The organism is Pseudomonas sp. PMCC200344 (assembly GCF_030053095.1).
Lineage (GTDB): Bacteria > Pseudomonadota > Gammaproteobacteria > Pseudomonadales > Pseudomonadaceae > Aquipseudomonas > Aquipseudomonas svalbardensis.
On the sequence record NZ_CP125618.1, the window covers coordinates 4,890,001 to 4,947,671 of the forward strand.

45 protein-coding genes, 4 tRNA genes, 1 rRNA gene and 1 riboswitch (2 of these 51 only partly in view) are annotated in these 57,671 nt (G+C 55.0%); of the genes, 19 read left to right on the top strand and 31 right to left on the bottom strand.

The window, feature by feature from the left end:
* Both QFW87_RS22405 and QFW87_RS22410 read right to left on the bottom strand, forming a co-directional pair.
* Positions 1 to 710: ribosomal RNA gene (locus QFW87_RS22405) — 16S ribosomal RNA — on the bottom strand; it reaches 829 nt to the left of the window's first position.
* Positions 711 to 1,517: 807 nt separating this feature from the next.
* Positions 1,518 to 1,594, bottom strand: a tRNA-Arg gene (locus tag QFW87_RS22410).
* Between the two features lie 292 nt (positions 1,595 to 1,886).
* Between QFW87_RS22410 and QFW87_RS22415 the strand changes: the two genes are divergently transcribed.
* Both QFW87_RS22415 and QFW87_RS22420 read left to right on the top strand, forming a co-directional pair.
* On the top strand, positions 1,887 to 2,120 hold the full coding sequence (locus tag QFW87_RS22415; RefSeq protein ID WP_283181335.1) for a hypothetical protein: 234 nt from the start codon (positions 1,887 to 1,889) through the stop codon (positions 2,118 to 2,120).
* 22 nt (positions 2,121 to 2,142) lie between these two features.
* Positions 2,143 to 2,322 carry a PA3371 family protein gene (locus QFW87_RS22420; protein ID WP_283188907.1) on the top strand — a complete coding sequence of 60 codons (180 nt, stop codon included), beginning with the start codon at positions 2,143 to 2,145 and terminating at the stop codon, positions 2,320 to 2,322.
* On the opposite strand, the gene phnN is transcribed toward QFW87_RS22420, so the two are convergent.
* Positions 2,297 to 2,869 (bottom strand): phosphonate metabolism protein/1,5-bisphosphokinase (PRPP-forming) PhnN, encoded by a 573-nt coding sequence (gene phnN / locus QFW87_RS22425; RefSeq protein WP_283188908.1) that lies wholly within the window; start codon positions 2,867 to 2,869, stop codon positions 2,297 to 2,299. The genes QFW87_RS22420 and phnN overlap by 26 nt on opposite strands.
* A 386-nt stretch (positions 2,870 to 3,255) precedes the next feature.
* On the opposite strand from phnN, the gene QFW87_RS22430 reads away from it, so the two are divergent.
* Positions 3,256 to 3,582 (top strand): Arc family DNA-binding protein, encoded by a 327-nt coding sequence (locus tag QFW87_RS22430; protein WP_003178899.1) that lies wholly within the window; start codon positions 3,256 to 3,258, stop codon positions 3,580 to 3,582.
* A gap of 105 nt (positions 3,583 to 3,687) precedes the next feature.
* On the opposite strand, the gene mgtE is transcribed toward QFW87_RS22430, so the two are convergent.
* Positions 3,688 to 5,130, bottom strand: coding sequence for a magnesium transporter (gene mgtE, locus QFW87_RS22435; protein WP_283181338.1), 1,443 nt, complete (start codon positions 5,128 to 5,130; stop codon positions 3,688 to 3,690).
* A gap of 320 nt (positions 5,131 to 5,450) precedes the next feature.
* On the opposite strand from mgtE, the gene QFW87_RS22440 reads away from it, so the two are divergent.
* A complete protein-coding gene (locus QFW87_RS22440; RefSeq protein ID WP_283188909.1) occupies positions 5,451 to 5,969 on the top strand; it encodes a cell envelope protein SmpA in 519 nt (172 codons plus the stop codon).
* A 19-nt stretch (positions 5,970 to 5,988) separates the two neighbouring features.
* Here the strand turns inward: QFW87_RS22440 and QFW87_RS22445 are convergent.
* From QFW87_RS22445 to ltaE, 7 genes are all read right to left on the bottom strand, one after another.
* Positions 5,989 to 6,065 (bottom strand) — tRNA-Arg (locus tag QFW87_RS22445).
* 71 nt (positions 6,066 to 6,136) lie between these two features.
* Positions 6,137 to 6,213, bottom strand: a tRNA-Arg gene (locus tag QFW87_RS22450).
* 107 nt (positions 6,214 to 6,320) lie between these two features.
* A tRNA-Ser gene (locus QFW87_RS22455) sits at positions 6,321 to 6,411 on the bottom strand.
* A 61-nt stretch (positions 6,412 to 6,472) separates the two neighbouring features.
* A complete protein-coding gene (gene csrA, locus QFW87_RS22460) occupies positions 6,473 to 6,661 on the bottom strand; it encodes a carbon storage regulator CsrA (RefSeq protein ID WP_002554426.1) in 189 nt (62 codons plus the stop codon).
* A gap of 186 nt (positions 6,662 to 6,847) precedes the next feature.
* Positions 6,848 to 8,089 (bottom strand): aspartate kinase, encoded by a 1,242-nt coding sequence (locus tag QFW87_RS22465; RefSeq protein WP_031319071.1) that lies wholly within the window; start codon positions 8,087 to 8,089, stop codon positions 6,848 to 6,850.
* Between the two features lie 91 nt (positions 8,090 to 8,180).
* Entirely contained in the window at positions 8,181 to 10,805 is a 2,625-nt protein-coding gene (gene alaS / locus QFW87_RS22470; protein WP_283188910.1) for an alanine--tRNA ligase, read from the bottom strand.
* A 146-nt stretch (positions 10,806 to 10,951) separates the two neighbouring features.
* On the bottom strand, positions 10,952 to 11,956 hold the full coding sequence (ltaE, locus tag QFW87_RS22475) for a low-specificity L-threonine aldolase (RefSeq protein ID WP_283181341.1): 1,005 nt from the start codon (positions 11,954 to 11,956) through the stop codon (positions 10,952 to 10,954).
* Positions 11,957 to 12,151: 195 nt separating this feature from the next.
* Positions 12,152 to 12,322, top strand: a riboswitch (FMN riboswitch).
* A gap of 102 nt (positions 12,323 to 12,424) precedes the next feature.
* Between ltaE and QFW87_RS22480 the strand changes: the two genes are divergently transcribed.
* Positions 12,425 to 12,934 carry a 6,7-dimethyl-8-ribityllumazine synthase gene (locus QFW87_RS22480; RefSeq protein ID WP_007943897.1) on the top strand — a complete coding sequence of 170 codons (510 nt, stop codon included), beginning with the start codon at positions 12,425 to 12,427 and terminating at the stop codon, positions 12,932 to 12,934.
* Positions 12,935 to 12,973: 39 nt separating this feature from the next.
* On the opposite strand, the gene astE is transcribed toward QFW87_RS22480, so the two are convergent.
* From astE to QFW87_RS22515, 7 genes are all read right to left on the bottom strand, one after another.
* Positions 12,974 to 13,984 carry a succinylglutamate desuccinylase gene (gene astE, locus QFW87_RS22485; protein ID WP_134417948.1) on the bottom strand — a complete coding sequence of 337 codons (1,011 nt, stop codon included), beginning with the start codon at positions 13,982 to 13,984 and terminating at the stop codon, positions 12,974 to 12,976.
* Between the two features lie 12 nt (positions 13,985 to 13,996).
* Positions 13,997 to 14,284 carry a hypothetical protein gene (locus QFW87_RS22490; RefSeq protein ID WP_033056735.1) on the bottom strand — a complete coding sequence of 96 codons (288 nt, stop codon included), beginning with the start codon at positions 14,282 to 14,284 and terminating at the stop codon, positions 13,997 to 13,999.
* A 20-nt stretch (positions 14,285 to 14,304) separates the two neighbouring features.
* The gene (astB, locus tag QFW87_RS22495; protein ID WP_283181342.1) at positions 14,305 to 15,651 is read right to left on the bottom strand and encodes an N-succinylarginine dihydrolase; all 1,347 of its coding nucleotides are present in this window, start codon (positions 15,649 to 15,651) and stop codon (positions 14,305 to 14,307) included.
* A 202-nt stretch (positions 15,652 to 15,853) separates the two neighbouring features.
* Complete coding sequence (gene astD, locus QFW87_RS22500; protein WP_283190942.1) at positions 15,854 to 17,323, bottom strand: succinylglutamate-semialdehyde dehydrogenase; 1,470 nt, start codon at positions 17,321 to 17,323, stop codon at positions 15,854 to 15,856.
* Positions 17,320 to 18,345, bottom strand: a complete 1,026-nt coding sequence (gene astA, locus QFW87_RS22505; RefSeq protein ID WP_283181343.1) for an arginine N-succinyltransferase — start codon at positions 18,343 to 18,345, stop codon at positions 17,320 to 17,322. The genes astD and astA overlap by 4 nt, the downstream gene beginning before the upstream one ends.
* 95 nt (positions 18,346 to 18,440) lie before the next feature.
* The gene (gene aruF, locus QFW87_RS22510; protein ID WP_008154316.1) at positions 18,441 to 19,460 is read right to left on the bottom strand and encodes an arginine/ornithine succinyltransferase subunit alpha; all 1,020 of its coding nucleotides are present in this window, start codon (positions 19,458 to 19,460) and stop codon (positions 18,441 to 18,443) included.
* Between the two features lie 204 nt (positions 19,461 to 19,664).
* On the bottom strand, positions 19,665 to 20,885 hold the full coding sequence (locus QFW87_RS22515; RefSeq protein ID WP_282482680.1) for an aspartate aminotransferase family protein: 1,221 nt from the start codon (positions 20,883 to 20,885) through the stop codon (positions 19,665 to 19,667).
* A 287-nt stretch (positions 20,886 to 21,172) separates the two neighbouring features.
* Between QFW87_RS22515 and QFW87_RS22520 the strand changes: the two genes are divergently transcribed.
* Complete coding sequence (locus QFW87_RS22520) at positions 21,173 to 26,038, top strand: DUF6543 domain-containing protein (RefSeq protein ID WP_283188911.1); 4,866 nt, start codon at positions 21,173 to 21,175, stop codon at positions 26,036 to 26,038.
* A 32-nt stretch (positions 26,039 to 26,070) separates the two neighbouring features.
* Here QFW87_RS22520 and argR read toward each other — a convergent pair whose 3' ends face one another.
* From argR to acs, 7 genes are all read right to left on the bottom strand, one after another.
* Positions 26,071 to 27,051 carry a transcriptional regulator ArgR gene (gene argR, locus QFW87_RS22525; protein ID WP_283181345.1) on the bottom strand — a complete coding sequence of 327 codons (981 nt, stop codon included), beginning with the start codon at positions 27,049 to 27,051 and terminating at the stop codon, positions 26,071 to 26,073.
* Positions 27,052 to 27,164: 113 nt separating this feature from the next.
* Positions 27,165 to 27,929, bottom strand: a complete 765-nt coding sequence (locus tag QFW87_RS22530) for an ATP-binding cassette domain-containing protein (protein ID WP_008154324.1) — start codon at positions 27,927 to 27,929, stop codon at positions 27,165 to 27,167.
* A 27-nt stretch (positions 27,930 to 27,956) separates the two neighbouring features.
* Complete coding sequence (locus tag QFW87_RS22535) at positions 27,957 to 29,081, bottom strand: M14 family metallopeptidase (protein ID WP_283188912.1); 1,125 nt, start codon at positions 29,079 to 29,081, stop codon at positions 27,957 to 27,959.
* Position 29,082: 1 nt separating this feature from the next.
* Positions 29,083 to 29,781, bottom strand: coding sequence for an ABC transporter permease (locus QFW87_RS22540; protein ID WP_283181347.1), 699 nt, complete (start codon positions 29,779 to 29,781; stop codon positions 29,083 to 29,085).
* Positions 29,778 to 30,467 (bottom strand): ABC transporter permease, encoded by a 690-nt coding sequence (locus tag QFW87_RS22545; RefSeq protein WP_282375564.1) that lies wholly within the window; start codon positions 30,465 to 30,467, stop codon positions 29,778 to 29,780. The genes QFW87_RS22540 and QFW87_RS22545 overlap by 4 nt, the downstream gene beginning before the upstream one ends.
* Positions 30,468 to 30,558: 91 nt before the next feature.
* Positions 30,559 to 31,332, bottom strand: a complete 774-nt coding sequence (locus QFW87_RS22550; RefSeq protein WP_008154331.1) for an ABC transporter substrate-binding protein — start codon at positions 31,330 to 31,332, stop codon at positions 30,559 to 30,561.
* 684 nt (positions 31,333 to 32,016) lie between these two features.
* Complete coding sequence (gene acs / locus QFW87_RS22555) at positions 32,017 to 33,972, bottom strand: acetate--CoA ligase (protein WP_283181349.1); 1,956 nt, start codon at positions 33,970 to 33,972, stop codon at positions 32,017 to 32,019.
* Between the two features lie 408 nt (positions 33,973 to 34,380).
* On the opposite strand from acs, the gene QFW87_RS22560 reads away from it, so the two are divergent.
* From QFW87_RS22560 to QFW87_RS22570, 3 genes are all read left to right on the top strand, one after another.
* Complete coding sequence (locus QFW87_RS22560; protein WP_283181350.1) at positions 34,381 to 34,644, top strand: DUF2790 domain-containing protein; 264 nt, start codon at positions 34,381 to 34,383, stop codon at positions 34,642 to 34,644.
* A 189-nt stretch (positions 34,645 to 34,833) separates the two neighbouring features.
* Positions 34,834 to 35,109, top strand: a complete 276-nt coding sequence (locus QFW87_RS22565; RefSeq protein WP_283188913.1) for a hypothetical protein — start codon at positions 34,834 to 34,836, stop codon at positions 35,107 to 35,109.
* A gap of 526 nt (positions 35,110 to 35,635) precedes the next feature.
* A complete protein-coding gene (locus QFW87_RS22570) occupies positions 35,636 to 36,886 on the top strand; it encodes a ribonucleotide-diphosphate reductase subunit beta (protein WP_150657174.1) in 1,251 nt (416 codons plus the stop codon).
* A gap of 256 nt (positions 36,887 to 37,142) precedes the next feature.
* On the opposite strand, the gene QFW87_RS22575 is transcribed toward QFW87_RS22570, so the two are convergent.
* Positions 37,143 to 38,768 (bottom strand): DNA cytosine methyltransferase, encoded by a 1,626-nt coding sequence (locus QFW87_RS22575; RefSeq protein ID WP_283188914.1) that lies wholly within the window; start codon positions 38,766 to 38,768, stop codon positions 37,143 to 37,145.
* A 30-nt stretch (positions 38,769 to 38,798) separates the two neighbouring features.
* On the opposite strand from QFW87_RS22575, the gene vsr reads away from it, so the two are divergent.
* From vsr to QFW87_RS22600, 5 genes are all read left to right on the top strand, one after another.
* The gene (vsr, locus tag QFW87_RS22580) at positions 38,799 to 39,275 is read left to right on the top strand and encodes a DNA mismatch endonuclease Vsr (protein WP_283188915.1); all 477 of its coding nucleotides are present in this window, start codon (positions 38,799 to 38,801) and stop codon (positions 39,273 to 39,275) included.
* A 161-nt stretch (positions 39,276 to 39,436) separates the two neighbouring features.
* Positions 39,437 to 41,308 carry an ATP-binding protein gene (locus QFW87_RS22585; RefSeq protein ID WP_283188916.1) on the top strand — a complete coding sequence of 624 codons (1,872 nt, stop codon included), beginning with the start codon at positions 39,437 to 39,439 and terminating at the stop codon, positions 41,306 to 41,308.
* Between the two features lies 1 nt (position 41,309).
* Positions 41,310 to 42,614 carry a hypothetical protein gene (locus QFW87_RS22590; protein WP_283188917.1) on the top strand — a complete coding sequence of 435 codons (1,305 nt, stop codon included), beginning with the start codon at positions 41,310 to 41,312 and terminating at the stop codon, positions 42,612 to 42,614.
* Entirely contained in the window at positions 42,611 to 47,710 is a 5,100-nt protein-coding gene (locus tag QFW87_RS22595) for an FtsK/SpoIIIE domain-containing protein (RefSeq protein ID WP_283188918.1), read from the top strand. Before QFW87_RS22590 ends, QFW87_RS22595 begins: the two co-directional genes overlap by 4 nt.
* A 474-nt stretch (positions 47,711 to 48,184) precedes the next feature.
* Positions 48,185 to 48,694, top strand: a complete 510-nt coding sequence (locus QFW87_RS22600) for a Bro-N domain-containing protein (protein ID WP_283188919.1) — start codon at positions 48,185 to 48,187, stop codon at positions 48,692 to 48,694.
* 353 nt (positions 48,695 to 49,047) lie between these two features.
* Here the strand turns inward: QFW87_RS22600 and QFW87_RS22605 are convergent, their stop codons facing one another.
* On the bottom strand, positions 49,048 to 49,971 hold the full coding sequence (locus QFW87_RS22605) for a LysR family transcriptional regulator (RefSeq protein WP_283181354.1): 924 nt from the start codon (positions 49,969 to 49,971) through the stop codon (positions 49,048 to 49,050).
* Between the two features lie 104 nt (positions 49,972 to 50,075).
* Between QFW87_RS22605 and QFW87_RS22610 the strand changes: the two genes are divergently transcribed.
* The 4 genes from QFW87_RS22610 (at position 50,076) to QFW87_RS22625 (ending at position 53,579) form a co-directional block, all read left to right on the top strand.
* Positions 50,076 to 51,167 (top strand): TauD/TfdA family dioxygenase, encoded by a 1,092-nt coding sequence (locus tag QFW87_RS22610; protein ID WP_283181355.1) that lies wholly within the window; start codon positions 50,076 to 50,078, stop codon positions 51,165 to 51,167.
* Positions 51,168 to 51,172: 5 nt separating this feature from the next.
* A complete protein-coding gene (locus tag QFW87_RS22615; protein WP_283190943.1) occupies positions 51,173 to 51,937 on the top strand; it encodes a TSUP family transporter in 765 nt (254 codons plus the stop codon).
* 9 nt (positions 51,938 to 51,946) lie between these two features.
* Positions 51,947 to 52,426 carry a YbaK/prolyl-tRNA synthetase associated domain-containing protein gene (locus QFW87_RS22620; RefSeq protein ID WP_283188920.1) on the top strand — a complete coding sequence of 160 codons (480 nt, stop codon included), beginning with the start codon at positions 51,947 to 51,949 and terminating at the stop codon, positions 52,424 to 52,426.
* A 163-nt stretch (positions 52,427 to 52,589) separates the two neighbouring features.
* Entirely contained in the window at positions 52,590 to 53,579 is a 990-nt protein-coding gene (locus QFW87_RS22625) for a hypothetical protein (protein ID WP_283188921.1), read from the top strand.
* A gap of 30 nt (positions 53,580 to 53,609) precedes the next feature.
* Here QFW87_RS22625 and QFW87_RS22630 read toward each other — a convergent pair whose 3' ends face one another.
* From QFW87_RS22630 to QFW87_RS22640, 3 genes are all read right to left on the bottom strand, one after another.
* On the bottom strand, positions 53,610 to 54,305 hold the full coding sequence (locus tag QFW87_RS22630) for a hypothetical protein (RefSeq protein ID WP_283181358.1): 696 nt from the start codon (positions 54,303 to 54,305) through the stop codon (positions 53,610 to 53,612).
* 38 nt (positions 54,306 to 54,343) lie between these two features.
* Entirely contained in the window at positions 54,344 to 54,706 is a 363-nt protein-coding gene (locus QFW87_RS22635; RefSeq protein ID WP_283181359.1) for a hypothetical protein, read from the bottom strand.
* 89 nt (positions 54,707 to 54,795) lie between these two features.
* The gene (locus QFW87_RS22640) at positions 54,796 to 55,611 is read right to left on the bottom strand and encodes a sulfite exporter TauE/SafE family protein (protein WP_283188922.1); all 816 of its coding nucleotides are present in this window, start codon (positions 55,609 to 55,611) and stop codon (positions 54,796 to 54,798) included.
* A gap of 110 nt (positions 55,612 to 55,721) precedes the next feature.
* On the opposite strand from QFW87_RS22640, the gene QFW87_RS22645 reads away from it, so the two are divergent.
* Entirely contained in the window at positions 55,722 to 56,489 is a 768-nt protein-coding gene (locus QFW87_RS22645; RefSeq protein WP_283188923.1) for a helix-turn-helix transcriptional regulator, read from the top strand.
* Between the two features lie 215 nt (positions 56,490 to 56,704).
* Here the strand turns inward: QFW87_RS22645 and bglX are convergent, their stop codons facing one another.
* Positions 56,705 to 57,671, bottom strand: the 3' portion of a protein-coding gene (gene bglX, locus QFW87_RS22650; RefSeq protein WP_283181362.1) for a beta-glucosidase BglX. 1,298 nt of this gene lie beyond the right edge of the window; only the last 967 of its 2,265 coding nucleotides appear in the window; its start codon lies off the right edge, out of view — the gene reads right to left on this strand; it ends in the stop codon at positions 56,705 to 56,707.

Genomic DNA, 57,671 nt, shown 5'->3' on the forward strand with positions numbered 1-57,671 from the left:
CCTTCCTATATCTACGCATTTCACCGCTACACAGGAAATTCCACCACCCTCTACCATACTCTAGCTTGTCAGTTTTGAATGCAGTTCCCAGGTTGAGCCCGGGGATTTCACATCCAACTTAACAAACCACCTACGCGCGCTTTACGCCCAGTAATTCCGATTAACGCTTGCACCCTCTGTATTACCGCGGCTGCTGGCACAGAGTTAGCCGGTGCTTATTCTGTCGGTAACGTCAAAACACTTACGTATTAGGTAAATGCCCTTCCTCCCAACTTAAAGTGCTTTACAATCCGAAGACCTTCTTCACACACGCGGCATGGCTGGATCAGGCTTTCGCCCATTGTCCAATATTCCCCACTGCTGCCTCCCGTAGGAGTCTGGACCGTGTCTCAGTTCCAGTGTGACTGATCATCCTCTCAGACCAGTTACGGATCGTCGCCTTGGTGAGCCATTACCTCACCAACTAGCTAATCCGACCTAGGCTCATCTGATAGCGCAAGGCCCGAAGGTCCCCTGCTTTCTCCCGTAGGACGTATGCGGTATTAGCGTCCGTTTCCGAGCGTTATCCCCCACTACCAGGCAGATTCCTAGGCATTACTCACCCGTCCGCCGCTCGCCACCAGGTACAAGTACCCGTGCTGCCGCTCGACTTGCATGTGTTAGGCCTGCCGCCAGCGTTCAATCTGAGCCATGATCAAACTCTTCAGTTCAAACATCTATGGGTTTTTAAGAAACCCTAAACTTGGCTCAGCAATCGTTGGTTACATCTTTGATTTCTCGCGGAGTAACTTGTGATGCTGATAATCTTGTTGACTATCAGTCTGACTCCACAAGCACCCACACGAATTGCTTGATTCAGTTGTTAAAGAGCGGTTGGTTAAGATCTTTCGTCTCAACCGAGGCGCGCACTCTACAGCATACGCCCTCAAGTAGCACCCTTAAAAACAGCTGATTTTATTAATAAAATCAATTGCTTAGGCCAAGAACAACATCAAGCTGCTCGTTAGCGGGAGGCAAATAATACAGGATTAAAATACGCGGTCAACCCCAGTCTAAAAATTCTTTTCCTTACCAATGAGCCTGGGTTACCACTATGAAAACTTCCAAGCCCCGTACAAAGCATCAGGGCAGCAGAAACCCAGACCACATCGTCACTGAAGCACCCCTTTTTTCGTTTTTGGCCGAGTTCAGACCTTGGCGAGCGCCAGCTTTGGGTTGTGGATTCAACCGGTCGATGCGACTGAGTGGCTAAATCGCTCAGCAGGCGCTTCGTAGTTTAGTGTTTTCCAAGGGCGACCAATAGAACAGCACTGCCCCCGGCAGACGCAATTGCGGCCAGAGCGAACTCATCAGCGTATCCATACCTCTCCTTAATAGAACGGAACGGTTATGAAAAAGCCCCGCCAGATATTTATCTGAGCGAGGCTTTTTTATGACTGAAGCAATCCGCTTGCACCCACCCTGCCCCATAAGGGTTTATCGGAGGGGTCATGAATTTCTAGAGGCATTGAATTATATGGTGTCCCAGGGCAGGTTCGAACTGCCAACCTTCCCCTTAGGAGGGGGATGCTCTATCCAATTGAGCTACTGAGACACAGATCGACCACGAAGAAACGCGATGCGATGGACGGCGTGCATGTTAACGGGCAGGCCTGCTTTTGTCATGTCGTCCGTTGGGCTTTTTAAGTGTAGGCAGTCGCCTCGCAGGAGCGTGGCTTTGTTTACCGTGCAAATTGCATCACCGCAAAAAGCCATCATTGCAAAATGCAATGCAGGCACTTCGGGTAAATATCTTAATTCATTGTTTTTAAAGGATTTAATTACCGTTAAACTCTTGGCATGCGGGCTGCTTTAGCTGTTCTCGAAGAACAACGGAGGCCAGCCTCATGAACAGCACCCTTTTACTCTCGAACGCGATCGCTCTGACGGTTCTGCTGGGCTTTCATTTTATCCCCGAGAGCGGTGCTGAGCCGGTTACTCAACGCATGCCTCATTACCTTCAGGTGCAAAGAGCGCCTCAACTGGCGGTTATGAGCGACCAGCGCAGCTTTGTCAGCCAAGAGGTGAGCCAAGAGGGCATTCTGCTGCCGGCTCAGTCTTCAGAACGTTTGGTATTTTGAATCACCCCATCAGGAGCACCGCATGTCCAAATCCGCCGCAGGGTTTTTCATCCTCGCTTTACTGAGCGGCATTCTTCATCTGTCAGTGGTCCAGGATACGGCCCTCACCCTGCCTTTGATTGCCAGCGTCGTGTTCGGTGCGCTGTTTGTGCTGGCGCTGATTGCCGGACGCAAAATCAAGTTCGATCCGGTACTGCGTTAATCTTCAACAGATCCAGCAGATTGGCAACTGTAGTGGACAGTTCGCCTGAATTGTCGAGTCGATGAATCTGCGTGTCACCGATTGAACCCTCTGCCGTGAATAACCCATTGCGATGCAGCCTTGCTTCAATTTCCGTAAAACTCTCGCGACCACGGCGCAGCAGACGCTCTCGCAGGACTTCATCATTGACCGTCAAAAGAACCGGCAACAGCGTTGGATACCGGTGCAGCGCTTCAGCCAGATGGCCACGAGAGCCGTTGACCAAGACATGTCGACCTTCATTGAGCCAATGATCTATTTCGATCGAAATACCGTAATCCAGACCATTGGCGTTCCAGCACAGCGCGAAATCGCCCTCGACCCTGTGTTGCTCGAACTCTTCCCGGGAAACGCCAATCGCATCCTCGCCCACTGATTCGGCCGAACGCGTGATGACCCGACGCACCACTTCACAATTGAGCGCCTGCAACGGCTCTCGAGCGGCTTCGATGAGGCTGTCCTTGCCGGACCCAGAAGGTCCCATCAAGTAAATCAGCCTGCCATCCATCCTGAAATCACCTCCCACTGCACGTCTTCCCCTAGTAAATCGGCCAATTGCCACTATCCTGTACAAGTAAGGAACACTGATCGAATCTGCACAGCATGCGCCTTCAGGCGTCCCAGGACATCACCTGTCGGGCAAGAGGAGGCGGTCAGTAATACGGACCAGGGCAAACTTTTCAAACCAGTCCGCATTTCTGATAATTGGTGCTGGCATAACGCCTTTATCCAGTTCAATATTTGTCACAGAATTGACGCCAATGAACTGGCTACTTTGAGGCATGATGCGAGCCTCTATCAATTCAGGTTGAACATTTGGCCAGACCGCTTGTCCTATCAGACATCCTGCGGCCAATCCCGAGAACCGCTCCCCTGAACTAACCGGTTAAATATATGCGCCCATTGAAACAGGCAATTTATTCCAGCCGTACGGCTGACAAGTTCGTCGTACGTCTGCCAGACGGAATGCGTGAACGCATTGCCGAGGTGGCTCGCAATCATCATCGCAGCATGAACTCCGAAATCATCGCGCGCCTTGAACAGAGCCTTATTCAGGAAGGCGCGTTGGGCGAAGAATTGAGCATGCGCCTGGACAGCCCGGAGCTGTCATTGCACGAACGTGAACTGCTGCAACGCTTCCGTCAACTCTCCCACCGTCAGCAGAACGCTCTTGTTTCGCTGATTGCGCATGATGCCGAAATGGCCGCAGACGCTTCCTGATTTCATCCGAAAGCTCAAGCCAGCTTAATCGCTGGCTTTTTTTTGCCTGAAATTCGGGCAAAAAAAAACCCGCCGATTGATTGGCGGGTTTCTAATGTCGATAAGTCAGAGCAGGAAGATCGTCGCCAACCCGAGAAAGATGAAAAACCCGCCGCTGTCCGTCATGGCGGTGATCATTACACTGGCGCCCATCGCCGGATCGCGTCCGAGGCGCGCCAGCGTCATGGGGATCAGCACGCCCATCAACGCCGCGAGCAACAGATTGAGCGTCATGGCGGCGGTCATCACCACGCCAAGGGACCAACTACCGTAAAGCAGGTAGGCCACCGCACCAATCACCCCACCCCACACCAAACCGTTGATCAAACCGACGGCCAGCTCCTTGCGCATCAGACGTGAGGTATTACCGGTACTCACCTGGTCCAGCGCCATGGCGCGAACGATCATGGTGATGGTCTGGTTACCCGAGTTGCCACCGATGCCCGCCACGATCGGCATCAATGCCGCGAGCGCCACCAGCTTCTCGATCGAACCTTCGAACAGGCCAATCACGCGAGAAGCAATGAATGCCGTAATCAGGTTCACCGCCAGCCAGGCCCAACGGTTACGCAGGGACTTCCAGACTGACGCAAAAATATCTTCCTCTTCACGCAGACCCGCCATGTTGAGAACTTCGTTTTCGCTCTCTTCACGAATCAGGTCGACCATTTCATCGATGGTCAGACGGCCGATCAGCTTGCCGTTCTTGTCGACCACGGGCGCCGAGATCAAGTCGTAACGTTCGAACGCCTGAGCAGCGTCATAGGCGTCTTCGTCCGGGTGAAAACTCACCGGGTCGCTGGCCATGACTTCCGAAACCTGTTTTTCCGGATCGTTGACCAGCAAACGCTTGATCGGCAGCACGCCCTTGAGCACGCCGTCGTAATCGACCACAAACAGTTTGTCGGTATGACCCGGTAGCTCCTTGAGCCGACGCAGGTAACGCAACACCACTTCGAGACTGACGTCCTCACGGATCGTCACCATCTCGAAGTCCATCAGCGCACCGACCTGCTCCTCGTCATAGGACAACGCGGAGCGAACGCGCTCACGCTGCTGACCATCGAGGGTTTCCATCAGCTCGTGGACGACGTCTCGCGGCAGCTCGGAGGCCAGGTCGGCAAGTTCGTCGGCGTCCATATCCTTGGCCGCAGCCAGCAGCTCGTGATCGTCCATGTCGGCGATCAGCGTTTCACGAACCGAATCAGATACTTCGAGCAGAATGTCGCCGTCGCGATCGGCCTTGACCAATTGCCAGAGCGTCAGACGATCGCCCAGCGGCAAGGCTTCAAGGATGTAGGCGACGTCGGCGGAGTGCAGATCATCGAGCTTGCGTTGCAGCTCGACGAGGTTTTGCCGGTGAACCAGGTTCTCGACCCGGTCGTGATGCGGACCTTCCTGACGATGAGTCAGGTCTTCGACCACCCGCTGACGCTGCAGCAGCTCAACAACTTGAGCGAGGCGGTCCTGCAAGCTTTCCTGCGTTTTCTTTACTTCAACTTCAGACATAGGCGAACTCCACTCCCAGCAGCGGGGCACGCCGGAAGGATCAATCAGTCAATTCATGATTGGAAAAATGGGGTACTGAGTAACTACTGGGTAAGTCCATGGAGGTATTCCACAAGCCCCGGCGGGGCTGACGGGCGCAATGATACACCGCCCGACGGTTTTAAACGTTAAAAAATCGTGGCTGAAACAAGCGCTTGCAAGACAAACCTGAGCACCGTCCTGATCCATGAAACTGCGACGACTCATCCTGAAAAGAAAACACACCACAGCCGAAAAATGTAACGACTACCCTTGAGATGGACCGTCATGGAGGACGTTTAATGCAATCGAATGCACATTATTTTTTATTGATTACCCTGCTCTGCCCGTCGCCCTGGGCGCTTGCCACGACCGTTCACCGCTGCGAGGCGGCCGACGGGCGCATTACCTTCACTACGTTGAGCTGTACGGCCGGAGACAGCCTTTCGCTACAGGATGTCCGCACCTTCACACCGGGCAGCACAACCGCTCTCATGCCAGAAGCCGAGAATCGCGAAACATCAGGTATGAAAATCAAAAGGAGAGATCCAACTGTCGTCGGCAAGACCGAGGACAAATGTGGAAACCTCATCAGCGCCAAAGAGCGCCGCGAAGCCATCATCAATCAGCGGATTGTCGCCGGCATGAGTCAGCAGGACGTCGAGAGCGCCCTTGGCAAACCAGACAAGATCAGTATTCGCAATTCAGCCACGAGCTACCGTTACGACACCCAGCGAGGTCGTAGCGCCCACGTCGAGTTCGATGAGAGAGGATGCACCAAAGGAAAAGCCAAATCCCAGACGGCAAAAAGCCCGCGTTAAACGCGGGCTTTTTGGTGTTTGGTGCACTCGACAGGATTCGAACCTGTGACCGCTCGGTTCGTAGCCGAGTACTCTATCCAGCTGAGCTACGAGTGCATTTGTGTTTTTATACCAGATCACAACTGGTTGAAGCTAAGTCATTCACATTACTGCAAACAACTCTTAAATGGTGCACTCGACAGGATTCGAACCTGTGACCGCTCGGTTCGTAGCCGAGTACTCTATCCAGCTGAGCTACGAGTGCATTTGTTGCCGCGCATTATAGGCCGTTTAATCTCTATGTAAAGCACTTTTTCTAGTAATTTCAAACACTTACCGAAGAAGCTAGATTACAACGTACTACGCAAATAATGGCGGAGAACGGGGGATTCGAACCCCCGACACCCTTTTGAGGTGTACTCCCTTAGCAGGGGAGCGCCTTCGGCCACTCGGCCAGCTCTCCGCAACACGGGGCGTATATTAACCAGCTTCTTCCCCGTTTGCAAACATAAAAACGATAAAAATTAATGGCTTGGTTCTTCGTCCTTCTCTTTCTTTATACGCAGGTAAATTTCCTCACGGTGGACCGCAACCTCTTTCGGGGCGTTGACACCGATACGCACTTGATTTCCTTTGACGCCGAGCACGGTCACGGTGATTTCGCCATCACCAATAATCAGGCTTTCTGCGCACCGACGAGTCAGAATCAGCATACCTTTCTCCTCACGCATTTCATTTCAGGGACAACAGTCTGCAAAAAAAAGGCACTCGACCTACAACCGGAGCGATCGCAGCCCTACATGCCTGAGTATTGACTAGCGCGAGCAAAAGAACAGCCTCAGGTCGCACCATTCAAAAAAACAAAGGGCGCGGTCAGACCGCGCCCTTCGGCAAACGCATCACTCGCCCTGTCGGGCCGGTGCGTCCAGTTCGAAAGCTGTGTGCAGCGCGCGCACAGCCAGTTCCAGGTACTTCTCTTCGATCACTACGGAGACTTTGATTTCCGAGGTCGAGATCATCTGGATGTTGATGCTTTCCTTGGCCAGGGATTCGAACATGCGGCTGGCCACGCCTGCGTGGGAACGCATGCCGACACCGACGATCGACACCTTGGCAATCTTGATATCGCCAACGACTTCACGGGCACCTATCTCGCGAGCGGTGTTTTCCAGCACGGTTTGCGCGGCCTGGAAATCATTGCGGTGCACGGTGAAGGTGAAGTCGGTGGTGTTATCGTGCGCAACGTTCTGCACGATCATGTCGACTTCGATGTTCGCGGCGCTGATAGGGCCGAGAATCTTGAATGCAACGCCCGGGGTGTCTGGCACGCCACGGATAGTCAGCTTGGCTTCATCGCGGTTGAAAGCGATGCCGGAAATGATCGGCTGTTCCATGGTTTCCTCTTCATCAATAGTAATGAGGGTGCCCGGACCCTCCTTGAAGCTGTGCAGTACGCGCAGCGGAACGTTGTACTTGCCGGCGAATTCCACCGCACGGATCTGCAATACCTTGGAACCGAGACTGGCCATTTCCAGCATCTCTTCGAAGGTAATCTTGTCCAGGCGCTGAGCCACGGACACCACACGCGGGTCGGTGGTATAGACGCCGTCGACGTCGGTGTAGATCTGGCATTCGTCAGCCTTCAAGGCTGCCGCCAGCGCCACGCCGGTGGTGTCGGAACCACCACGACCGAGGGTGGTGATGTTGCCGTGCTCGTCGACGCCCTGGAAGCCGGCGACAACGACCACACGACCAGCCTTCAGATCGCCACGAATCTTCTGGTCATCAATCTGCAAGATACGCGCTTTATTGTGCGCACTGTCCGTCAGAATCCGCACCTGATTGCCGGTGTAGGACACTGCTGGCACGCCGCGCTTGATCAGCGCCATGGCCAACAGTGCAATCGTCACCTGCTCACCGGTGGAGACGATCACGTCCAGCTCACGAGGAACCGGTTGGCCGTCGCCACTGATTTGCTTGGCCAGATCGATCAGACGGTTGGTTTCGCCGCTCATTGCAGACAGCACAACTACCAGGTCATCGCCGGCATCGCGGAATTTCTTAACCTTGTCGGCGACCTGCTCGATTCTCTCGACAGTGCCGACCGAGGTGCCTCCAAATTTCTGTACGATCAAAGCCATTTCAAAGCCGCCTCTGCCCATGAAGGGCGCCCAAATAATCACTCAAACAGCGTTCGGGTCCGCCACTAGACTGCGGGCCGGACACACTGCCTTATAAACCCTGCTCTACAAATGGAACAGTCAGGGCCAATGCCGCATCCAGTGCGCCAGCGTCAGTACCACCGCCCTGCGCCATGTCTGGACGACCACCGCCCTTCCCGCCCACTGCTGCAGCGGCTTGCTTCATCAAATCACCGGCTTTGAGTTGGCCAGTCAGGTCTTTGGTTACGCCTGCAACCAGAACGACCTTTTCCTCATGGACACTGCCGAGCAGGATCACTGCGCGGCCGAGTTTGTTTTTCAGTTGATCGACCAGCGCCAGCAGCGCCTTGCCGTCCTGACCGTCCAGACGCACGGCCAACACTTTCACGCCTTTGACATCCAGGGCAGAAGCCGACAGATCGTCGCCCGCCGCGCTGGCAGCCTTGGCCTGCAACTGCTCGAGTTGCTTCTCCAGCAGACGGTTGCGCTCCAGCACAGCCGACAGCTTGTCGATCAGGTTGTCGCGGCTACCCTTGACCAGGTTGGCCGCTTCCTTGAGTTGTTCTTCAGCAGCGTTCAAGTATGCCAGCGCCGCGGCGCCGGTGACCGCTTCGATACGACGCACGCCGGAAGCCACACCGCCTTCGCTGATAATCTTCAGCAGGCCGATGTCGCCAGTCCGGTTGGCGTGGATACCACCGCACAGCTCGACGGAGAAATCACCGCCCATGCTCAGTACGCGCACATTGTCGCCGTACTTCTCGCCGAACAGCGCCATGGCGCCCTTCTGCTTGGCGGTTTCGATATCGGTTTCTTCGGTTTCAACTTCGGAGTTCTTGCGAATCTCGGCGTTGACGATGTCTTCCAGCGCCTTCAACTGCTCAGGTTTGATGGCTTCGAAGTGGCTGAAGTCAAAGCGCAGGCGCTGACTGTCGACCAACGAACCTTTCTGCTGCACGTGATCGCCCAGCACCTGACGCAATGCCGCGTGCAGCAAGTGAGTCGCCGAGTGGTTCAACGAAGTCGCGTGACGCACTTCGGCATCAACATGAGTCTCTACCGGCGCACCAATGGTCAGGCTGCCCGAGGCCAGCACGCCGTGATGCAAGAAGGCGCCACCGGTTTTGGTGGTGTCGCGTACGTCAAAGCGCGCATTGCCGACCTGAAGGAAACCGCAGTCGCCAATCTGACCGCCGGATTCAGCGTAAAACGGCGTCTGGTTCAGTACGACCACACCCTCTTCGCCTTCGCTGAGTACGTCCACCGACTGGCCATCTTTATACAGACCAACGACTTTCGCCGAACCTTTAGTCGCTTCATAGCCGGTGAATTCGGTGGCCACATCAACCTTGACCAGGCTGTTGTAGTCCATGCCGAAGGAGCTGGCGGAACGGGCACGGACGCGCTGGGCTTCCATCTCGCGCTCGAAGCCTTCTTCGTCGATGGTCAGGCTGCGTTCGCGAGCGATGTCGCCGGTCAGGTCCATCGGGAAACCGTAGGTGTCGTAGAGTTTGAACACTACGTCGCCCGGCACCACGTCGCCTTTGAGTTCCGCCAGATCCTGCTCGAGGATTTTCAGGCCCTGCTCCAGGGTCTTGGCGAATTGCTCTTCTTCAGCTTTCAGTACGCGCTCGATGTGCGCTTGCTGGGATTTCAGCTCTGGGAAGGCTTCGCCCATCTCGGCGACCAGTGCCGCAACGATCTGGTAGAAGAAGCTGCCCTTGGCGCCCAGCTTGTTGCCGTGACGACAGGCGCGACGAATGATCCGGCGCAGCACGTAGCCGCGGCCTTCGTTGGACGGCAGCACGCCGTCGGCAATCAGGAAACCGCACGAGCGAATGTGGTCGGCGACGACTTTCAGGGACGCCTGATTGTCGTTGGTGCAGCCGATGGCCTTGGCCGATGCAATCAGCAGGCTCTGGAACAGGTCGACTTCATAGTTCGAGTGAACGTGCTGCAGCACGGCACTGATCCGCTCCAGGCCCATGCCGGTATCGACCGACGGCGCTGGCAGCGGGTGCAACACGCCATCGGCGGTGCGGTTGAACTGCATGAACACGTTGTTCCAGATTTCAATGTAACGGTCGCCATCTTCTTCCGGCGAGCCCGGAGGGCCGCCCCAGATGTCGGCGCCGTGATCGTAGAAAATCTCGGTGCAAGGACCGCACGGGCCGGTATCGCCCATGGTCCAGAAGTTATCGGACGCGTACGGCGCGCCTTTGTTGTCGCCGATACGAACCATGCGTTCGGCCGGAACGCCGATTTCTTTGGTCCAGATGTCGTACGCCTCGTCATCGCTGGCGTAGACGGTGACCCAGAGCTTTTCTTTCGGCAGGTTCAGCCACTTGTCGGACGTCAGGAAGTTCCAGGCGTAGGTGATGGCGTCACGCTTGAAATAATCACCGAAGCTGAAGTTACCCAGCATTTCGAAGAACGTGTGGTGACGGGCGGTATAACCGACGTTTTCCAGGTCGTTGTGCTTGCCGCCCGCGCGCACGCATTTCTGGCTGCTGACCGCGCGGGTGTACGCGCGCTTTTCCTGGCCCAGGAAGCAGTCCTTGAACTGGTTCATCCCCGCGTTAGTGAACAGCAGGGTTGGGTCGTTGCCCGGAATCAAAGAGCTGGAGGCTACACGGGTGTGGCCTTGCTCTTCGAAGAAGCGAAGGAAGGCTTCACGGATTTCTGCGCTTTTCATTAGGTTCTTCCACGGAGGCTGCGGCCAAAGGCCTGTGCGAAACGTCAACAGACGAAGCGACGGCAAAGGGCCGCATTATATCGGCCCTGCGCGCGGGGTACAGCGTGTTTATACGATAGAAACGGTCAATTGGACCGCTAACGCTATCAGTTGCGCGAAAACTCGACGAATGTCGCGACGACCTGCTCGATTTGAGCGCGACTGACGTCCATGTGCGTGACCATGCGCAGACGTCCGGCAGCGCTCAGCTTGATCCCGCGTTCGGCGGCAAACGCCTTGATGGCCTCGGCCTTGTCGCCCATCTGCACGTAAACCATATTGGTCTGCACCGGCTCGACCTCGTAACCCGCGGCTCGCAAGCCTTCGGCCAGCAACTGCGCATTGGCGTGGTCGTCAGCCAGACGCTGAACATTATTATCCAGCGCGTACAAACCCGCCGCCGCCAGGATCCCGGCTTGGCGCATGCCGCCGCCGACCATCTTGCGCAGACGCCGCGCCTTTCCGATCAACTCGACCGAGCCGCACAGCACCGAACCGATCGGCGCGCCCAGGCCTTTGGACAGGCAGACCGAGACGGAATCAAAGTGCTGAGTAATTTCACGGGCATCGACACCCAATTTGACCGCCGCGTTGTACAGCCGCGCGCCGTCCAGGTGCAGCTGCAACCCATGTTCACGGGTAAAGCTTCGAGCCTGCGCCAGATACTCCAGCGGCAAAACCTTGCCCTGCATGGTGTTTTCCAGCGCGAGCAAACGGGTGCGGGCGAAGTGGAAGTCATCCGGTTTAATCGCGGCCGCGGCGTGCGCCAGGTCCAGCGAGCCGTCGGCCTGCACTTCCAGCGGTTGTGGCTGGATCGAACCCAGCACCGCCGCACCGCCGCCTTCGTACTTATAGGTGTGAGCCTGCTGGCCAACGATGTACTCGTCACCGCGCTCACAGTGGGCCATCAAGCCCAGCAGATTGCTCATGGTGCCCGTAGGGACAAACAGCGCCGCAGCAAAACCCAACCGTTTTGCCAGTTCGGCTTCCAGACGATTGACCGTCGGATCTTCGCCGTAAACGTCGTCACCCGTGGCCGCGCTGGCCATCGCGTCGAGCATCCCTGCGGTCGGTTGGGTGACGGTGTCGCTGCGAAGATCAATAACGCTCATGAATCTGGCCTCGGTAAGCAGGGAAAATCCCTTTCAGTCAGGAGTTACTGCGGTCATGCAGACGAATAATCAACCCTTGGGCAGGAAAAGGCTTCCTGAAACGACGAAAAAGTCGATAGCAATCATCAGATAGCAGCAATGCACAGGTGAGAAATATGTGTTAAAAACGCTTCGCCGCCAAACAATCTGGCGGCAAAACGTTCTCAGGGCGGGGTGCAACTCCCCACCGGCGGTAATTGCGCGCAATGCGCATAGCCCGCGAGCGCTTGGCGACAGGCACGGCAATGGCTGTGATGGCGGCAAGGTCAGCAGACCCGGTGTGATCCCGGGGCCGACGGTCATAGTCCGGATGAAGAGAGAACGGGATTGGCGCCAAAGGGCCGTCCGCAGGCATTCGTGCGAGCGTGCGTACCCTTAAATCCCATTCGATTCATATGCCCTGTTTTTTACATAAACAGGAGTCAGAACATGCAACCCACCGCAATCGATAGCAAAAGCAAAAACCATCAAGGCGAGCGCGTTGCGTTCATCCAGGCCTGCTGGCACAAGGAAATCGTCGATCAGAGCCGTAAGGGCTTTGTGGCCGAAATGATTGCTCAGGGTTATCAGGAATCGGAGATCGATTTCTTCGAAGTCGGCGGTGCCTTTGAAATACCGCTGCACGCCAAGCTGCTGGCCAAGTCCGGTCGTTATGCCGGTATTGTCGCGGCGGGCCTGGTGGTCGACGGCGGGATCTACCGCCACGAATTCGTCGCCCAGTCGGTGATCAGCGGCTTGATGCAGGTTCAGCTGGAAACCGAAGTGCCGGTGTTCTCGGTGGTCCTGACCCCGCACCACTTCCATGCAGGCGAAGAACATCAGAAGTTCTTCTTCGAGCACTTTGTGCATAAAGGCCAGGAAGCGGCGAAGACGTGCGCGGATACGTTGCACAAGATGCGAGCGCTGCGTCGTAGCGAGCCTCGCGCGGTAGCCGTCTAGTTGAATGATCGTTCCCACGCTCTGCGTGGGAACGATCAGTTAAGCGAGGTTTTCGTCGGTAGTCGGCACAATCAGGATGCCGGCGCGCAGGCCGTTCTTGACCTTGGGGTTCGGGAAGATGATCCGGGCACCCTCCTCCTCAATGATCCACCGGGTCTGGGCGATGTCTTCGGCCAGCAAGTAACCCACTTCCAACTCCGAAAAGTTCTCGATGTCCGCTGGCAGGTTCAGGCGGAAGCTATCGCTGTGCTTGATGATTTCTCGCGCCACGCTATACAGCTGCAAACCGTCCAGCGCCTCTTCGGTCTGGGCCGGCTCGTTGCCTTCGATGATCTGTTTGAGGCGAGTTTCCAGCAGATCGACGTTGACCCCATCGTTCTGCCCGAATGGCCGCGCCTTGCCCAACTCGAGGGTAAAGGACTCCGCACCGAGCTTGTCGTAGGTATAGGAGCTGAAAACGATGGACGGCTTGTTTTGCAGCAGCACCGCTTCCATGCCGGCGGCACGCAGACGCGCCAGTTCCAGGCGTGAATGCTGACGGCCTTCTTTCCAGGGATACAGCGCGAACTGCTCGATTTTCGAACCGCGAATGGCCGTGTGCAGGTCGTAGTGCAGACGGTTGCGATCCGGCAGGCTGAAGAAACTCGCCGCCAGCCGCTCCAGTTCACAGGCGCGCAGGGCTTCGGAGCCACTGCTTTGTTCGTGACGGCCGTTGAACAGCCGGTTGACGTCCTGCTCGATGAAACGCTCGCCTTTGCGAATCGCTTCCGGGTTGCCGAACAGGAACAGGATACGTGCGCGCGGTTTCAAATCACCGCGGGCGAGGTCATGCAACAGGCGATCAAGCAACTCGATCGGCGCTGTTTCGTTGCCATGGATGCCGGCCGATAGCAGCAGGTCCAGGCCGTTGTCGCGAGCTTCAGGTGGCCGGACTTCCAGCGCACCTTCGCTCAACCAGCGCATGCGCACGCCTTCGACAGTCAGTTGAGTCTTCTCCGCCGGTTCGCGGCCGGCGAGGGTCAGTTCAAGCAGTTTGCCGAGGGCGAGCATAGAGCGGTTTCCTTAGTGGTCGTGTGCGCAATCCGGGCCGTGCACGTGGTCTTCGTCACCGACTTCAGCCGGTTCCATTTCCAGTTGCAGACTTACCAGATTAGTCGCCAATGGGCGCAGCAGCAGGTTTGCGTATTCAGCGTCACCTTCCTCGACGTCCACGCCGATCAGCAATTGGCCGCGGCCGTCCTGCTGGATCCACAGCTCTTTGCCTTGCCACATGACCGCGACGCGGGTGCAGGAAGTTTCCAGTTGCGTGCCGTCGGTGTCTTCAAGGATCAGCTGCAGGGTATCGCTCATGTTTTTTACGCTCTCGACGTTCAATTGATCTGGAATGGATAAACCGCGCCCAGTTTAAGGATTTGCGTCAGTTCATCCAGTGCCGTCCGGCACTCAAGCAGCAATTGCGGGTCCGCGAGATCGTTTTCGGTCATGCGGTCGCGGTAGTGCTTGTCGACCCATTCGGTCAGCGTGCCGTACAACGGTGCCGTCATGATAACCCCTGGGTTGACGGCCGCCAGTTCGGTTTCGTTGAGCGCGACGCGCAGTCGCAGGCAAGCCGGGCCGCCGCCGTTCTGCATGCTCTGCTTCAAATCGAACACTTTCACTTCGCGGATCAGGCCGCCGGAGCTGGTCAAACCTTGCAGGTACTGCCAGACACGCGCGTTGCCACGGCATTCTTCCGGCACGATCAACAGCATCGAGCCGTCAGGACGCGACAGCAGTTGGCTATTGAACAGGTAGGAACGAACGGCGTCTTCCACGGTTACCGCTGAACGAGGTACGCAGATCGACTGAAATTTGCCACCGACTTTGGCGAGTTTGCTTTGCAATTCAGCCAGCATTTTGTCGGTGTCGAGGAACGCGTCCTCGTGATAGAACAAAACTTCGCCGTTACCCACCGCGATCACATCGTTGTGGAACACGCCCTGATCGATCACCGAAGGGTTCTGCTGAGCGTAGACCACGCCGTCATCGCTCAAGCCGTGCAGGCGGGCAACCGCCTGGGAGGCTTCGAGGGTCTGGCGGGCCGGGTATTTCTGCGGTGCAGGGTAACGGGTGTCGAACGCGCTGCGACCGAACACGAAGAACTCGACGCCTGCTTCGCCGTATTCACGGCAGAAACGGGTGTGGTTGGCTGCGCCCTCGTCCCCGAACTGCGCCACGGCTGGCAATGCAGCGTGGTGAGCGAAGTGTTTCTGGTCAGCGAACATTGCCCCCAGCACGCGACTGGTGGTCGGGTGTTCGATGCTGCGGTGATACTTGCAGTTCAGGTTGGCCGCGGTGAAATGCACACGGCCATCCGCGGTGTCGGCGCTCGGGCTGACGGTGGCGGCGTTGGCCACCCACATGCTCGACGCCGAGCAACTGGCCACCAGCAACGGCATTGCATCTTTAGCCGCCTGCTCAATCACCTGAGCGTCGGTGCCGCTGAAACCCAAACGACGCAGGGCTGCCACGTCCGGGCGTTCCTGTGGTGCCAGCACGCCCTGTTGAAAGCCCATTTCCATCAGCGATTTCATTTTCGCCAGGCCTTGCAGCGCGGCTTCCTTCGGGTTCGAAGACTGCTGGCTGTTGCTCTGGGACGCGACGTTGCCGTAGGACAAACCGCCGTAGTTATGGGTCGGCCCCACTAGACCGTCAAAATTGACTTCATAGGATTTCATCAGCGAGGCTCCACGAATCTGTTTTTTATAGGCATCAGTAAAAATGACTGGAATGCGAACTGTGTAGCAGCTGCCGCAGGCTGCGTTCGGCTGCGAAGCAGTCGCGATTGCGGTATCCACGATTCTGATTCAGAAACACCGGTATACCGATTTACGACTGCTACGCAGCCGAACGCAGCCTTCGGCAGCTGCTACATAATCCCTACGAAAGCTTCACGCCCGGGGTTAGCGCGGCAGGCAAGGTCAGGCTCGGGGTTTCCAGCGAAGCGACCGGGTACGCGCAGTAATCTGCCGCGTAGTAGGCGCTGGCGCGGTGGTTGCCCGAGGCGCCGACACCGCCGAATGGCGCGCTGCTTGCAGCACCGGTCAGCTGTTTGTTCCAGTTGACGATGCCAGCACGGCTTTCCAGCCAGAACTGCTGATAACGCGCTTCGGAATCCGACAGCAGACCGGCCGCCAGGCCATAGTCGGTGTCGTTGGCTTCAGCGATCGCCGCCTCAAAATCAGCGTAGCGGATCACTTGCAGCAGCGGGCCGAACAGCTCTTCATCAGGGCGATCAGCCACTGCCGTTACGTCCAGAATGCCTGGGGTCAGCAAGGCAGCTTGAGCTTGTGGCTGAGTCATTTCCAGCAGCGCGACTGCGCCGTTGCCGAGCAGATGCTCTTGCGCATCCATCAGTGCTTTCGCAGCGCCGAGAGAAATCACCGAGCCCATGAACGGTGCCGGTTGCTGATCAAACGCGCCGACTTCAATCGTACGGCTGACCGCCACCAGACGCGCCAGCAGTGTGTCGCCCCAGGCGCCCTGCGGCACCAGCAAGCGGCGGGCACAGGTGCAACGCTGACCAGCGGAAATGAACGCAGACTGGATGATGGTGTAAACGGCAGCATCGAGGTCTGCGACCTGATCAACGACCAGCGGGTTGTTACCGCCCATTTCCAGCGCGAGGATCTTGTCCGGACGACCGGCAAACTGTTGATGCAGGTGATTGCCGGTGCGGCTGGAGCCGGTGAAGAACAAGCCATCGATCCCCGGATTCGCCGCCAGGGCGATACCGGTTTCGCGAGCGCCCTGCAGCAGGTTCAACACGCCTGCCGGCAGACCGGCTTCGATCCAGCACTTGACCGTCAGCTCGGCGACTTTCGGCGTCAGCTCGCTGGGTTTGAACAGCACGCTATTACCGGCCAGCAGCGCCGGCACGATGTGACCGTTCGGCAAGTGACCAGGGAAGTTGTAAGGCCCGAACACCGCGACCACACCGTGTGGCTTATGGCGCAACACGGCGGTGGCGTCGCCCAACGGGCCGCTCTTCTCGCCGGTACGTTCGCGGTAGCTCTGCACCGAGATCGCAATCTTGTTGACCATGCTGGTGACTTCGGTCGCCGCTTCCCACAAAGGTTTGCCGGTTTCCTCACCGATAGTGCGAGCCAGTTCGTCAGCATTGTTCTTCAGCGCGGCGGCAAAGGCCTCCAGCACGGTGATGCGCTCTTCCAGGGTACGTCGGGCCCAGCTCGGGAATGCCTGGCGCGCGGCTTGCACGGCCGATTCAACCTGAGCAGGGGTAGCGCCTTCGCCGGCCCACAGCACTTGCTGGGTTACCGGGTTCAGCGACTGAAAGGCTTCACCCTGGCCGGCCAACCATTCACCTGCGATGTATAGCGAATTCATTATTTCGACTCCCTGGCAGCGGACAACGGAACGGCGCGCACTTGATCGCCGGCGTTGAGTTGAAGACGTTTGGCGGTCAGCGGATCGACCACCAGCGTGCCGGCGGCGAAACGTGCAGGAGCAGCAGTGATCCGGCAGTCATCGCGTTTGCGGTTATGAATCAGGAACGGTGTGGCGTCGTCACCCGGCGTGCCGATGGCCAGCACCAGCGCCTGGCTGTCGCGAATTGCGCGGATCTTGCCGGTTTCGCACTCCACCGCAGGACCGGCGTCGAAGATGTCGACGTAGCCCTGATAGCTGAAGCCTTCGCTTTTAAGCATGGCCAGCGCCGGCTCGGTGTCCGGATGAACCTGGCCGATCACGTTGCGTGCATCTTCCGACAGGAAGCAGGTGTACAACGGGAATTTCGGCATCAGTTCGGCGATGAACGCCTTGTTGCCCACGCCTGTCAGGTAGTCAGCCTGGCTGAATTCCATCTTGAAGAAGTGACGCCCCAGACTTTCCCAGAACGGCGAACGCCCGGCTTCGTCGGACATGCCGCGCATCTCGGCGATGATCTTGTTGCCGAACAGCTGCGGGAACTCGGCGATGAACAGCATCCGCGCCTTGGCCAGCATGCGACCGTTGAGGCCGGTGCGATAGTCGGCGTGCAGGAACAGCGAGCACAGCTCGGAGTTACCGGTCAGGTCATTGGCCAGGAACAGCGTTGGAATTTCGCGATAGATGTTCAACTCTTGCGAAGCGCTGACGGTCAAGCCAACCCGGAAGTTGTACCAAGGCTCACGCAGACCGACGGCACCGGCAATGGCGGAAATACCCACCACACGGCCGTCATCGTCTTCGAGCACGAACAGGTAGTCCGCATCGCCCCGCCCGGCTTCGCCGCGGAAGGTCTTCTCGGCCCAGCCGACCCGATGGGCCAGACGTTCTTCGTTGGCCGGCAAGGTGGTCAGGCCGGTGCCGGTGCTGCGGGCCAGGTCGATCAGAGCGGGTAAATCGCTGCTGCGTACGGGACGAACGATCATGCTATCTCCTCAAACGGGCCGCTTGCGCCACCCGTGAAACTCGCTGCTTTTTAGGCATTCTTTCCAAGCAATCTTTCCAGGCGTAGCAGCAGGTGTTAAACCGCCACCAGGCGCACGCTGGCACCTTCGCCTACGCCCAAGGCTTCGGCCGCTTCAAGATCCAGGGTCACGGGTTTGCCCGGCGCGTAATCGAGCTCAAGCAAAACGGCGCGGTAATCCTGCAACTGAGCGTTGGCCACCAGGTACTGACGACCGGCGCCTTTGACCGGCTCGCCGATTTTCACCGGGACTACACGGCTCTGAGCGATCGAACGGATCCCCGAGACACGGGCATGCAGGGTCGGGCCGCCGTCGAAAATGTCGATGTAGTGATCGGTCTCGAAGCCTTCGCGCATCAGTATGTCGAAGGTGATCTGCGCGCGCGGGTGCACCTGACCCATCGCCTCTTGAGCGGAGTCCGGCAGCAACGGCACATAGATCGGGTAATGCGGCATCAACTCGGCCAGGAACGTCCGGCTCTTCAGACCGCACAGACGCTCGGCAGCGGCGTAGTTGAGGTCGAAGAAATTACGGCCAATTGCATCCCAGAACGGCGAATCACCGTTTTCATCGCTATAACCGACGATCTCGGTCACCACAGAATCGGCGAAACGCTCCGGATGGCTGGCCACGAACAGCAAGCGACCCCGGGAGTTGAGTTCCGACCAAGCCGACCCCACCAGCTCCGGCAGCACGTAGAAACTGGTCAGCAAACTGTTGCCGGTCAGGTCGTGGCACTGGGAGAGCACGTGGATCTTGTTGTGAATCTTCAGCTCGCGAGAGGCGTGCACAAAGGTTTCATTACGGAAGCTGTAGAACGGCTCGGAATAGCCGGCCGACGCAACAATGGCCGAGCAACCCACCAGTTTGCCGGTGGCGGTGTCTTCGAGGACGAAGAAATAGCTCTCTTCACCGTTGAAGCTGACTTCGGCGGCGAACGAGGCTTCGCTTGCTGCGATCTTGTCGCTCAGGCGTTCAACGTCATCCGGCAAGGAAGTGACACCAATCGGGCTGTCCGCAGCCAGACGCTGTACCTCGCCCAGATCAGCCATTTGCGCGGGGCGCATCACCAGCATGGTGTCACTCCTTTCTCGAAAAACTCTTTTGGGGGAAATAAGCCGAACCCTTGTAGGAGCGAAGCTTGCTCGCGAAGGCGGTGTGTCAGCCGTTGATGACGGTGGCTGACACGACCCATTCGCGAGCAAGCTTCGCTCCTACAGAGAGCGGGTACGGCATAAAAATGGGTTCGACGCCTGAAATGTCAGGCGTCGAAATAACTATCAGGCTTGAGTCAGTTTCGCCGCGGCGCGCTCGAAACGATCCAGACCGGCATCGATATCGGCGTCTTCAACCACCAGGCTTGGCGCGAAACGAACCACGTCCGGGCCGGCTTGCAGAATCATCAGGCCTTCTTTTTCAGCGGCGTTGAAGATGTCCTTGGCCTTGCCTTTCCAGGCATCGTTCAGCACGCAACCGATCAACAGGCCCATACCACGGACCTGGGTAAACAGGCCGTATTTCTCGCCGATCTGCTCCAGGCGAGCCTTGAACTTGTCGTGCTTGGCGTTGACGCCGGCCAGCACTTCAGGGGTATTAACCACGTCGATCACAGCTTCAGCGACAGCGCATGCCAGCGGATTACCGCCGTAGGTGGTGCCGTGAGTGCCGACGACCAGGTGTTTGGCCAGGTCTTCAGTGGTCAGCATCGCGGCGATCGGGAAACCACCGCCCAGGCTCTTGGCGCTGGTCAGGATGTCCGGCGTCACGCCGTAATGCTGGTAGGCGAACAGCTTGCCGCTGCGGCCCATGCCGGTTTGCACTTCGTCGAAAATCAGCAGCGCGTTGTGCGCGGTGCACAGTTCACGGGCGCCTTGCAGGTACTCGAGTTCGGCCGGGATCACACCGCTCTCGCCCTGGATTGGTTCCAGGACCACAGCGCAAGTCTTGTCAGAGATGGCGGCTTTCAGCGCAGCCAGATCGTTGAACGGCACGTGGGTGATGCCGGTGATCTTCGGACCGAAGCCATCGGAATACTTCGACTGACCACCGACGTTCACGGTGAACAGGGTACGGCCGTGGAAGCTGTTGAGCGCGGCGATGATTTCGTACTTCTCGCTGCCGAAACGATCGAAACCGACGCGACGGGCCAGCTTGAAGGCGGCCTCGTTGGCTTCGGCGCCGGAGTTGCAGAAGAACGCGCGATCGGCAAACGTAGCGTCGATCAGCTTATGCGCCAGGCGCAAGGCCGGCTCATTGGTGAAGACGTTGGACACGTGCCACAGTTTGTTCGCCTGCTCGGTCAAGGCACTGACCAGCGCCGGGTGCGCATGGCCCAATACGTTAACGGCAATCCCGCCGGCGAAGTCGATCAGCTCGCGGCCAGACTGGTCCCAGACGCGGGAACCGGCGCCACGCACAGGGATGAATGCGGCAGGCGCGTAGTTGGGAACCATTACCTGGTCGAAATCGGCGCGTTGTACCGCAGCGTGCTCAACGGACATCGGAGTCTCCTGATGAGGAACACTCGCCTGAAACTGGCGAGCGATGGGGGGATTGTAAGGACAGTTTTCAGCCCGGCCTTGCCGCCAAGCGACAACTTCTTATAGCGCAAACCCCGGTTTCAGCCGGGTTTACGGCAATGCGACATATAGCGTCGCAAAGGCGCAGTTTAAACTGCCGACACAGGTTATAGGCAGGGTTGTCGAGCGGTGCGGTAAATATGTACCGCACGGAACCGATCATCGTCTGTTTTGCTGGCGGCTCATTCAAAACGCTAAGGGAATAGCGCATGAGCAGATACGAGAACGATCGCCTTTCCACTACTGGAGGCAGTCAATCCGCTACGCAACCGGACGATCACTACCATCATCTGTTCAACAATCTGCCCGTCTGGGTATTAGAAGCATCGTCCAGTACACACCGAGCTCTCAAGAACGCCACGCTTATGACGCCGGACTGGCATGGCACCGCAACACCGCAGCAGCACCAGTCGCTGAAAAAGATCAGTCAGGAACACTGGACCCATCGAAATCGTCTGGACTCAATGCTGTCGAAGCTGCGAAGCGCGCAAGCCTTTGCCGAACCGCTGCTGAGCGACGCCCTGAAAACCCGGTTCAACCTGGATCTGGACGTCAAAACCACCTTCCTGCGCCTGTACATCCCTCAAACCGTGCCGCTTTTCGGAATCAAGACTGGCGCCGCGCGCACCTGGACCGTGTCGATGCTCGACGCCGTCCTGCATAACTTTCAGGAATCGGAAACAGCGGCAGGGGCTTACGAGTCAGCCTCGACGTTCATCACCAAACCTTCGCCCACAGGGCAGTTCGATACGCTGCCGGCGGTCAAGCAAAAGCTCACCATCCCGGCCTTTGTCCGGTTATGCCGGGAACTGGATATCGGCACCCGGTACAACGCTTACCTCAAAGACAATCTGGGGCTGTCCAACCCGGTGGCCAGTGCGGTGTTGAAACCGAAGGCGATCGCCTCGCACAAAACAGCACTCCAATCTGCGCTGCAGATGGCGCAAGTCCGAAAGGATATTTCAGCGGATGCCCATCTCTCGATCCAGCGCATTCTGGAAGGGCGTTGGGGTGCTCGACTGGATGGGCAGCCGCTGCAGGGTCACGACCTGACAATGATGTCCTCCTCGCTGACCGGCATTGTTATTTTCGCGGCGAGCCTGGAGCGCGCACGCACGGCAACACGGATCATTGCTTACATTCCCGATGATCCAGAGCATCCTCTCAAGGAATACCCGAACACATTGGCGTTCATGGCCGAGCTGACCCGCAAACTGCGCTCGCCCGCTTATCAAACGTTCTTCAGTCGCTTCGTCGACCACAAGGAAAGAGGACATTTTTTCGCTGACCTCAATCGTCGCCTCCAGCGCGTGACCTGGCATCAACACCGACATGGCGACCCACTGCCGAGCTGGCGCGAAACGCCCATCGACAAGCCTGATTTGCGGTTTTCGGCGATCCCGTTCAGAGCGGACCTGTGGAACCATCTCTATCAGCGACAGCTGAACAAGATCCTCAACGATGCAAGCACGCTCGCCGTCTCCACCGCCACTGCCGACAGCAACGCGCGATGGGTATTGTGGAATGCCTTCAGCAAAGTGGCCTCGACAATCCTTGAAATCGCGACGTTCGTTGCGCTGCCTTTCGTCCCGTTTCTCGGCGAATTGATGCTCGGCTACATGGCCTACCAGTTACTCGACGAAACCTTCGAAGGCATAGTGGACCTGGCTGAAGGGCTGAAAACAGAAGCGTTCAGGCATCTGATGACGTTCGTCGAAACGGTGGTTCAGGTGGGAACATTTGCGGTGGGCGGCGCCATCGCAGCCCGAACCCTCAGCCGTCTGCTCTCTCGTGAAGCTATTGCGCTTGTCGACCCACTCAAACCCGTCACAACGCCCAAAGGAAAAACCCGCTACTGGAAGCCGAATCTCAAGCCTTACGAACAGGCACTCATTTTGCCGGAAGGAGTAAAACCGGATCATCTCGGTCTCTATCAAAACGAGGGCAAGACGCTGCTGCCATTGGAGGGAAAACTGTATGCCGTGAAGCCCGACCGTGTGCCAGGCACATTTCAGATTGAGCATCCGAAACGAACTGATGCCTATCAGCCGCCTCTGCTGCATAACAACCACGGCGCCTGGCACACAGAGCTGGAGCAACCGCTGAACTGGGACCGGGAAAAGGTCATGCGCCGCCTCGGCCATAGCGTCGAGTCGTTCACCAACGCCGAGCGCGAACAGATCCTGCGGGTCAGCGGTTACCACGACAACGTAGTGCGCGAAATGCATGTCGAACATTATCGTCCGCCTTCGCTGCTGACAGACACGATCAAGCGCTTCAGGATCAACCGGGACATTGAAACTTTTATCGAACAGATCGGCAGCGACCAGCCCGAGCGCTATCGCAAGGCTGATCTGATCCTGCAACATCAATTACTGACCAGCTACGACGATTGGCCTGTCGACACGCCAATGCCGGCACCGGAAACCCAAACACAAGCCTTCAGAAAACAAACGGCCGAACTTGCCCTGAAGCATCAAAAATCGCTGTTCGAGACACGCTATCGCGCGCAGGAGAAAACCGACAACGTGCAGGTCCAGCGGCTGCTCGACGACGTGCATGGATTGCCGACCGATGTCGCGCAAGAGCTGGTGAGCAATGCAACCGGGACCGAGTTACGCCAGCTGCACAACGGTCGCGCGCCCCAACGGCTCAAGGAAGCAGCACTAAAAGCCATGGAGGCCGTACGCGCAACCCGAGCCTGTGAAGGCCTTTATGCCGACATTTTGGACAACACCAACACCCACCGATTGGCCTTGCATAGCCTGAGTTCGCTGCCCGGCTTTCCCGCCGAACTGCGTATTGAAGTGAGGGATTACACCCATGACGGACTTGTGCGCGACAGCATTGGCCAGGCCGATGCGCCAATCCTGAAAACACTGGTGCGCGCCGAAGACGGCACTTACCAGGTTTATCAAGACAGCGAATCGGTGCCCGGTGATTTTTATCAGGGACTCTTTCAAGCGTTGCCGCAAGCACAGCGTAATGCATTGAGCCCATCGATCACTGATGCTCAGACACTCAAACTACGCATCACCGAACATGCACTGGACCAACCGGCACTACGCAAGCTGTTCGCAAAAAATCCCAATCGAAAACCGTTCTACGATCCGACGACCATGCGCTTGCCTGGCGGCTCAAATGGATACCAGCGCAGCCCCTCCCCGACGCCATCCCTCAACGACCGTGTTCGCGAGGTTTACCCCAGCCTTTCCGAGGAGGAACTCCAGTCTGTTGTTCTCCAGTTACAAACGCATCCCGATGGCGCGCGCATGGAGCTCTCACGCCTGTCCAGCGAGCTCTCGCGACTTCATCAGGACCTGAACACCTGGATAAATGACTCGCCCACTGTTCATCCGCAAACCCGAGCCCCCTTGAACGAATTGGAACGACAGGCTGCTCAACACAATCGCAGGCTGCTGGCCCAGGAAATCCAGCGCAGCTGGCGCCGACAATCAGAGCGGGACTTCGATGGCCCGGATGACACACCGCGCTACGCACTCAGATTTGCCGAGCCGATTCTTGGCGATCTACCGACGCTGACGGCCGATTTCCCCCATGTGTCATTGCTGTCCCTTGAAGGGAGTCATGCTGTGCAAGGTGTTCCCGAGTTTCTTCAGCGCTTCACCAGCTTGCGCCGCCTCGATTTAAAACGCTTTTCCCTGACGTCCCTCCCCGAGGCCATTCCTCGAATGACGGACCTTGATGCGCTGGTGTTAAGCGATTGCGGAATCAGGTTCGATGCAGCCAACTGGGCGGAACTGTCTTCATTGAACAAACTGGTCATGCTGGATCTGTACCAGAACCCGTTCACTATGGTGCCCAGTGTTGAATCTATGCCTGAGCTTGTTCACTTGGACCTGAGCCGTACCGGCCTGACCGACATTCCTGACAGCGTAGTTCGCCACCCCAAACTTGATACCACCAAGCTGCTGCACAACAAAATCAGTGAGCTGCCTTCGCAATTATTCGAAAGCCCGGTGTACACCAAACAAGCAATACACCTGACGCACAACCCGCTTTCGGATAACGCCCGGCAACTGATCAAGCATCATTACTTCGACAGCTCATACGATTTGGGTGTCTATGCCCCAGAGGCGGACATCAACCGAGTCAGGGCGCTGTACCCGAACCTGGAGGTTGAACAGGCGAGCGGATTTGTATACGAACTGGCAGGCACACTGGCAGACGGCCGGATCGAGCTGACAAACCTTGAAGCGGAGCTGGCACAGCTGAGCAACGACCTGGCGGTATGGACCGCCGACCTTCCGGCCCAACACCCGTTGACGGGCGAACCGTTCACCGCCCAACAACAGCTTGTCGAGCACATGAACCGCGACCAGTTCAAACAGACACTGGAGCAGTGCTGGCGGCATGAAAGCGAACAGGATGATTTCAATGAGGCGCTGGAGCCCACCTATGAACTCGTTTTCGATCCCTACATCAACGGCGACCTGCCTACCCTGAACGCCGACTTCAGTCATGTGACATCGCTGGAGTTACGCAGCGCCGACGGAGTGACCCGCGCCGGGCGTTTTCTGGAGTCTTTCCCCAACCTCAAAAGCCTCAGACTGCGCGACTGTAATCTGGGCAACATTCCCGATGCTGTGTTCAAGATGGGTCAACTGCGGTCGCTGTCGCTCCCTGAATGCCGCGTCAGACTGTCAGCGGAATCGGCAAGTGCGCTGGCGGGAATGGAACAGCTCGATTATCTCGATCTGGCCCACAACCCCCTGGGGCAAACGCCTGACCTGAGTCAGATGATGGAGCTCGCTACCGTACTGCTGAATGACACCGGTATCACCGAAATACCGCACGGCCTGCTGCAAATGACAGAGCTGGACTGGGCCGACCTCAGTGGCAACGCCATCACCGAAGTCCCCAGCGACGTGCTGGAACTACCGGTGGAAATCGCTGAAAACATCAGTTTTCGAGGTAATCGGTTTTCCGGGGAGAGCCTGCTACGACTGATCGGTTACTTCGAACGGACGGGCATGGACTTTGGCGTGGACGAGTTGATCAATCGAGGAGAGATGGATATCTCGACTTCTGAAGGCTCCGACATGGAGGAGTAAATCAGCCTTCAGCAGGTGGCGTGGTTGCTCTGTCACCCACGCTCCGAGGGCACCGACGACAATTCGAACGGGCTGCTGCTGCGCCGCTGGTTGCGATCTTCCCGCGGCGTGGCACCGAAGAAGTTGCGGTAGGCGCTGGAGAAATGCGGCCCCGAGGAGAAGCCACACGACAGGCCGATCTGGATGATCGACTTGCTGGTTTGCATCAACATCTGCCGGGCCTTGTTCAGGCGCAGTTCCAGGTAGTACTGGCTCGGCACACGGTTGAGGTATTGCTTGAAGATCCGCTCCAGCTGCCGACGGGACACGCACACATGCTGGGCGATTTCGTCGGTGGTCAGCGGCTCTTCGATGTTGGCTTCCATCAGCAACACCGCTTGGGTGAGCTTCGGATGGCTGGAACCGAGACGGTTCTGCAGCGGAATGCGCTGACGCTCGCCACCCTCGCGGATGCGCTCCACCACCAATTCTTCCGACACCGCACCAGCCAGTTCTGCGCCGTGATCACGGGCCAGCACGGCCAGCAACAAGTCGAGTACCGACAGGCCGCCGCACGCGGTCAGACGATCGCGATCCCAGTCGAACAGATGACTGGTGGCGATGACTTTCGGGAAACGTTCGGTGAAATCGTCCTGCCAGCGCCAATGCACGGCAGCGCGATAACCGTCGAGCAAACCCAGTTGGGCCAGCGGGTAAACACCGGCGGACAAACCGCCAATCACACAGCCAGCACGCACCAGTTGTTTCAGCGCACTGCTGAGTGCCGGCGCGAGTGAGGTCGGTGGCTCATCGGCGAGCAGAAACAATTTCTGGAAGTTTTCGAGCTTCCCGGCCCACGGCTCACCCGGCAATTGCCAGGCGCCTTCGGTCGGCGGTTCGGCCTGCAAAAACGACAGTTCGTAGACAACGTCCGGATGCACACGCTGGGCAACACGCAAGGCCTCCTCAGCCAGCGCAAGCGTCAGTGCTTTAGTGCTGGGCCAAATCAGGAAACCAATTCGATGGGCAGTCATGGCGGGCAATCCGAAACGAAAACACTGTTAGAAGCCGAAAGCGGCTGCAACCAAATTAGACCATCTGGTGCGCGGTGCGCAGCATGACCTAATTTGGTGCGTAACGGGAGCGATTACTTGAGGCTGCCCGAGAGGAATTGTTGCAAACGTTCGGACTGTGGATTGACCAGCACCTCACGCGGGTTGCCGCTTTCTTCGACGACACCTTTGTGCAGGAACACCAGCTGGTTCGACACTTCACGGGCGAAGCCCATTTCGTGCGTCACCACCACCATGGTCCGGCCTTCCAGCGCCAGGGCCTGCATGACTTTCAGCACGTCGCCGACCAGTTCCGGGTCGAGCGCTGACGTCGGTTCGTCGAACAGCATCACCTCAGGCTCCATCGCCAGCGCACGGGCAATCGCCACACGCTGCTGCTCGCCGCCGGACATGTGACCCGGGTAAGCGTCTTTGCGATGGGCGACACCGACCTTGTTCAGGTAGTGCTCGGCCTTCTCGCGGGCTTCGGCCTTGGACATGCCGAGCACGTGGACCGGCGCTTCCATGATGTTTTCCAGCGCGGTCATGTGCGACCACAGGTTGAAATGCTGGAACACCATCGACAGGCGCGAACGCATGCGTTGCAGCTGTTTCGGGTCGGCGGCTTTCAGCGCGCCGTCCTTGTTGGCGACCAGTTTCAGCTCTTCGTTGTTGAGCAGAATCTTGCCCGCGTGCGGCTGCTCCAGCAGGTTGATGCAGCGCAGGAAGGTACTTTTGCCGGAGCCACTGGAGCCGATGATGCTGATCACATCGCCAGCCGCCGCTTTCAGGGACACGCCCTTGAGCACTTCGTGACTGCCATAGCGTTTATGCAGGTCTTGGACTTCAAGTTTGTACATGCGGTCGGTTCTCACAAAAACAGTCAGTCAGTCGTTGAGCAAGCGCCCGTGACGCAGCGCTTCGCGCCCCGCCACCTTGGCCAGCCAGAAACCGGGTTGGGCATAACGCAGCCGTTCAATGGCAAACAGCACCCCGGACGTACCAGCACACACCGTGCTGACCCGATCCGATAACGGATCGATCACTTCGAAAATCTCATCGCCGGCTTCAATCCACTCACCGGGTTTACGCAAGAAACTGATCACGCCAGGGTGTGGCGCAAACAGTAATTCAGTGCCTTCGAACGGCATGCCTTCGCAAGCGTCTTGCGCAGGTTTTGGCCATTCGCCGCTGATCAGGCCTTGTTCGGCCAGAAACGCCAGAATGCCTTCAGCGTAAGCGCAGGCTTCAGCGCGACCGGTATCGGCCTGACCACCTAATTCAATGGTAGTCGCCAGGCAGGCCAGGGGAATCTGCGCATCAGGAAACAGACGCGACAGACGCAACCACGGCAGCGAACAGGCTTCGTCAAAGGAGCTGCCGCCGGAATCTTCCGCCAACAAACCCACCTTCACGTCCAGGTGCGCGGCCAGCGAACGCCATTGCGGCCAGTGTTGCGGCAAGGCGTACATGTGCAGCGCCGCTTCGGCATCGCAATGCAGATCCAGCACCACGTCAGCGGTGCAGGCATGGCTGAGCAAAATGCGTTGCATGCCTTGCAACTGACTAGCGGCTGGCGGCAATGCGGCGAGCACATCGCTCATGGCCTGACGGATCAGCTGAATATTGGCGTGCGGATCATCGCCCAGGTGCCCTTCCAGCTCGGCGGCCACTGGCGCGCTCAGCTCGACGAAATCCCGGTTGAAGTTCTTGCCGCTGCCCGCCTCAAAACGCCCTTGATGATTGCCCTGAAGCAGTTGGCCGAGGCCCAGTGGATTGGCCACCGGCACCAGTTCGATCACACCGTTGAGCAAGCCTTGAGCTTCAAGTTCGGTCAGGCGCTTTTTCAGCTCCCAAGCCGTACGCATGCCCGGCAATTCATCGGCGTGCAGGCTGGCCTGAATGTAGGCCTTGCGCCCGCCACTGCGCTCCCCATTACCGAAACAGAACACCGAAATCTGGCGTTCGCTACCCAGGTGGTTCCACGGCAATGCATGATCGATGCGTTCCATATCAGTGCTTCCGCGGGGCCAGATAGCCCAGCCAGCGGCGCTCGGCCAGTTTGAACAGCTTCACCAGAATGAAGGTCAGGCACAGGTAGAACACACCCGCCGTGATGTATGCCTCGAACGGCAAGTAGAACTGAGCGTTGACCGTGCGCGCGGCACCGGTGATGTCGATCAAGGTCACGATGGACGCCAGACTGGTGGTCTGCAGCATCATGATCACTTCGTTGCTGTACTGCGGCAGCGCCCGGCGCAGGGCCGACGGCAGCAGGATCCGCTTGTACATTTTGTAGCGCGACATGCCCATCGCCTTGGCCGCTTCGATCTCACCATTCGGCGTGGCCCGCAGGCTGCCGGCGATGATTTCAGCGGTGTAGGCACTAGTGTTGATCGCGAACGCCAGGCAAGCACAGAACGTGGCGCTGGACAGCCACGGCCAGAGGAAGCTTTCACGTACGGCTTCGAACTGCGCCAAACCGTAGTAGATCAAAAACAGCTGCACCAGCATCGGCGTGCCGCGGATCACGTAGGTGAACAGCCAGGCCGACATGTTGACGACGGCATTCTTCGAGACGCGCATCAGCCCCAGCGGCAAGGCCGCCAGCAGGCCGAAAAACAGCGACAGCGCGAGCAATTTCAGGGTGGTCACCAGGCCGCCGAAGTACAGCGGCAGGGCCTCCCAAATGACGTTGTAGTCGAAGATCATAGATCAGCCGCCCTTACGCCTACCGAGTAGCGCTTCTCAAGGTGACGCAATGCCAGCAACGAGACACTGGTGATTACCAGGTACATCGCCGCCACTGCGAGGAAGAAGGTGAAAGGCTCGCGGGTGGCATCTGCCGCCTGCTTGGCCTTGAACATCATGTCTTGCAGACCTACCACCGAAATCAGCGCGGTGGCCTTGGTCAGGACCAGCCAGTTGTTGGTGAAACCCGGAATTGCCAGGCGAATCATTTGCGGCACCAACACCCGGAAGAACACCTGAAAACTGCTCATACCGTACGCCATGCCAGCTTCTGCCTGACCCTTCGGGATCGCCATGAAGGCACCACGGAAGGTTTCCGACAGGTACGCACCGAAGATGAAGCCCAGGGTGCCGATACCGGCGGCCAACGGGTTCAGGTCGATGTAGTCGTCAAAACCGAGCATCGGCGCGACGCGGTTGAGCAGGTCCTGACCACCGTAGAAAATCAGCAGGATCAGCACCAGATCGGGAATACCGCGGATCACCGTGGAATACAGGTCGCCCAGCCAGGCCAGCCAGCGAATCGGGGACAGACGCAGCGCAACGCCGATCAGACCCAGAACAACGGCCAAGACCATGGACGACAAGGCGAGCTGAAGCGTCAGCCATGCGCCATCGAGGATGACAGCCCCGTAGCCTTTCAACATGATTCAGGTCCTCGAAAGTTGGGATGAAAAAATGGCGCAAACCTCAGAGATTCTGTTGCTTGCGCCATTTCAGACTTGTCGCCGGGACGTGTTACTTGCCGTAGATATCGAAGGCGAAGTATTTGTCCTGGATTTGCTTGTACTTGCCGTTCTCGCGAATGGCGGTGATCGCGGTGTTGATCTTGTCTTTCAGCGCGTCACCCTTGCGAACCGCGATACCCACGCCGTCGCCGAAGTATTTGACGTCGGTGAAGGCCGGGCCAACGAAGGCGAAACCTTTGCCAGCGTCGGTTTTCAGGAAACCGTCATCCAGCAGCGTAGCGTCTGCCACGGTGCCGTCGAGGCGGCCAGCGGCCACGTCGAGGTAAATTTCGTTCTGCGAACCGTAAGGCTTGATCTCGGCACCCAGCGGGGCCAGCACTTCGCGGGCGAAACGCTCGTGGATCGAACCACGTTGCACGCCGATGTTCTTGCCCTTGAGCTCAGCCAGGCTGTCGCTGACTGGAGTGCCGGCCTTCATGACCAGGCGAGCCGGAGTGTTGTAATACTTGTTGGTGAAGTCCACGGACTTCTTGCGGTCTTCAGTGATCGACATGGACGACAGGATCGCGTCGATCTTGCGCACTTTGAGTGCCGGGATCAGACCGTCGAACTCTTGCTCGACCCAAACGCACTTGACCTTCATCTCTTCGCACAGAGCGTTGCCGATGTCGTAGTCGAAACCAACGATGCTGCCGTCCGGCGCTTTGGAAGCGAACGGAGGGTAAGCCGCTTCGATACCAATTTTCAGAGGCTTTTCATCGGCGAAAGTCGGCAGGGACAGCACGGACAGTGCCAGGGCGCCAAGCAGCACGAGTTTCTTCATCTTGGGACTCCATCGGTAAAGGGCTAAAACGGCAAAGTGAGCGACAGCCCAATATGCGAATGAGTGGAACCGCAAAGCGGTGCTGCGTTGTAGGAATCGCGCGCTTTTTTCAGCGCGAGCAACAACGAGCAAGTGATCGGCATTCTAACGACAGGCCCGAAGCCGATATTTCTTCAATGCGACAACTAATTACAGAAGCACCGAGAAAGCCGCTTGGGCGCGTTGACAGCCTTGCAAATTCATGCAAGAGCAAAAGACAGTGAACCGATTTATACTGCAAATTGCGGGCCTATTATTGGCAAACCCTTCTAATCCGGCAAGCGCAGCGTTGTGTCTTATTTTTTATGGGGGCTGGAGAAGCCCGATGATGGGGCTTTGCGTTTCCCAATGCCCCGCATCCGTGCGCGCGGTTACACATTCAGTAACTTGAATAGTGGCGGGTAACAGTGGGAAATCACCTACAGGTGAAGCCGATAATTATTGGCCGTTGTTGATGTGGTGTCTGACAGGACGCCTTCGCGAGCAAGCCCGCTTGTGTCTTGGGCAGGAATTAGACTGAGGGTGAGAGCGGTGAGTGGGGCTTGCTCGCGAAGAGGCCCGGACCGCCGACACAAAAACATCAGGCAGTAAAAAGCCCCGCTCGGCGCAATGCCGGCGGGGCTTCGATGACTCAGGAGCGGCGGGTTAGGCGACGTTCATGGTCTTGTGCGTATCAATCAAATGCTGCACCACACCCGGATCCGCCAGGGTCGAGATATCCCCCAACCCATCGTATTCGGCCGTAGCAATCTTGCGCAGAATACGGCGCATGATTTTGCCCGAACGGGTTTTCGGCAGGCCCGGCGCCCACTGGATGACATCCGGCGAGGCAATCGGGCCGATCTCTTTACGGACCCAGTTTTTCAGCTCAAGTCGCAGTTGCTCGCTCGGCTCTTCGCCTCCGATCAACGTGACATAGACATAAATGCCCTGCCCTTTGATGTCGTGCGGCACACCGACCACGGCCGCTTCGGCGACTTTCGGGTGGGCGACCATCGCGCTTTCGATCTCGGCGGTGCCCATGCGGTGACCGGACACGTTGAGCACGTCATCCACGCGACCGGTGATCCAGTAGTAACCGTCTTCGTCACGACGCGCACCGTCACCGGTGAAGTACATGCCGCGGAACGTCTTGAAGTAGGTATCGACGAAGCGGTCATGGTCGCCATACAGCGTGCGCGCCTGGCCTGGCCACGAATCGAGAATCACTAGGTTGCCCTCGGCGACGCCTTCGATGATGTTACCCAGGTTATCCACCAACGCGGGTACCACGCCGAAGAATGGTCGTGCAGCAGAACCCGGCTTGAGCGCGTGAGCACCCGGCAGCGGGCTCATCAGGGTCGCGCCGGTTTCGGTCTGCCACCAAGTGTCGACGATCGGGCAACGGGATTGACCGACGTTCTTGTAGTACCAATCCCACGCTTCCGGGTTGATCGGCTCACCGACCGAACCCAATAGACGCAGGCTGCTGCCATCGGCACCTTCAACGGCAGCTTTGCCGGACGCCATCATTGCGCGGATAGCGGTGGGGGCGGTGTAGAGAATGTTGACCTTATGCTTGTCGACGATTTTCGCCACACGGGTGATGTCCGGGTAGTTCGGTACGCCTTCGAACAGCAAGGTGGTCGCGCCATTGGCCAACGGGCCATAGACAATATAGGTGTGGCCAGTGACCCAACCGACGTCGGCGGTGCACCAGTAGACTTCGCCCGGACGGTAGTCGAACACGCGCTCGTGGGTCATCGCCGCGTACAACAGATAGCCGCCAGTGGTGTGTTGCACGCCCTTCGGCTTACCGGTCGAACCGGAGGTATAAAGGATGAACAGCGCTTCTTCAGCGCCCATTTCTTTCGGCGCGCACACAGTGCCTGCCACTTTCATCAGGTCTTCGTACCAGATGTCGCGATGCTGGTTCCACTTGATGTCGCCACCGGTGCGCTTGCACACGATAACTTTCTGAATGCTGCTGGTTTCCGGGTTGGTCAGCGCGTCGTCGACGTTGGACTTGAGCGGGATCTTCTTACCGGCACGAATGCCTTCATCAGCAGTGATCACCACTTTGGATTTGCAGTCGATGATCCGGCCGGCCAGGGCTTCCGGCGAGAAACCACCGAACACCACCGAGTGAATCGCGCCGATCCGGGTACACGCCAGCATGGCGACCACGGCTTCGGGGATCATCGGCATATAGATAGTCACCACGTCGCCGCGGTGCACATCCTGGCCACGCAGGGCGTTGGCGAATTTGCAGACTTGTTCGTGCAGCTCGCGGTAAGTGATGTTGCGGCTTTCGGCAGGGTCATCCCCTTCCCAAATGATCGCGATTTGATCGCCGCGCTCGGCCAGATGACGGTCGAGGCAGTTGTAGGAAACGTTCAGGGTGCCGTCGGCGAACCATTTTATGTCGACATGGTGATCGTCGAAGGAAGTCTGTTTCACCGTGGTGAAAGGCTTGATCCAGTCGAGGCGCTTGGCTTGCTCGCGCCAGAAGCCGTCCGGGTTGACGACGGACTGCTGGTACATGGCCTTGTAGGTCGCCTCATCAGTCAGCGTGTTGGCCGCAACCTCGGGACGAACGGGATACAGAGAAGCCGCACTCATCTTTGTTACCTCGGTGGAATAGTTGTTTTTGTATGACCCAGTTGTAGCCGGGCCGGGCCTATAGAACCATTCGACGATGGTAGTAACAAGCCCCTACAAAATGTGGCTATACCTCGTCAAGGCGCTCAAGAGCGGTGATTTCAGGGGCTTTGGGCATTTATGAAATTGGCTTAATCAGCGAGCCAAAGGTCGCTTTTCGAGGATTGTTACAGGATCTGCCAATAGTGTTTATCAAAAGCACGCCTATATGAATGTAAACCCCACGCCTAAAATCGGCCTCGCCAACCAGGCGATTAACCAAGTTGCAGCCCCCACGAAGGCAGTTAATCCAAAACCAGTACTTAAGTTCTACACGCAACCTCAAAAAGGTTGCGTGACCCCATTCGACCTCCAAAAGGTAAATCTGAAATGAAAGCTTTATTAGTTCTGGCCCTCAGCAGCCTGTGCGCAACCGCCATGGCAGACGAGGTCCCGACTGATGTCGCACAGCAGCAACCCGCCGTTGAGGAATACACTTACTCCACTCACTTGGACATCGCCAAAGTTGTCTCCATGAGCGAAATCCCGAATGTGTGTGAAGTTGTTCCGGCGAAAATGGAATACGACGACTCCAAAGGCCAACGCCACATTCTTCGTTACAGCGTCATGGGTAACGGCTGTTCTAACGGCTAATCACCCGCTCTCACCCCTCCAAGGTTCGACCCACTCGCCCGCTACATAAGGCAGATGAAGCGCCGAACCTTATATATCGATTTATACGATTGATATAAGCGTTTAATTGCGCCTTTTAATCAAATTATCTGGCGTAGTATCAATTCCACACCCAAGGCACAAAACGCCAACGAACCTGGAGCCGCTACCATGAAAACCAAACTGATCCTCGCCCTGACCCTCTCCGTCCTGGCCGCTAACACCTTCGCCGCTGACGGCTACGACCGCACTGGCTCGGCTGCTTACACCACGCAAGCGGCTTTCGCTTCTGACGGTTACGACCATACCGGCTCGGCGTCTTTCGCCTCCGATGGCTCCGATCACACTGGCGCTGCCAAACTCGCTTCTGACGGTTTTGATCGCACCGGCGCTGCCAAAGTGGCTGCCGATGGTGCAGATCACGTGGGTGCCGCCCGCCTCAGCTGATCATCAAGCGTGACGTTATAGCCCGATTACGGTCGGGCTTAGTTGTGTCTGGGGGCATCAAAAAGTGACTCAAAACACAACATGTAGTGAAAAAGGCGATTTTCTGGCTGTTTTTTGAACAAAAAAATGGCTGGCCAAAATTTATGAAAAAAAATCTTCACTCGCGACATCCAGCCAAAGCCCTGTAAACCCTCGCTCCGACCTAAAAACATGTCCTGCCGCCCCCTCGCAGTGCCACTTCGTCGCACCACGCGGCCGAAAATTTCCCTATAATGCGGCGTAAATCGGGCCTGCAATATTCCCTTACAGGGAACACGCCAGTCTGAAGCCCACGCAGAAGCTGTTCACATTTTCTGCGCCCGTCAGTGGCCTCAGAACACCCGTACAAAATTCTGTTTATTGCCTGCGTTGTACTGCTGCAAAAAACGATTTCCTTTAGATCCAATGCGGCCAGTACGGCCGTGTGAAAAACCAACCTATCAGTTTTCACACGGGCATCTGGCCCTCACGCAGGAGACGACACGTCATGCTGAGCTGGGACGAATTCGACAAAGAAGACAGCGGCGAAACCGTTGTAAAAGGCGCCAACGCTGGCCACGCCACTGAAGCCAACATGGACCGCCTCGACACCGCTGGCGGCGTCGCTGCGCAAGAAGCCCGCGCTGTAACCGCGTCCGACTCCGCCGCAATCGCCCGTGCAAAAGCTGCCCTGGACAACCTCGACATCGCCGAAGGCCTCGCCGAACTCGAAGGTGCCTCCGCCCGCGTAGCTGTCGACGAAAAGCGCATGATCAACTGCCGCGCCGACCTCAACCAACTCGTCCCGTTCAAGTACGACTGGGCCTGGCAGAAGTACCTGGACGGCTGCGCAAACCACTGGATGCCGCAAGAAGTCAACATGACCGCCGACATCGCCCTCTGGAAAGACCCGGAAGGTCTGACCGACGACGAACGCCGCATCGTCATGCGCAACCTCGGCTTCTTCTCCACCGCCGACTCCCTGGTTGCCAACAACCTGGTGCTGGCCGTGTACCGCCTGATCACCAACCCGGAATGCCGCCAGTACATCCTGCGCCAGGCGTTCGAAGAGGCGATCCACACCCACGCCTACCAGTACTGCATCGAATCGTTGGCCATGGATGAAGGCGAGATCTTCAACATGTACCACGAGATCCCATCGGTCGCGAAAAAAGCCACTTGGGGCCTGAAATACACCCGTTCGATCTCCGATCCGAAGTTCGAAACCGGCACCGTCGACACCGACAAAGAGTTGCTGCGCAACCTGATCGCCTACTACTGCGTTCTGGAAGGCATCTTCTTCTACTGCGGCTTCACCCAGATCCTCTCCATGGGCCGCCGCAACAAAATGACCGGCGTCGCCGAGCAGTTCCAATACATCCTGCGCGACGAATCCATGCACCTGAACTTCGGCATCGACGTGATCAACCAGATCAAAATCGAAAACCCGCACTTGTGGGACGCTGAAATGAAGGAAGAAGCGAGCCAGATGATTCTGCAGGGGACTCAGCTTGAGATCGAATATGCGCGGGATACCATGCCTCGCGGCGTGTTGGGCATGAACGCGGCGATGATGGAGGACTACCTGAAGTTCATCGCTAACCGTCGTTTGAGCCAGATTGGTTTGAAGGAAGAGTATCCAGGGACGACTAACCCGTTCCCTTGGATGAGCGAGATTATGGACTTGAAGAAAGAGAAGAACTTCTTTGAGACTCGGGTTATTGAGTATCAGACTGGTGGGGCGTTGAGCTGGGATTGATTTCCAGCGGAGCTGGATTCGCCAGTTTTGAATTGAAATTTGCGAGTCAAATTAGCAGAAAGCCCTGAGCATGCTCAGGGCTTTTTTTTAACAACCGAACTGTAATTCAAAGACCCGCTATTATCGAACAATACTAACGAGACACGCGCTCAAATAACTATAAAAAGTAGTGTGACAACTTCTTCCTCCAAACCACGCGAAATCATCACAACTATTAACTTAACAACAATCGCACGTGCAAAAAAAACAAGCAGCGCTACCCCAGAGCCAGCTGCTCCCATTTATAAACCGTTGACGCGCTCTTCCTCCCCACCAGTATTTCTTCAACAACTGCTGCGATTTTATGAGCTAGCAATGGAGGAACAGCATTTCCAACTTGATGATACTGCTGCGTTCTATTCCCACAAAAGAAATAATTATCGGGAAACGTTTGCAGCCTTGCAGCCTCTCTAACCGTAAGACTTCGACATTGGTTAGGGTCATAGTGAATAAAGTGATGCCCATCTTTCGAGATGTGACTAGTTATCGTCGATGAAGGCGAACCTTTTATCTGTACTTTAAATCGATCACAAAATTTTCCACTTTCCCAATTTTTATGCTCTGGCGCCAACCCTGGAAGATTGAACTCTTTATGGCCTTTTGGAGACCACTTATGAGCCGAAGCAAATACCGCTGCATAAACATATCGGCGTAAATCAGAGGTCATATGCCCTCTCGCCTCATGATTAAGCCAAACGCCTAAACACGGGTCTTGATACCAGCTATCCAGCTCGAGATTCGCCACAACCCCGTTCCAGACTCCATCTTTACGCAGACGGAGCGCCCCATTTGATAGACGCCCCCCAGAAAATGAACTTCTAGTTATGTTAAGTGCAGTTTCAAGAAGCGGATCCGTTCTTCCAGAAGACGACAACCCACGAATTAAATCATCAAGATGCCCTAAGACCTCTTTACACCACCCGTCTTGGGTATCTTTTAGCTTGGTTAAAGTACTTCTAAGTGGTGGTAACCGGCCGATGACAGACTCAATATTTGCCCGCTCAGTTTTGGGCAAACTATTAACTTCGGAGTCGAAGGTAAAATCTTCAGAAACCCCGAGTAATATTACTCTGTGTCTAGCCTGCGGGACGCCATAGTGCTCCGCACGAATTACAAAATTCTTGGAGTCAATTGCTAAAGGATCATCACCACTTTGAAAAAAATCGTCAGTTGCCAAGGAGTAAATTTTGTACTTTGTCTTTCCAGAATCACACTTACCAAGAGCTGCATCAGGGTCCGCCAAGTCTTGAAGTATCTGAGGGAAAATATTCATTCCTCCAACCTTCGAAGAAAGTATACCCTTTACATTCTCCATGACAAATACTGCCGGCCTATGTTTTTGTATTATCCTTAGATATTCCTTATAGAGGAAATGGCGATGATCCTCCTCCGCTTTATACTCGGAGTTTCCACGATTACGGGCTCTGCCTACTAAGGAGTATGCTTGGCACGGTGGACCTCCGATTAACACCCAAGGTCTGGTTGTATCGAGTTTTTCCTTTAGAATGTTATCAAGCTCAGTGTTTCCTTCGTCGCTTCCCAATCGAATTTTCCTAGCTTCCTGATCGGCATCATCCCATTCTTTCTTGCTTCTGAGGCTCCAAGGTTCCTTGGTACCTCCAGATTCGCAGAACCCGTAATAATCATCCAGCGCCGCAGGATTATTCTTCCGTAATGCTCGATAAAATGCTCTCAGCCGAAGGGTCTCGCGCGCCGCCGGATCCATTTCTGCAGAGACCAAAATATCAAAGGTATGTCCCCCTCCCAAGGAAGAGAATCCTTCACCTAGGCCACCAGGCCCGGCGAAAAGGTCGACTATTTGAAAAGGTGTAGTATTTTTCATATCTAGATTCAGTCAATAGGAGAGCACGGTATGGACGTGGTGGATGCCGCGACCCGATCCAGGATGATGGGAGGAATCAGGGGTAAAAATACCAAACCGGAGATCTTGGTAAGAAAATTTCTTCACGCAAATGGTTTCCGCTTCCGCCTTCATAAGAAGGATCTACCGGGAAGTCCGGACATTGTACTGCCCAAATTTGCTACCTGTATATTTGTACATGGGTGCTTCTGGCATCGTCACGCTGGCTGCAAATATTCAACCATACCAAAATCCAGGGTCGATTTCTGGACAGAGAAGCTGGCGAAAAATGTCAATAGGGATCTGATGGTACGCGAAAAGCTTGAAAAAGCAGGATGGCAAGTCTTGGTCGTGTGGGAATGTGAGCTGAAGATTGCAAGCATCAAGCTTTCAGAACTCGTGAAAAAAATCAGTTGCAACTCCCAAGCGCAAAGTAAATTCTCCATCAATCTTGATCAAATGAGCATGCGAAAAAAAATTGCAAATTGAGATCTACATGCGACCTTTGATCGTTGAGAATTTTATCACACGAGAGCTATTTTTGGTGATGCCATACAGCCATTCCAAAGGCCCTACGATTTGCTGTACTGTCACTCAATATGGTCAATAGTGGCAATTCAGCCGACCATGAATTGAGGCAGAGGGACGACATGCCTAGTGATCAATCCCCAAAAATTAACGGCCATGTGGCAAGACTGAATCGTTTCTTACCGTTTAGTGCCGCACACGATCAGATCTACGAAGAATATCAAACTGGTGACGACGCTTTAGATCTACCAACAATAGCACTGAAGTACACACAGAAAGCTCTCGATGGTGGAGCAAGATGCATCGTATTAACAGGCGACGCTGGGCATGGAAAAACTCATCTTTGCCGCAGGCTTATCGAAGAGTATTTGGGCTATTCAAGCCAAGAATCAAGAAACATTTTGGTAACACAATGCAATGGCCAGCATACAATTGAGTCAAAACATGGCCTACCCACAATAAAGCTCCGCATACATAAAGATTACTCTGAGTTAAATCTAGAGTCTGCAGTTGACCTTATTGAAAGGGCTCCATCTCGCACAGATGAAGTATTAATAATATGTGCCAATGAAGGTAGATTGAGAGCCGTAGTAAACTCATCAACTTCGAATCCCGAATGCAAAGCAATCGCTGAGCTTTTCAAACAGTCCTTTAATACAGGATTAAGTTCTATTGACGGAAAAACACACATAGTTAATCTTAATTATCAGTCAGTAGCAGCTAAACTAGAGCAGTCGGGGGATAGCTTATTAAGCAGGACCTTTCAAAGCTGGGTAAATGACGGGAGAAGATGGATAACTTGCAATACATGCTCGCTTTCTACTCACTGCTCGATTAAACACAATCGATATCTGTTAGCAGAAAGTGACGAGCTATCAAAACAACGCATATCGAAGATTGAAGAGCTATGTGAAGTAGTCGAGCGGCTTGGTCATGTGATTACTATCAGAGAAATGTTGATGCTTGTGTCCTTCCTGATAACCGGTGGCATGACCTGCGCGGATATACAAAATAAATGCATAAGTGAGCCTGAGAAAACTGGCTGGCAGCATACTTGGGCATTCTATAACATTCTTTTTCATCCGCCTATTCCGGAATTCTCAGATCGAATTTACAAAGGGATACCTATTTTATCGATATTTAGGAAGCTAGATCCTGGATCAATCGCTTCAAGAGCAGTTGATGAGAAAATCCTAAACATAGGCGAAGTGTTTCCTATTAATGAACTTGACCTCCAGTTCAGTCTAAAATCGTCCAACAAAATCAAAATCGTTGATGCGTCTCAGGGTATCGATGACTTTATGGGAAACCCTCAAAATAAAGCCGAACAATTAAAAGAAAATGAAACCACAGCAATCGCCGTGCGAGCGCTACGCCGAAGAGCTCTATTTGACGATGCGGAAGAAAAAGGGACGTTGATGTCAAGACTGGGTTTTCGTCATGGCGATTCATTTCTTGGAATGATAAAAGGCCGCCTTACACCCACCGAGCTTGTAAAACTAAAGAACATGATAATTTCAGGATTGCATGCGATTCAAGGCCTTCGTATGTCTAAGTCCGAGACAACATTACACTTAGTGGATCCGGCTTTCGGAAAAGCAAGTGCAGACGCGGCGATAATTGCTCGCCGCATCCCTACAAACCACTTACAAATGCTTCCAGCATCTAAAGCATGGAGCGTTGATGTAAAAAACTGGAACCTCAATGAGTCTGTAGATTGGATAGATAGGACCATTGTTATTCGCGTTCAAGAAAGCGGGCAGCAGTCAATTGATATCGCGTTGGACTTGCTTGCGTTCGAATGCGTAACACGCTCAGCATCCGGTTATGTGTCAGAAGAATTCTATTCTCACGAAATTCGAAGAATTAGATCCTTTCTCGGAAGACTTGCGGCTCTCGGTAAAAGCGAAGGCGGTGAAATATCACTGTTTATGAAGGGACGTGTGCATAACGTGTCAATTGATATGGATGTTATACAAGTAGGAGGTGTCTAAGGTGCCGAATCTAAAAGGACCTGACATAACCAAGGAATTATTTGGCGGGATTTTCGACTCTGACGGCGCTGGCCACTTTCCCGGATTAGAGCTCATTAACTTCATCGTCTGCGGATCAGGCGAAATCTTGCCTGGGCCTGAGGTAAAGGAAATTAAGCTAATACGCCGCTCACATGATTTCGCTAGAAGACTTGTTGCCGGCAGACTACCTCCTGACCTGAAATCCAAAGTTCTTCTTAATGAACACTCTGAAAATGCAGTTGCGCACCTCCTACACTGTCTTGAATTAGAAGCACCAAATATAACAAAAACAAAAAGCTGGGAGCGTACGCATTTTTTTCCATACACACGTTCTCTTGTCCATTGGGATGCACGAAGTCGTAGTTCAGCAAAAGGTGAAAAAGGAACAATTAAAGTAAATCAGGAAAGACGTTACTTGAGGGGAGGGGGCGCTTTTGCGTTTTCCGTCTTACGACACGACCCAGATCAAGATCGTTTAAACTCGATAAGGGATGGATTTAGATCATTGTATCCATCAGAGACCAACACTCCCTTAGAAACATTGTCAGCGGCGCTACTCAAACACGGCGAAATTGATAAAGACGCAGTGATAGACTTGGTAGAGCCGCAAACTAGAATCAGGAACGACAAATTAGAGAACCTGTATCGAGACGGTATAAAAAACGTTCTTAGTCATGATAACTTATCCTCAGTCCAACGAGTTAAGGCCGTTATGAATTGGACTGGATTCTGGCTCGTGATTCTAGAAGCTACTCGAGCAGCAGAACACTTAAACAAGAGTTGGCAGGGTTTGATTGTTGATTGTGCAGGGGTTCACCCGCAACTACGCCGAGCATCGCAAAAGTGTTTAAAGGTTCAACTTTCAAATATTGAAGATGCTGCAAACCTAGAAGCTAAAATTCAAACCGGCGAAATATCAAAACAGCAAATAAATAGAATAAAAGGTTTTTTTAGCAACACTGCCGGAACCTGCGGTTTACTCAACGCGGCTAAAGGCCGTCGACACTTCACGCTAAAGCTTCACATCGTTGAGGCGCTTGTACTAGCGTCTGCCGAAACGCAGACAGAGCAAACTTTTGAAGACTTTGTCTCTAAATGGCTCGGGGAGCGCTGCGGGTTAGTATTAGGTCGGAACAGTGCGTCTGGACACGGAATGTTGAATGCGTTCGACGCTACGATTTTTGAAGAAAACGAAAGGCAGTTTGCTGAGCAAATGAAAGCAACCGGGATGCTTCGTGTGTACTCCGATGCTACTCGAATGGTATCTGCGGAGATAACGCAATGACAACAGAAGTACTTGCCCTTACAGTTTTTGAAATCATCAGTGAAGCGTTTCGTAAAAATCCAGACACAAATCAAAAATGTTTTCGCATAAAAAATCTTCAACCGAATGAAATCACCTCGTTAATCTCAATATGGAGAGACAAACCAACAACCTCCCCCCTAACAAACGTACAACTCATTGTTGCCGACGATCTCGAAAACACAATTCCAAGCGAATTCGTAGCAAAAAACGGGCACTCAATAACCTATTATCGAAACAACAACCTCAATGGTCTTGTGTATTTAGAAACACACGTCCAAAGCGATGAACAAGGCTTGCAAAATCTTTTCACGCTACGAGATATCAACTTTCTTGACAACAGCTTTGATGAGTACTCAGGAAAGCACGGCTCGGTCATTAGCCTTATTATAAGTAACTCGTGGAAAACCGTTGCGAGTTCAAGCACACCAACTCCATCACTGCTTCTAGAGCGCGCAACAAAGCTAATTAATATTATCCATCCAGACATAGCCCCTTTACCTGTTAGAAAGCTCATAAAATTCACAAAAGAACTCAGCTTAGAATGGTACAACCATAAAGAACCAATCAGCTCTGAAATTGCAGACATACTAGTCGGGGTATGTCTATGGCGCTTAGATCTTTTCCCCGATATCAAATGGCGATTTGGCGATAATGACTCAAAAATAAAACGTCGCCTTGAGCTTAACTTTAACCATTCAGAGCTTACGTCCGCCGGTGTAGAGCTCATCCCTGAAGATCTAGAAAAGCTGGTTTCAAATACTTTATTTGTAGGAAAGCACGGAGAATCAATCCCGAAACTAGAACTTCTAACATTTCGAGATTTGTGCATCAGCTACATCCACAAACCTGAAAGTCTTACACAGAGATCCATCCCATACTTTATATTTGAACAACTATTTAAACGGGATACAAAAGGATTAAAGCTGGGGGACAAGGTTTATGCGGAAATTGAATCTAATCACCCATCACAGTTAAATACGCTAAAACAATCCGACGTAATTCCAGGGCTCAACGCACGCTCACAACTCGATGCGGAACGCCTTCTCGGTCTACTCGGCACAGGAGAACAAAAACTAATAGCAGACTTGCTTTCAACTAAAACCCGCAAAGCGGTGGAACGACTAGCCGCCCCTGCAAAAAAGACCTTTTTCAATCCAGCAATTGAATTAGTAAGCATATACCAACGTTTCATAAGTCAAGATGAGCAAATAAAACCCGCCATCATAGAGATATTTTCTGACTATGAAGAACAATCATCTAACGCTTCATATGGGCTTTTTGCATTTCTGTTTGCGCCCACACTTATATCCATATCGGAATCTTTGGCTGACGTACCTGGTGGATGCGAACTAGTACTCCCTTCTTTTTTGACTTCACAACACCTAGTCCCAGATCTTGAAGGAGACGAGGAAATCCTTGACCTTGAGGATGATCGCGATTCGATTGGCTGGGAGCCCTTTTCTATTGGCTTTAGAATCAAGGACTGTAATGGAGGAATTCTCGAAGAGTTTGATGGCGCTGTATGGTATCCGGAACAGATACAATACTTTGCATTTATGTGGCTGTTAGTTTCGGCACCAGACTCCCGGATTTGGGAATCGATTGGGGAACTAGCCCTGAACGAAGTACAAGAAGATGGCCACTGGGTATTACCTTTTATTCAACGCTTAACATCCTTAGATAAAATTGCCCCTACAGAAAACTCTGTTCATAACGGAACGGACCAGGTACTAGACAACCTGCTTACCTTAAGAAAAACCCTCCAAACCAACTTAAATAGTGATGGCCTTGCTGTAGAGCATATATATTCTTTTCTAGACGAATGGGAGCGGATACTAGTATCCATTAGTACCGACTATGTACCCGATGGCAGTAGATCTTCTACACTACAAGCATTTTTAGGAAATGATACCCTTATAGTAAAGGAGCAGGATCGTCGGTTTATGCTCCCACTGCAGCCAATTCGGCTGCGATGGATTGCAGAATACTTAGACAAATGCAGGAGACTCGCGACTTCCTGCCTCCAAGGAAATGCAAAATTCGCTACTGCGGATGGAGAACAGTATCTAAGCTGGCTGGAAGCTCTCACTCCACATGAGTCTCCACCTACTACCTCGGGTCTAGCTGGCGAAATTCTCTTTGCCAGATCTGAACTTGCTTGGTTTGAAGACTTCTCCCCACTAAGGAAAGTAACCTCTGACGTTTCTATTGACACTTCGGCACTAGATTCAATAGCATCTAGAATTACATCTTATTTGGATGCACACCCATACAAGCGAGAAGGCCTATCACTGCTTGCTATTCTTCCTCCATCTGACGATATGGTCGCAGAACTTGTTCGCAAGATCTCACGCGGCTCATTGTCCGGCCTAAGAGTATCTATAACAGTTGCAGCCCCAAGAAGTCGATGGGAGCAAATAACTAAAGATATTGAAAAGCTTCCCATGGAAGAAAGGGCATCTCATAAAGGTCTATTTTTTCCAGCAAGAGATTTAGCGTTTATAGATTACACACTAGGTGATAATCTGCCAGAACTATTAGGCGACCAATTATACGACATTGCTCTAGTCACGCACATTTTACAAGAGCACATTACGAGCCAAACAAATACTGAGCCTCCGATAGAACGCAAAGGTAGATTTCACCCTTTATTTGATAGACCTGTCCGTCTTGATCCGTCTAATGATGGTGGTTCTATTTCGATTGCTATGCGCCCGCGTGACCCAGATTTGCTTTTAGAAACCTGGGGGACCATTGTCGTTCGCTCGGATAGATGTAGGCCTGTTTCCCCTACCCAACCTGAAAATACTGACTTCGTAGAACTTCGCGTCAATTTTCAAGACTCCGCGCGTATTTTCCAAATATTACACACCTCTTGCCACTGGGTTATTACATTAGAAAGACACATCTCTCGCGAACAAATCGAGTCCGTAGAAGCTGGCGCCCCAGATATTCTTAGCATGGAGACAGGCATCGGCGGCAATGGTCTTAATACCATCATCGTCTCCTCACGCTCAGGACGAACTCTAATTGAGTCAAGGCTTTCACGAAAATTACATAGATTAATACCAGACATCGAAGACACTGAAATAGCTAATGACATTGTAAAGTATTTAGCTCAACGCATTTACGAAGAGACTCGTCAACTATCTCCTCATTTAGCACTAAAAGCGATGGGGATTGCCAGGGTAACAGAAGAGATACTTGGCCTAAGTGTGGCTCGACGAGTTGCAGAACAGTTATTCCCTGTAGAACTGAAAGACGGAATCTCTGTATGGATTAGCCTTGATGAACATTCGGAGTGGCTACGCGGATTCCAAGTCAGAGCTGATATGGCACGCATTACCTTTAGAAGAGTCGATCCTGATGCGCTTCATATTGATGTACTGATCTTAGAAGGTAAACTACGACAACTGTTTGATCCGCACGGAATTGTACAGGTAAAACGAACTTGCGAGTTTTTTGCTTCCATACTAGAAAACAACATGGATGGAGGCACGAAAATTGATGGGGATTTGTGGCGCGAACGGATTATGGCAGCCATTGAGTCCGTTGCCAAAGAAGCTATACGTTCAGTTAACGTCACATCTTCAAAAATAAATCTAGTGACTGACACTATCCCGAACGACATTAGACAGTTGTTTCGTGACGGTAAGTACAGCCTTAACAGCGTAAAAGGACTCTATTCCTCTTGCCTATGGGAAAATGTTGAAGGCGATATTACAACAGAAGAGAGAGATGGTGTCCTAGTTGTGAAAACAACTCGCAGCCTTATTCTTGAATTAATTAGTAGACCTGAAAACTTCAACACACCTGAAATAGGCGCGACTGGCTCGCTAGAACCAGAAGAAGGTCCTGCCATTATATATAGTCAAGACACTACAAACAAATTCGACACAATAGCTATGTTGCAGAATTCAGAAGCCGAGAATATTGGAATCTTATTAGAGTCTGCACCTATTCCCCAACTAGCATCCTCTAGCAAAAGGCTGCGAATGGATGAGGCTGCTCTTCGTCACATCTACAACGAAATTCTGGCATGTTTTTCTGCCCATAACATAAATGTCATTGCCGCTTCACACTCAGAAACCCCTTACATTGAAGGGCCGGCTTCAATTCTTTTCAAAGTAAGGACTGGAGCGGGAGTAGACCCAAAAAAGCTTTTCGAAAAATCTCAAGCATTAAAACTAAAACTAGAGCTAGATCAAGAGCAAAACATAACTTTCGACATCGACAAAGGCTTTGTCACTATTGATGTGCCAAAAGCTGCTGAGTTACGATATTTTGTTAACGCTGTTGACCTTTGGAAAAATTGGACAGTAGAAAAAGATGCATTGAGCGCTCCTATAGGGGAAGATCAACTAGGGGAAGTCGTCAGTATAAATTTCTCGTCGGCCAACTCTCCGCATCTTCTTGTAGCAGGAACCACAGGCAGTGGTAAATCTGAAGCATTAAATGCCATACTATTTGGATTAACGAATTTTTTTAACCCTAGCGAACTTAAACTTCTACTTGTGGACCCTAAAGGTACTGAAATGCGTGCCTTTGAAGGGTGTGATTACCTTCATGGTCAAATTGGCTGGGAAGATTCAGATGCAATTGTTCTACTGAAAGAAGCTGTTGAGGAAATGCAGCGGCGCTACACCTTGTTTCGAACATCGGGATGCAGGAGTCTAGGCGAATTTAACTCAAAAGTCTCCTTTTCAGAAAGACTGCCTTGGTGGCTCATCGTCCTTGATGAATATGCCGACCTAACACATGATTCACAAAACAAAAAAGAAATTGAACAGGAACTCAAACGACTTGCTCAAAAAGCTCGTGCGGCCGGTATTCACTTGATTATTGCCACTCAAAAACCTAGCGCAGACGTAATCAGCACTAACTTACGCTCAAACTTGCCTGCGCAGCTCGCGTTGCGAGTTAAAAGCGGAACAGAAAGCAGGGTAATATTAGATGAAGCAGGAGCTGAAAATTTGAACGGTAAAGGAGACGCTCTACTTAAGGCGGACGGAAAATTACGACGTGTTCAATGTGCTTATGTAGGAAAAGACGATCAACAACTAAGAAAAAGCTAGGTTTATAAAAAGCAACAGCCACACATATTCTATGTGTGGCTGTCTCTACCAGCATATCGAGCCTTGTTGCATCTATTACAACGTTTTGATGTCCGAATTTCCATGCCTCACTTCCCGCTTCATTACAGTCTTGACTTAAAGAACTTTGAACCCTAACCTCCTAGCTGAGCCTAAGAAACTCTACAAACCAGAGCGGTCGTCCGCACCCGACAGTCATGCGGCTTTTTTTCGTATGCGGTTTCTCTACGCCTGCGAGAAAATCCCCGTTATGTCGGGAGTGGGCGAATACAAGACCCGAAAGGGGAATATGTCCGGCCCGTCTCTGGTGGGTTTCTTAGCTCCCGACACCCATAACGAATGCCCTAAGAAAGCAGCCAGAGGTAATGGAAATGCCTGAATCCCCATCCTTCATGATGAAGGTGAATTGCCGTACCCACCGACTCGATTTCGTGCCTCCGCTTCAGGAGGTGCTCCATGCCTGAACCACTCGTATCGACCCTGTTCATCCGTCATAACATTTATCTTCCTGCCCTTCTGGTGGAGAACCAGGCGTGGTTTTCTGCTCATGACCTGGGGCGTTTGATGGGCAAGTACCTTGATGAGCGCACGACGCGCAAGCTCGATGCTGATCAGCGGCAAATGATGTATGTCTACGCCCATAACGTTGCGGAAGAACGCTTGATGGTAAGCGAGTCGGGTGTGTATGCGTTGTTGGTCTATCACTACTGCCCGGAGAATCGATTGCTGCGTGAGTGGCTGACGCATCAGGTAGTACCCGCGTTGCGTGATGCGCGGTCATCGCGGACGGTCGAGCGTCCAACATTGAGCATGCTTGATTGGCCACAAATGTCGCTCTGCATGTTGCATTGGCAGGATGAGCCATGGATTCGGTTGCGGGATATGCCGTGCGTGTTGGCGGATGATCCATTTAATCGGCGAGAGTCTTGGTGGCGAAAAGCATCACGGGTGATGCGCGGATTCTGATTGTTCGCCCACAAAAAAATCCGCTGCTTGGGTTTCAGGCAGCGGATTTTGTTTATGTTGCATCTTGAGAGCAGTCGCCAAGCAAACAACTTGGTATGTCTGATTCACCGCGTGTGCTGATTTCAGGGCTGCTGCGCAGCCCAGCGGGAGCAAGCTCCCTCGCCACAGGGTGGTGGTCGGCTTGATGGCTGCGGGGATGTTGGGAATCGCGAGCAGGCTCGCTCCCACAGGTTTGGTGTGTTGCCGCAGATTTTGCGGTGTATTGAAAACAGTCAGTGCAACCCGCCCCGCCTCCCGCTATTAATACTCTTCCCCATTCAAGGACCCGATTGTGCTCCTTCAAAATTCGCGGTTTAAGGTCCGTGCTTGCGCTCAAGGCTGTGACCAAACCCGCGAATCACCTCCAGCAGTGCCTTCACCCGCAGCGGCAAGTTCCCGGCCGGGTACACCGCGTGCATCTGCGGGCTGTCGCCGTTGCTGGAGGTGAGCCGGTAATCGGGGCAGACCCGGTGCAGGCGCCCCGCTTGCACTTCGGGCTCCGCCAGCCAGTCCGCCAGGCGGGCGATGCCGATGCCCGCCAGGGCGGCCTGGAACACCGCCACACCCGAGCTGAACCGAAACCCTGGATGGACCCGAACGCTGATGGCCTGCTGCTCACTGCGGAAATTCCATTCCTTGAGGATGCGCGGCGCCGTGTGCAGGATCAGCGAGTGGTCCCCCAGCGCTTCAATGGCCTCAGGCGTCCCGCGCCGCTGCAGGTAGCCGGGGCTGGCGTACAGATGACGCGAGTAACTCCAGAGTGGATAGCCGATCAGGTCACTGGATTGCGCAAACGCGCCGCGAATCGAGAAGTCCAGCTTGCTCTTGACCGGGTCGAGGGTCTCATCGGTGAAGATCACGTCGACGTTCACGTCTGGATAACCCTCGGCGTACTGCGCGATCAATTGCGGCAAAACACCGTGAGCGAGGGACTCGGGGGCGGAAAAACGCACCCAGCCGCTCGCCATGCCGCTGAGACCGGCCAGGTCTTCATCCGCCTCACGTTGCAATTCCAGCATTTTGCAGGCGTGGGGCAGCAAGCGTTCACCCGCCTCCGTCAAGCTTACGGCGCTGGAGGAGCGATTAAACAACTTGACCCCGGCACTTTCCTCCAGGCCTTGAACGGCGCGGGTCAACGCACTGGGAGAGCGCCCCAGCGTGCGTGCCGCCGCGACGAAGCTGCGCTTGCGCGCTACGGTCGCGAAGGCTTCAAGCGCCCATAACTTATCCAGAGCCATTGAACACCTCATTGCATTTATCGCAACGTGGCATTGCAACACAAAAAAGGCCCTTCCGTTAACCTTCGCGCTCAATTTACAGGGATGTAGGCAAACCGGAGCAAATGGACGTGGCAAAGCTGGAAGAAATAATCGGGACATCAACGCCCACTGAGGGTGAACATATTCGTGACTGGCAGCGCAGTCACTCAGCGAGTTCAACCCGACAGGCGATACCGCAGATTCATGTCTCGTTCGAAGAGCAGCACGCGCTTCACGCCGGCCTGGCTTCCCTGGCCGTGACCGACAGCGCCTCGGGTATCCGTCGCATGCCGGCCTTGGGGCAACTGCTTGAGAGCATCCTGCGCGGTGAAAAAATCGATCGCTTGCGCAACTTCCCCAAGGCTCCCGAGACGGCAATGATCGTCAGGGGGCTGCCCCTGGACTCGCACCTGCCCGCCACCCCCTACGATATGACGCCGGGTATCGAGCAACTGCCGGTAGTGGCCGGCGCTATCCTTGCGGTGCTGCAGACCCTGCAAACTAATCCGGTGGCCTACGAGGGTGAAAACGACGACACGGTGTTCCGCCACGTGTCGCCCAAGCACCAGCGTGAAGCCGAAAAAAGCTCCTATGGGTCGCGCATGGACCTGTGCATGCACGTCGACAACCCGCACCTGCCCTTGACCTGCGAACCTGTCTCAACGTTGTCGGCCTGTCCGGAGTACCTGTGCCTGACCGGTCTGCGCTGCGAGCCGGATGTGCCGACCCGCATCGTTGCCATTAGCGAGGTGCTGGCCATGTTGCCTGCCTGGGTTGAAACAGCCTTGTCACAACCGCAGTTCGCCATTCACCGTCCGGTGTCCTTCGGCAAGCCAGGCAATGTGCTGGAACACGTGCCCCTGCTGTACAAAAGCGCAACCGGCGAACTGTTTTGCCGTTACAACAAGGCCAGTGTCACAGCCACCTGCGCCATCGCGAAGTTGGCCCTGCAACTGTTTGAAGCCGCCGCCAATCACCCCGATGTCGCACGCCCCATCCTGCTGCAACCGGGGGACATGCTGATCTTCAAGAACCAGCAAACCCTGCATGCCAGGGAAGGTTTTACCCCGCGCTACGACGGGCGCGACCGCTGGCTGCTGCGCGTTTTCGGGGTCAACGACCCGGCCCGCGTGCTGGCGCTGAACCCCCAACAACCCTTCATCGCAAGAGCCTGATGTTCATGGTCGATATTGTCATTCTTTGTGTGTTCGCCTTCGCCGCCGGCCTGATCGATGCGGCGGTGGGCGGCGGCGGCCTGATCCAGATACCCGCGTTGTTCAACGTGCTACCCGCCGCACCACCGGCAGCACTGCTGGGGACCAACAAGGTCGCGGCCGCGTTCGGCACCGCGTTCGCGGCCCGGTCCTTCGTGCGCAAGGTGGTGATCGACTGGGGCCTGGTGATTCCAGCCGCCTACGCCGCCTTTGTCATGGCCTTCTTCGGCGCGGCCACGGTATCGTTCGTGCCCCAGTCAGTCATGCGCCCGGCGGTGCTGGTATTGATCGTGCTCATGGCGATCTACACCTTCTGGAAAAAGGACTTCGGCGCCCTGCACGCCCCCACGCACATCGGTATCCGGCAGAAGTGGCTGGCGGTCGTCATCGGCGGCGCCATCGGTTTCTACGACGGGCTGTTCGGCCCTGGCACCGGTTCCTTCCTGATCTTCCTGTTTATCCGCTGCTTCGCCTTCGACTTCCTGCACGCCTCGGCGTCGGCCAAGCTGGTGAACATCGCGACCAACGTGGCGGCGCTGATATTCTTCATCCCGACAGGTAACGTGCTGTACCTGATCGCCCTCCCCATGGCGGCCTTCAACATCCTGGGCGCGTTGACCGGCACCTGGCTGGCGGTGCGTAAAGGCGTGCCCTTTGTCCGGGCGCTGTTTCTGGTGTTGCTGGTGATTCTGATCAGCAAACTGTCCTACGACCTGTTGCTGAAAACCTGAGGAAAGCCCATGCAGCCCATGTTTGATCGCCTGGTGACGCTACTCGATGCCCACGCCGCCGCCTATCGGGTGTTGATGCACGATGCCGAGGGCCAGTCGGCGCGGGTCGCCGAACTCCGTGGCACCGAACCCGGCCAAGGCGCGAAAGCCATGCTCTGCGCGCTAAAGGGTCAGGCCGAACCCTATGCCCTGGTGATACTGCCAGGGGACCAGAGGCTCGACATGAAGAAAGTCGGAGCGGCCCTGGGAGGAAAAAAAGCCGAGCTGGTGAACGCGCAAACTGCCATGCAACTGACCGGGTGCAGGATCGGCGCCATCCCTCCGTTTACCTTCGATGAGAGGATTCAATTGATCGTCGACCCGTCCCTGATCACGGGCTACGGCGAAATCGCCTTCAACGCCGGTCGGCTGGATGCATCAATGGTGCTCGATACGCAGGATTACCTGTCGATTGCCAAGCCCCGGTTGGTGGATATCCGCCAGGGTTGAGCACCGGTGGGCAGGATTGGATTGCGCTGATGGGTGTAGGTGCGAGCTTGCTCCGGGCGGCGTTGCGACGAAAGCCTGAGAACGCCGCGAGGTATCAGGTTTTATGCGTTATCGTTAGCAACCATCGCGAGCAAGCTCGCGCCTGCAAGGACCCGAGCCCACCATGAAATTCGACCTCGCCTACTGCCTCAGCCTCGACGACAAGCTGTCGATCTATGACGTGCGCGATTTGAATTTCGACGAGACGATGGATTTCGATTCCGCCAAGGAACACTTCCAGTGCCCCAACGATGCCTGCCGGGCGGCGTTTGATGCGGCGAATGTGTTGACGACGTTCAACGCCAAAAACGTGAATTACGTGCGCACCCCGCACTTCAAGAACACGCCCAGCACTCGGCATGTTGCGGATTGTCCTTATGTCAGTCTCAAGACGTCGGCGTCAGGTGTGGACGCGGACGGTGCGGAAACGGATGACAGTCGCGAGGAGCATTTCCCGTCGGAGTTGTTGCTGACGCGGCGTGAGTATGTGCGTAAACCGTCGAACCCGGCGGTGGCGGCTGACGTGATGCGGGACGATCCGAAACCCTCTTCAGCGGCCAGTGACGTCGATCACCCAAGCCGCGAATCAGCACCAGACAAGACCAGTGTCTTCGCCCACCCGGTGGAGTGTTTTGTGTCGAACTTCGAGGACAAGGAGTTGCTCAAGCGCATGCCGCTGAAGATTGGCGAGCACACGGCGCCTTATGGGTCGTTCTTCAAGAAGATCGAGTATCTGCAGGACCACAAGGGGCTGATTTACTGGGGCAAGATCAAGAAGATCGAGGATTACCACAGCGCAAGTTTTCGCATCGACTTCGAACAGAAGGTCTGGTTCAAGCAACCGGACGAGGCGAAGAAGAAGCCTTATTCAGTCAATGTTTACCTGAGCAAAAAGCTGATCGACAACTACCGCAAGCGCAAAGCGTTTCTGGAAGAGATCAAGCACGCAATCGAGAGTGAAAAAGAGTTGTTTTGCTTTTTCTATGGTGTGACGCCGGAGTTGAAGCAGGTGCCGAGCAAGAAAAACCCCGAGCAAATGTTCGGGGTGTTCAGTGCGAATATTGAGAACCTGGATCACTTCATTATTCGTGAGGCGCCGGGGCTCAAAGGTTAAAGAACCGGGTCACGGCGTTATTACGACGACTCATTGCGCTTCGAGATTAAGCTGCCTTACGGCCTCCCTAATCTCCCGTTTCGCTTCCTTGTGCCGCTCACGTGCTGCTTGAATGCCAGGCTCATCAAGGCCGCCGTAACGGCTTAACCAGTGAACGATCATTTCCTCATCCGGGTAGAAGTAATCCTTGTGTTCTTTACCGCCTCTCAGGTAGTTGTTCATGTCGGTATCGAAGCGGCCTGCCGAGAACTCGTCAGGGGGTAAAGAACCTCGTTCGGCAGCACATCCCTCAAACACCCAGGCGATGTCATTGATGTGTTTCTGCGCACCGCGATGTCCGCGTTTGTAAAACACGTACTCGCGACAACTCTCTTGGAATCGCTCCGCTATCAGTTCGTCGTTGAACCAACGAAGTATGTCGTGTTGCCCCGCATGCTGAATCACGCCGTTTATCCAACGCTCGGAAAAACGTTGAACGAAACCTTCGACATCCGCTTTTTTCGCGTCCGCAAAAATCATGCAATAACGAGTTTTTACGTGAATGACGTACAACACATGCTTGCGTTGAACAGTGACGGCGTGAACCAGCCACTGTTCGGTTGACTCATCAGACACGTCATCTTCAATGACGGACGTTGGCGGTTTGTGCACCGGGCTGATTTTTTTACCCTTGTGCACGCGGCTGAAGAAGTTACTTGCAGCGTCGGTACAATTGAAGATCCACATCCATCGTTCTCTTATAAAGGGCTGGTTGATAACCGTTTTCAGTCCTCTCGCACGATCTCTTCAGCCCATTCAAGCTTATAGGGTTGACGAACAACGTCAGCGACCTCTTCTAACATTGCTTCGCTAAGAGCCGACAGCTCTGCATCGGTCAGCAAGTCGTGCTTGACCATCCATCGCAAAGCTATGGGTGCACTGGAACGACTGTAGGGGTCGAAAGTTCGGACGATGTCCTTGTCCCGATCATGCATCAGGCGATAAAGCATTCGATACCTGGCATGAGCCGAGAGCGCGTCATGCTGGGCAATTGTCTTGGCATCAGCCAGCACACCCTGGCAGAAACGATCGAGCGCAAGCTTGTGCAGTTCCTTGAATTTCTTCCAGTCACTTTCGATGATGGACATGACATCCTCCCGCGAAGAATTGTGCTCAGCGCAAAGACTCATTCTTGCGAAAAAACCTACCAATACCAACCCCTAAATAGAGGGGTGATTTAGTTGGCCCACATACTCAGCATCACAAACATCAGCAAACCGATATAGACCCGCGCATGGGTTCGATCCGGTATCCGCCCAATCCACGGCGCAGCCAACCGAATCCCAACCAGCGACCCGACCGTCAAAATCGCAAACGCCAGCACATCCACATAACCGATAAACCACGGCCCCAGATCAAACTTGGTGAACCCAGCCATCGCCATGTAAGTCAGCGTCCCGGCCAGCGCCACGGGCAAACTGAGCGGATTGGCCATGGACGTCGCCTGGGACATGCTCAGCCCGCAACGCCGCAACAACGGCACGGTCATGACGCTGCCGCCTACGCCGAGAAACGTGGCGATGGTGCCGATTCCTACGCCCCCGCCAGACACTTCTGCCCTTCCCAATCGCCGTGGGACTGCGGTGTCGGACGCTGTAAGAAAGCCGCGTCGTAACAGGCAATCCGCGATGGTCACTCCCAGGTACGCGATGAAGGCATAGCGAATCACTTCGCCACTCACCCACATCGCCGAGACGGCACCGACGATCGCGCCCAAGCCGATGAACCCGCCTAACGGCCACATGTAATGGCGAATGAGGTTTCCGGCGCGACGGTGTTTTCCGGTGGCGATCGTTGCGTTGACGATCATGACGCAGGTCGAGGTTGCCACAGCAATGTGAATTGCCGATTGGCCGACGGGGTCGTCTGTGCCGTGGCTGGCCATGAGCATGCGGTACAGCAATGGCACGACGACGAAGCCGCCGCCGAAGCCGAACAGCACCGCGGTGATGCCGGTCATGCAGCCGAAGAGTGCCAGCAGGAGATAGAGCATTGCGTGTCGTCCATTGGTGAGAGCGGTCGACGTTAGGGCAATGCGCCTTGGCCTGCTTCAGCAAGTTAGCCAATAATGTTTTCGTTTACGCCAACCGCTGAGGCTGTTCGATGCGCAATGTTTCGATTGATCTGCTGGACCACACGCCACGGCCAGTGGTGGCCATCGGCACGGATTATTCTCACGGGCATTTGTTACCTCGTCATACGCATCGGCGGGCGCAATTGTTGTACGGCGCCACCGGGTTGATGCAGGTCAGCACGCACGACGGCAGCTGGGTGGTGCCGCCACAACGGGCGGTGTGGATTCCGCCGGGGGTGGCGCATGAGGTGCTGATGCTGGGGGTGAGCACGCGCAGTGTGTATATCGAACCGGCGGTGGTGGATCTGGGGGATCGCTGTCAGGTGATCAGCGTTTCGCCGTTGACGCGGCATTTGCTGATGGAGGCGGTAGAAATCCCGCTGGAGTATGACGAGCGCGGGCGCGACGGTACGTTGATCGGCTTACTGCTGCATGAACTTGGGCGCAGCACTCACCTGCCGTTGCACATTCCGCTGCCCGTCGATGCGCGGCTGCTCGCGTTGTGCCAGGGCTTTGTGCAGCGGCCCGACGCTCATCAGTCGCCCCAGCAATGGGCCGTTCATTTGCACGTAAGCCTGCGTACTTTCAATCGCCTGTTCCGCCATCAGACTGGCCTGAGTTTCAGCCAATGGCGGCAGCGGGCCTGCGTGGTGCTGGCTCTGGCGCGGCTGGTGGTGGGCGAACCGGTAACGCGCATTGCCCTGGATTTTGGCTATGACAGCCCGGCGGCGTTCTCGACAATGTTCCGCCGCATACTGGGGCAGGCGCCGACCGTTTGGTTGGAGGGGGCGAAATAGAGAGGCCATTGCCGCTAATTGCCAGTCAGTTTGCGAAACCTGTGGGAGCGGGCTCGCGAAAGCGGTGTGTCAGGCGACATCAATGTTGACTGTGCCGCCGTCTTCGCGAGCAAGTCGGATCGCCGCACCGCCGCTCCCACATGGATTGCGCTTGACTGACTGGAATTAGGGCAAGCCCCCTCGCCACAGGTCTTGTGTCTGACGCGCCTTCACTCTTACAGCAACTCAAAACTCTGCGCCTTCACATCCTGAGAATCCAGACCGATCTGCACCTGGAACTCGCCCGGCTCGGCGGCGTACTCCAACTGAGCGTTGAAGAACTTCAAGTCGTTCTCATCAATGCTGAAGTGGACCGCTGTCTCTTCTCCGGCCTTGAGCATGATTTTTTTAAAGTTCTTCAGTTCTTTGACCGGACGGCTGAGGGAGCCAACGACATCGCGGATATACAGCTGAACCACTGTTTCGCCGTCGCGCTGGCCGATATTCTTCACCATGACGCTGGCGACGAGCTTGTCGGTCTTGTTCAGTGTGGTCGAAGACAGGGCCATGTCGGTCAAGCTGAAATCGGTATAACTCAGCCCATAGCCGAAGGGATAAAGCGGACCATGGGATTGATCGAAATATTGAGAGGTGTAGTTGCGAGGCCCACCCGGCAGGTAGGGGCGGCCGGTGTTCAAATGGCTGTAGTAATTCGGGATCTGCCCCACGGAGCGTGGAAAGGTGATGGGTAACTTGCCGGAGGGGTTGTAGTCACCGAACAATACATCGGCAACGGCGTTGCCTCCCTCAGAGCCGCTGTACCAGGTTTCCAGAATCGCATCGGCCTGTTTGTGCTCCTTGCCGATGGAAAGGGGCCGGCCGTTCATCAATACCAGTACCAGCGGCTTGCCGGTGGCTTTCAGGGCGGTGATCAATTCACTCTGGCGTCCTGGCAGATCGAGGCTGGTTCGACTGGCCGCTTCATGAGACATACTGCGGGGCTCACCCACTACTGCAATCACAACATCGGCTTGTTGTGCAGCCTTGACCGCTTCGTCAATCATTTCTGCTGCCGGACGAGCGTCGTTCTCGATTTCAGACGCTCCCAGGTATTTAATAACCTCTTGATCCTCCGTGAGATTGACGCCTCGGGCATAGATCAGCGAGCCCTTATCCATAGCGCTTTTCAACCCGTCGTAGATC

Coding starts and splice junctions, on each gene's coding strand:
- QFW87_RS22415 (WP_283181335.1), top strand. CDS start 1,887: ATGAACAGCACCCTTTTACTCTCGAACGCGATCGCTCTGACGGTTCTG.
- QFW87_RS22420 (WP_283188907.1), top strand. CDS start 2,143: ATGTCCAAATCCGCCGCAGGGTTTTTCATCCTCGCTTTACTGAGCGGC.
- phnN (WP_283188908.1), bottom strand. CDS start 2,869: ATGGATGGCAGGCTGATTTACTTGATGGGACCTTCTGGGTCCGGCAAG.
- QFW87_RS22430 (WP_003178899.1), top strand. CDS start 3,256: ATGCGCCCATTGAAACAGGCAATTTATTCCAGCCGTACGGCTGACAAG.
- mgtE (WP_283181338.1), bottom strand. CDS start 5,130: ATGTCTGAAGTTGAAGTAAAGAAAACGCAGGAAAGCTTGCAGGACCGC.
- QFW87_RS22440 (WP_283188909.1), top strand. CDS start 5,451: ATGCAATCGAATGCACATTATTTTTTATTGATTACCCTGCTCTGCCCG.
- csrA (WP_002554426.1), bottom strand. CDS start 6,661: ATGCTGATTCTGACTCGTCGGTGCGCAGAAAGCCTGATTATTGGTGAT.
- QFW87_RS22465 (WP_031319071.1), bottom strand. CDS start 8,089: ATGGCTTTGATCGTACAGAAATTTGGAGGCACCTCGGTCGGCACTGTC.
- alaS (WP_283188910.1), bottom strand. CDS start 10,805: ATGAAAAGCGCAGAAATCCGTGAAGCCTTCCTTCGCTTCTTCGAAGAG.
- ltaE (WP_283181341.1), bottom strand. CDS start 11,956: ATGAGCGTTATTGATCTTCGCAGCGACACCGTCACCCAACCGACCGCA.
- QFW87_RS22480 (WP_007943897.1), top strand. CDS start 12,425: ATGCAACCCACCGCAATCGATAGCAAAAGCAAAAACCATCAAGGCGAG.
- astE (WP_134417948.1), bottom strand. CDS start 13,984: ATGCTCGCCCTCGGCAAACTGCTTGAACTGACCCTCGCCGGCCGCGAA.
- QFW87_RS22490 (WP_033056735.1), bottom strand. CDS start 14,284: ATGAGCGATACCCTGCAGCTGATCCTTGAAGACACCGACGGCACGCAA.
- astB (WP_283181342.1), bottom strand. CDS start 15,651: ATGAAATCCTATGAAGTCAATTTTGACGGTCTAGTGGGGCCGACCCAT.
- astA (WP_283181343.1), bottom strand. CDS start 18,345: ATGATCGTTCGTCCCGTACGCAGCAGCGATTTACCCGCTCTGATCGAC.
- aruF (WP_008154316.1), bottom strand. CDS start 19,460: ATGCTGGTGATGCGCCCCGCGCAAATGGCTGATCTGGGCGAGGTACAG.
- QFW87_RS22515 (WP_282482680.1), bottom strand. CDS start 20,885: ATGTCCGTTGAGCACGCTGCGGTACAACGCGCCGATTTCGACCAGGTA.
- QFW87_RS22520 (WP_283188911.1), top strand. CDS start 21,173: ATGAGCAGATACGAGAACGATCGCCTTTCCACTACTGGAGGCAGTCAA.
- argR (WP_283181345.1), bottom strand. CDS start 27,051: ATGACTGCCCATCGAATTGGTTTCCTGATTTGGCCCAGCACTAAAGCA.
- QFW87_RS22530 (WP_008154324.1), bottom strand. CDS start 27,929: ATGTACAAACTTGAAGTCCAAGACCTGCATAAACGCTATGGCAGTCAC.
- QFW87_RS22535 (WP_283188912.1), bottom strand. CDS start 29,081: ATGGAACGCATCGATCATGCATTGCCGTGGAACCACCTGGGTAGCGAA.
- QFW87_RS22540 (WP_283181347.1), bottom strand. CDS start 29,781: ATGATCTTCGACTACAACGTCATTTGGGAGGCCCTGCCGCTGTACTTC.
- QFW87_RS22545 (WP_282375564.1), bottom strand. CDS start 30,467: ATGTTGAAAGGCTACGGGGCTGTCATCCTCGATGGCGCATGGCTGACG.
- QFW87_RS22550 (WP_008154331.1), bottom strand. CDS start 31,332: ATGAAGAAACTCGTGCTGCTTGGCGCCCTGGCACTGTCCGTGCTGTCC.
- acs (WP_283181349.1), bottom strand. CDS start 33,972: ATGAGTGCGGCTTCTCTGTATCCCGTTCGTCCCGAGGTTGCGGCCAAC.
- QFW87_RS22560 (WP_283181350.1), top strand. CDS start 34,381: ATGAAAGCTTTATTAGTTCTGGCCCTCAGCAGCCTGTGCGCAACCGCC.
- QFW87_RS22565 (WP_283188913.1), top strand. CDS start 34,834: ATGAAAACCAAACTGATCCTCGCCCTGACCCTCTCCGTCCTGGCCGCT.
- QFW87_RS22570 (WP_150657174.1), top strand. CDS start 35,636: ATGCTGAGCTGGGACGAATTCGACAAAGAAGACAGCGGCGAAACCGTT.
- QFW87_RS22575 (WP_283188914.1), bottom strand. CDS start 38,768: ATGAAAAATACTACACCTTTTCAAATAGTCGACCTTTTCGCCGGGCCT.
- vsr (WP_283188915.1), top strand. CDS start 38,799: ATGGACGTGGTGGATGCCGCGACCCGATCCAGGATGATGGGAGGAATC.
- QFW87_RS22585 (WP_283188916.1), top strand. CDS start 39,437: ATGCCTAGTGATCAATCCCCAAAAATTAACGGCCATGTGGCAAGACTG.
- QFW87_RS22595 (WP_283188918.1), top strand. CDS start 42,611: ATGACAACAGAAGTACTTGCCCTTACAGTTTTTGAAATCATCAGTGAA.
- QFW87_RS22600 (WP_283188919.1), top strand. CDS start 48,185: ATGCCTGAACCACTCGTATCGACCCTGTTCATCCGTCATAACATTTAT.
- QFW87_RS22605 (WP_283181354.1), bottom strand. CDS start 49,971: ATGGCTCTGGATAAGTTATGGGCGCTTGAAGCCTTCGCGACCGTAGCG.
- QFW87_RS22610 (WP_283181355.1), top strand. CDS start 50,076: ATGGACGTGGCAAAGCTGGAAGAAATAATCGGGACATCAACGCCCACT.
- QFW87_RS22615 (WP_283190943.1), top strand. CDS start 51,173: ATGGTCGATATTGTCATTCTTTGTGTGTTCGCCTTCGCCGCCGGCCTG.
- QFW87_RS22620 (WP_283188920.1), top strand. CDS start 51,947: ATGCAGCCCATGTTTGATCGCCTGGTGACGCTACTCGATGCCCACGCC.
- QFW87_RS22625 (WP_283188921.1), top strand. CDS start 52,590: ATGAAATTCGACCTCGCCTACTGCCTCAGCCTCGACGACAAGCTGTCG.
- QFW87_RS22630 (WP_283181358.1), bottom strand. CDS start 54,305: ATGTGGATCTTCAATTGTACCGACGCTGCAAGTAACTTCTTCAGCCGC.
- QFW87_RS22635 (WP_283181359.1), bottom strand. CDS start 54,706: ATGTCCATCATCGAAAGTGACTGGAAGAAATTCAAGGAACTGCACAAG.
- QFW87_RS22640 (WP_283188922.1), bottom strand. CDS start 55,611: ATGCTCTATCTCCTGCTGGCACTCTTCGGCTGCATGACCGGCATCACC.
- QFW87_RS22645 (WP_283188923.1), top strand. CDS start 55,722: ATGCGCAATGTTTCGATTGATCTGCTGGACCACACGCCACGGCCAGTG.